This window comes from Pseudomonas sp. ES1, from assembly GCF_050586605.1.
GTDB lineage: Bacteria > Pseudomonadota > Gammaproteobacteria > Pseudomonadales > Pseudomonadaceae > Aquipseudomonas > Aquipseudomonas sichuanensis.
Window position 1 is genome coordinate 1 of record NZ_JBOBDM010000028.1, and the last position, 56198, is coordinate 56198.

51 protein-coding genes and 2 pseudogenes (1 of these 53 running past the window's edge) are annotated in these 56198 nt (G+C 64.9%); 38 read left to right on the top strand and 15 right to left on the bottom strand.

Annotation, left to right across the window (positions count from 1 at the left end):
• Positions 1–158: 158 nt before the first annotated feature.
• From ACQ4N9_RS13420 to ACQ4N9_RS13440, 5 genes are all read left to right on the top strand, one after another.
• Positions 159–1190 carry a WD40/YVTN/BNR-like repeat-containing protein gene (locus ACQ4N9_RS13420; RefSeq protein WP_390967351.1) on the top strand — a complete coding sequence of 344 codons (1032 nt, stop codon included), beginning with the start codon at positions 159–161 and terminating at the stop codon, positions 1188–1190.
• Positions 1187–3580, top strand: coding sequence for an efflux RND transporter permease subunit (locus tag ACQ4N9_RS13425; RefSeq protein WP_390967352.1), 2394 nt, complete (start codon positions 1187–1189; stop codon positions 3578–3580). The genes ACQ4N9_RS13420 and ACQ4N9_RS13425 overlap by 4 nt, the downstream gene beginning before the upstream one ends.
• Before the next feature lie 167 nt (positions 3581–3747).
• On the top strand, positions 3748–4035 hold the full coding sequence (locus tag ACQ4N9_RS13430; RefSeq protein ID WP_125463282.1) for a DUF5629 family protein: 288 nt from the start codon (positions 3748–3750) through the stop codon (positions 4033–4035).
• Positions 4001–5131, top strand: a complete 1131-nt coding sequence (locus tag ACQ4N9_RS13435; RefSeq protein ID WP_390967353.1) for a lactonase family protein — start codon at positions 4001–4003, stop codon at positions 5129–5131. Before ACQ4N9_RS13430 ends, ACQ4N9_RS13435 begins: the two co-directional genes overlap by 35 nt.
• A 303-nt stretch (positions 5132–5434) precedes the next feature.
• Positions 5435–5611, top strand: coding sequence for a hypothetical protein (locus tag ACQ4N9_RS13440; protein ID WP_167409860.1), 177 nt, complete (start codon positions 5435–5437; stop codon positions 5609–5611).
• A gap of 149 nt (positions 5612–5760) precedes the next feature.
• Here the strand turns inward: ACQ4N9_RS13440 and ACQ4N9_RS13445 are convergent, their stop codons facing one another.
• Genes ACQ4N9_RS13445 through ACQ4N9_RS13455 form a run of 3 tightly spaced genes read right to left on the bottom strand, consistent with a single transcriptional unit; the run spans position 5761 to position 11230 of the window.
• Positions 5761–6354 (bottom strand): glutathione S-transferase, encoded by a 594-nt coding sequence (locus ACQ4N9_RS13445; RefSeq protein ID WP_390967354.1) that lies wholly within the window; start codon positions 6352–6354, stop codon positions 5761–5763.
• A complete protein-coding gene (locus ACQ4N9_RS13450) occupies positions 6351–9995 on the bottom strand; it encodes an AAA family ATPase (protein ID WP_390967355.1) in 3645 nt (1214 codons plus the stop codon). The genes ACQ4N9_RS13445 and ACQ4N9_RS13450 overlap by 4 nt, the downstream gene beginning before the upstream one ends.
• Positions 9992–11230, bottom strand: a complete 1239-nt coding sequence (locus ACQ4N9_RS13455) for an exonuclease SbcCD subunit D C-terminal domain-containing protein (RefSeq protein WP_390967356.1) — start codon at positions 11228–11230, stop codon at positions 9992–9994. Before ACQ4N9_RS13455 ends, ACQ4N9_RS13450 begins: the two co-directional genes overlap by 4 nt.
• A gap of 338 nt (positions 11231–11568) precedes the next feature.
• Between ACQ4N9_RS13455 and ACQ4N9_RS13460 the strand changes: the two genes are divergently transcribed.
• From ACQ4N9_RS13460 to ACQ4N9_RS13470, 3 genes are all read left to right on the top strand, one after another.
• Positions 11569–12930, top strand: coding sequence for a PAAR domain-containing protein (locus ACQ4N9_RS13460; RefSeq protein WP_390967357.1), 1362 nt, complete (start codon positions 11569–11571; stop codon positions 12928–12930).
• Positions 12923–13321: a hypothetical protein gene (locus tag ACQ4N9_RS13465; RefSeq protein WP_390967358.1), complete on the top strand. Its 399-nt coding sequence runs from the start codon at positions 12923–12925 to the stop codon at positions 13319–13321. Before ACQ4N9_RS13460 ends, ACQ4N9_RS13465 begins: the two co-directional genes overlap by 8 nt.
• Positions 13322–13432: 111 nt before the next feature.
• Positions 13433–14056, top strand: a complete 624-nt coding sequence (locus ACQ4N9_RS13470; protein WP_390967359.1) for a hypothetical protein — start codon at positions 13433–13435, stop codon at positions 14054–14056.
• 1091 nt (positions 14057–15147) lie between these two features.
• Here the strand turns inward: ACQ4N9_RS13470 and ACQ4N9_RS13475 are convergent.
• The 7 genes and pseudogenes from ACQ4N9_RS13475 to ACQ4N9_RS13505 form a co-directional block, all read right to left on the bottom strand.
• Positions 15148–15249 (bottom strand): annotated as a pseudogene (locus tag ACQ4N9_RS13475) (hypothetical protein); the annotation flags it as partial.
• 463 nt (positions 15250–15712) lie between these two features.
• Positions 15713–17335: a BatD family protein gene (locus ACQ4N9_RS13480; protein WP_390967360.1), complete on the bottom strand. Its 1623-nt coding sequence runs from the start codon at positions 17333–17335 to the stop codon at positions 15713–15715.
• Positions 17332–19050, bottom strand: a complete 1719-nt coding sequence (locus tag ACQ4N9_RS13485; RefSeq protein WP_390967361.1) for a vWA domain-containing protein — start codon at positions 19048–19050, stop codon at positions 17332–17334. Before ACQ4N9_RS13485 ends, ACQ4N9_RS13480 begins: the two co-directional genes overlap by 4 nt.
• Positions 19047–20123 (bottom strand): vWA domain-containing protein, encoded by a 1077-nt coding sequence (locus ACQ4N9_RS13490; RefSeq protein ID WP_279847173.1) that lies wholly within the window; start codon positions 20121–20123, stop codon positions 19047–19049. Before ACQ4N9_RS13490 ends, ACQ4N9_RS13485 begins: the two co-directional genes overlap by 4 nt.
• Positions 20116–20610 (bottom strand): DUF4381 domain-containing protein, encoded by a 495-nt coding sequence (locus ACQ4N9_RS13495; RefSeq protein WP_125463290.1) that lies wholly within the window; start codon positions 20608–20610, stop codon positions 20116–20118. Before ACQ4N9_RS13495 ends, ACQ4N9_RS13490 begins: the two co-directional genes overlap by 8 nt.
• A complete protein-coding gene (locus ACQ4N9_RS13500; RefSeq protein ID WP_347149232.1) occupies positions 20607–21551 on the bottom strand; it encodes a DUF58 domain-containing protein in 945 nt (314 codons plus the stop codon). Before ACQ4N9_RS13500 ends, ACQ4N9_RS13495 begins: the two co-directional genes overlap by 4 nt.
• Positions 21552–21555: 4 nt before the next feature.
• Complete coding sequence (locus tag ACQ4N9_RS13505; RefSeq protein WP_125857941.1) at positions 21556–22515, bottom strand: AAA family ATPase; 960 nt, start codon at positions 22513–22515, stop codon at positions 21556–21558.
• Positions 22516–23081: 566 nt separating this feature from the next.
• Here ACQ4N9_RS13505 and flhA point away from each other — a divergent pair.
• The 14 genes from flhA to ACQ4N9_RS13575 all read left to right on the top strand — a co-directional run bounded on the left by flhA (position 23082) and on the right by ACQ4N9_RS13575 (position 37210).
• Positions 23082–25211, top strand: a complete 2130-nt coding sequence (flhA, locus tag ACQ4N9_RS13510) for a flagellar biosynthesis protein FlhA (protein WP_110995265.1) — start codon at positions 23082–23084, stop codon at positions 25209–25211.
• Between the two features lie 11 nt (positions 25212–25222).
• Positions 25223–26533: a flagellar biosynthesis protein FlhF gene (gene flhF, locus ACQ4N9_RS13515; protein ID WP_390967362.1), complete on the top strand. Its 1311-nt coding sequence runs from the start codon at positions 25223–25225 to the stop codon at positions 26531–26533.
• Between the two features lie 114 nt (positions 26534–26647).
• Complete coding sequence (gene fleN, locus ACQ4N9_RS13520; protein WP_008093270.1) at positions 26648–27481, top strand: flagellar synthesis regulator FleN; 834 nt, start codon at positions 26648–26650, stop codon at positions 27479–27481.
• Positions 27478–28218 (top strand): RNA polymerase sigma factor FliA, encoded by a 741-nt coding sequence (gene fliA / locus ACQ4N9_RS13525; protein ID WP_110995267.1) that lies wholly within the window; start codon positions 27478–27480, stop codon positions 28216–28218. Before fleN ends, fliA begins: the two co-directional genes overlap by 4 nt.
• A 103-nt stretch (positions 28219–28321) precedes the next feature.
• On the top strand, positions 28322–28696 hold the full coding sequence (locus tag ACQ4N9_RS13530; protein ID WP_178125875.1) for a chemotaxis response regulator CheY: 375 nt from the start codon (positions 28322–28324) through the stop codon (positions 28694–28696).
• Positions 28697–28714: 18 nt separating this feature from the next.
• A complete protein-coding gene (locus ACQ4N9_RS13535) occupies positions 28715–29503 on the top strand; it encodes a protein phosphatase CheZ (RefSeq protein WP_125463293.1) in 789 nt (262 codons plus the stop codon).
• Positions 29504–29515: 12 nt separating this feature from the next.
• On the top strand, positions 29516–31744 hold the full coding sequence (locus ACQ4N9_RS13540) for a chemotaxis protein CheA (protein ID WP_390967363.1): 2229 nt from the start codon (positions 29516–29518) through the stop codon (positions 31742–31744).
• Positions 31745–31789: 45 nt separating this feature from the next.
• On the top strand, positions 31790–32914 hold the full coding sequence (locus ACQ4N9_RS13545) for a protein-glutamate methylesterase/protein-glutamine glutaminase (RefSeq protein ID WP_125463295.1): 1125 nt from the start codon (positions 31790–31792) through the stop codon (positions 32912–32914).
• A complete protein-coding gene (locus ACQ4N9_RS13550; RefSeq protein WP_390967364.1) occupies positions 32914–33654 on the top strand; it encodes a flagellar motor protein in 741 nt (246 codons plus the stop codon). Before ACQ4N9_RS13545 ends, ACQ4N9_RS13550 begins: the two co-directional genes overlap by 1 nt.
• A 3-nt stretch (positions 33655–33657) precedes the next feature.
• A complete protein-coding gene (gene motD, locus ACQ4N9_RS13555; RefSeq protein WP_125857945.1) occupies positions 33658–34515 on the top strand; it encodes a flagellar motor protein MotD in 858 nt (285 codons plus the stop codon).
• A 63-nt stretch (positions 34516–34578) separates the two neighbouring features.
• The gene (locus tag ACQ4N9_RS13560) at positions 34579–35367 is read left to right on the top strand and encodes a ParA family protein (RefSeq protein ID WP_110995274.1); all 789 of its coding nucleotides are present in this window, start codon (positions 34579–34581) and stop codon (positions 35365–35367) included.
• Positions 35367–36266 carry a CheW domain-containing protein gene (locus ACQ4N9_RS13565; protein ID WP_390967365.1) on the top strand — a complete coding sequence of 300 codons (900 nt, stop codon included), beginning with the start codon at positions 35367–35369 and terminating at the stop codon, positions 36264–36266. The genes ACQ4N9_RS13560 and ACQ4N9_RS13565 overlap by 1 nt, the downstream gene beginning before the upstream one ends.
• Before the next feature lie 67 nt (positions 36267–36333).
• Positions 36334–36813, top strand: coding sequence for a chemotaxis protein CheW (locus tag ACQ4N9_RS13570; protein ID WP_110995276.1), 480 nt, complete (start codon positions 36334–36336; stop codon positions 36811–36813).
• A gap of 1 nt (position 36814) precedes the next feature.
• Positions 36815–37210 (top strand): DUF2802 domain-containing protein, encoded by a 396-nt coding sequence (locus ACQ4N9_RS13575; protein ID WP_110995277.1) that lies wholly within the window; start codon positions 36815–36817, stop codon positions 37208–37210.
• A gap of 55 nt (positions 37211–37265) precedes the next feature.
• Here the strand turns inward: ACQ4N9_RS13575 and ACQ4N9_RS13580 are convergent.
• From ACQ4N9_RS13580 to ACQ4N9_RS13590, 3 genes and pseudogenes are all read right to left on the bottom strand, one after another.
• A pseudogene (locus ACQ4N9_RS13580) lies at positions 37266–40016 on the bottom strand (dermonecrotic toxin domain-containing protein).
• Positions 40017–40086: 70 nt separating this feature from the next.
• On the bottom strand, positions 40087–40425 hold the full coding sequence (locus ACQ4N9_RS13585; protein ID WP_390967367.1) for an EscU/YscU/HrcU family type III secretion system export apparatus switch protein: 339 nt from the start codon (positions 40423–40425) through the stop codon (positions 40087–40089).
• On the bottom strand, positions 40422–41996 hold the full coding sequence (locus tag ACQ4N9_RS13590) for a flagellar hook-length control protein FliK (protein WP_390967368.1): 1575 nt from the start codon (positions 41994–41996) through the stop codon (positions 40422–40424). The genes ACQ4N9_RS13585 and ACQ4N9_RS13590 overlap by 4 nt, the downstream gene beginning before the upstream one ends.
• Positions 41997–42240: 244 nt before the next feature.
• Between ACQ4N9_RS13590 and ccmA the strand changes: the two genes are divergently transcribed.
• The 12 genes from ccmA (at position 42241) to ACQ4N9_RS13650 (ending at position 51499) form a co-directional block, all read left to right on the top strand.
• Entirely contained in the window at positions 42241–42873 is a 633-nt protein-coding gene (gene ccmA / locus ACQ4N9_RS13595; RefSeq protein WP_125463301.1) for a cytochrome c biogenesis heme-transporting ATPase CcmA, read from the top strand.
• A complete protein-coding gene (ccmB, locus tag ACQ4N9_RS13600) occupies positions 42870–43538 on the top strand; it encodes a heme exporter protein CcmB (protein ID WP_110995309.1) in 669 nt (222 codons plus the stop codon). Before ccmA ends, ccmB begins: the two co-directional genes overlap by 4 nt.
• Positions 43539–43584: 46 nt before the next feature.
• Complete coding sequence (locus ACQ4N9_RS13605) at positions 43585–44352, top strand: heme ABC transporter permease (RefSeq protein ID WP_258706049.1); 768 nt, start codon at positions 43585–43587, stop codon at positions 44350–44352.
• Complete coding sequence (gene ccmD, locus ACQ4N9_RS13610; RefSeq protein ID WP_110995283.1) at positions 44349–44525, top strand: heme exporter protein CcmD; 177 nt, start codon at positions 44349–44351, stop codon at positions 44523–44525. The genes ACQ4N9_RS13605 and ccmD overlap by 4 nt, the downstream gene beginning before the upstream one ends.
• Complete coding sequence (ccmE, locus tag ACQ4N9_RS13615; RefSeq protein WP_110995284.1) at positions 44522–44965, top strand: cytochrome c maturation protein CcmE; 444 nt, start codon at positions 44522–44524, stop codon at positions 44963–44965. Before ccmD ends, ccmE begins: the two co-directional genes overlap by 4 nt.
• An 11-nt stretch (positions 44966–44976) precedes the next feature.
• Entirely contained in the window at positions 44977–46950 is a 1974-nt protein-coding gene (locus ACQ4N9_RS13620; RefSeq protein WP_390967457.1) for a heme lyase CcmF/NrfE family subunit, read from the top strand.
• Positions 46947–47483 carry a DsbE family thiol:disulfide interchange protein gene (locus tag ACQ4N9_RS13625; RefSeq protein WP_347149243.1) on the top strand — a complete coding sequence of 179 codons (537 nt, stop codon included), beginning with the start codon at positions 46947–46949 and terminating at the stop codon, positions 47481–47483. Before ACQ4N9_RS13620 ends, ACQ4N9_RS13625 begins: the two co-directional genes overlap by 4 nt.
• Positions 47480–47956: a cytochrome c-type biogenesis protein gene (locus ACQ4N9_RS13630; RefSeq protein ID WP_390967369.1), complete on the top strand. Its 477-nt coding sequence runs from the start codon at positions 47480–47482 to the stop codon at positions 47954–47956. Before ACQ4N9_RS13625 ends, ACQ4N9_RS13630 begins: the two co-directional genes overlap by 4 nt.
• The gene (ccmI, locus tag ACQ4N9_RS13635) at positions 47949–49136 is read left to right on the top strand and encodes a c-type cytochrome biogenesis protein CcmI (protein ID WP_258645705.1); all 1188 of its coding nucleotides are present in this window, start codon (positions 47949–47951) and stop codon (positions 49134–49136) included. Before ACQ4N9_RS13630 ends, ccmI begins: the two co-directional genes overlap by 8 nt.
• 12 nt (positions 49137–49148) lie before the next feature.
• Positions 49149–49562 carry a hypothetical protein gene (locus ACQ4N9_RS13640; protein ID WP_125857953.1) on the top strand — a complete coding sequence of 138 codons (414 nt, stop codon included), beginning with the start codon at positions 49149–49151 and terminating at the stop codon, positions 49560–49562.
• A gap of 158 nt (positions 49563–49720) precedes the next feature.
• A complete protein-coding gene (locus ACQ4N9_RS13645) occupies positions 49721–50659 on the top strand; it encodes a 2-hydroxyacid dehydrogenase (protein ID WP_390967370.1) in 939 nt (312 codons plus the stop codon).
• Positions 50660–50710: 51 nt separating this feature from the next.
• On the top strand, positions 50711–51499 hold the full coding sequence (locus ACQ4N9_RS13650) for a PhzF family phenazine biosynthesis protein (RefSeq protein ID WP_390967371.1): 789 nt from the start codon (positions 50711–50713) through the stop codon (positions 51497–51499).
• 95 nt (positions 51500–51594) lie between these two features.
• Here the strand turns inward: ACQ4N9_RS13650 and ACQ4N9_RS13655 are convergent, their stop codons facing one another.
• Positions 51595–52467, bottom strand: coding sequence for a halovibrin HvnA (locus ACQ4N9_RS13655; RefSeq protein ID WP_390967372.1), 873 nt, complete (start codon positions 52465–52467; stop codon positions 51595–51597).
• A gap of 232 nt (positions 52468–52699) precedes the next feature.
• Here ACQ4N9_RS13655 and ACQ4N9_RS13660 point away from each other — a divergent pair, with 232 nt between their 5' ends.
• The 4 genes from ACQ4N9_RS13660 to ACQ4N9_RS13675 all read left to right on the top strand — a co-directional run bounded on the left by ACQ4N9_RS13660 (position 52700) and on the right by ACQ4N9_RS13675 (position 55640).
• Complete coding sequence (locus ACQ4N9_RS13660; RefSeq protein ID WP_390967373.1) at positions 52700–53116, top strand: GFA family protein; 417 nt, start codon at positions 52700–52702, stop codon at positions 53114–53116.
• A gap of 73 nt (positions 53117–53189) precedes the next feature.
• Entirely contained in the window at positions 53190–53528 is a 339-nt protein-coding gene (locus ACQ4N9_RS13665; RefSeq protein ID WP_390967374.1) for an FKBP-type peptidyl-prolyl cis-trans isomerase, read from the top strand.
• A gap of 209 nt (positions 53529–53737) precedes the next feature.
• Positions 53738–54400, top strand: a complete 663-nt coding sequence (locus ACQ4N9_RS13670) for a histidine phosphatase family protein (RefSeq protein ID WP_390967375.1) — start codon at positions 53738–53740, stop codon at positions 54398–54400.
• Positions 54401–54446: 46 nt separating this feature from the next.
• Positions 54447–55640, top strand: coding sequence for a D-amino acid dehydrogenase (locus tag ACQ4N9_RS13675; protein WP_390967376.1), 1194 nt, complete (start codon positions 54447–54449; stop codon positions 55638–55640).
• A gap of 92 nt (positions 55641–55732) precedes the next feature.
• Here the strand turns inward: ACQ4N9_RS13675 and ACQ4N9_RS13680 are convergent, their stop codons facing one another.
• A protein-coding gene (locus tag ACQ4N9_RS13680; protein ID WP_390967377.1) for an aspartate/glutamate racemase family protein crosses the window boundary here: on the bottom strand, positions 55733–56198 show its 3' portion. It continues 263 nt past the right edge of the window; 466 of the gene's 729 nt are visible here — the last part of the coding sequence; its start codon lies beyond the right edge, outside the window; it ends in the stop codon at positions 55733–55735.

Consider the following 56198-nt stretch of genomic DNA (forward strand, 5'->3'; position numbering starts at 1 on the left):
CAATTGTTTTTGTGGTTAACAAAACATAACGTCCCGCTCGTTGTTTTCTGTCGGATTACCCCGATAGGATGGCCCGAAGCTATTCCAGGGCTCTGGAACAGGGTTTCTCGGCACCTGGCAATAGATTGACCCAGCACAAGAACACAAAAGGGGCAGTCATGAGAGAGCGGATCACGGCACGGGGCCGGCACGGCGCCTGGCCATTGGCAGCCAGCGCGATGCTGGCGCTGGCACTGGCGGCATGGGCGGGCAGTGTCGATGCGGCGGTGGCCGCCGAGGAATACTCGGTCGAGTCGGCCAAGGCCAGCCAGAGCCTGTTGATCGGTGCCACCCACGCAGGCAAGCGCCTGGTGGTGGTCGGCGATCGCGGCCATATCCTGTTCTCCGACGACCAGGGCAAGACCTGGACTCAGGCCCGGGTACCCACCCGGCAACTGCTCACCGCCGTGTTCTTCCTCGATGACAAGCGCGGCTGGGCCGTTGGCCATGACGCGCAGATCCTCGCCAGCAGCGACGGCGGCGCGACCTGGAGCAAGCAGTTCGAAGACCGCTCCCGCGAAGCCCCGCTGCTCGATGTGCGCATGCTCGACCCGCAACAGGGTTTTGCCGTCGGCGCCTATGGCTCGGTGCTCGAAACCGTCGACGGTGGCCAGCACTGGCAAGACGTCGGCGAGCGCCTGGACAACCCCGATCAATTGCACCTCAACGCCATCACCTTGGTGAAAGGCGCCGGCCTGTTCATCGTTGGCGAGCAGGGCAGCATGTTCCGCTCCAGCGACAACGGCCAGAGCTGGTCGAAAGTCGAAAGCCCCTACGAGGGCTCGTTGTTCGGCGTGATCGGTACCGCCCAGCCCAACACCCTGCTGGCTTACGGCCTGCGCGGCAACCTGTTCCGTTCCACCGATTTCGGTGACAGCTGGCAGCCGATCGAGCTTCGGGCCGAGCGCGGCCCGCTCGAATTCGGCCTGGCAAGCGCTACGCTTCTCGAGGACGGCAGCGTGGTACTGGTCGGCAACGGCGGCAGCGTGCTGCGCAGCCATGACGACGGGCAGAGCTTCAGCGTGCGCAACCGCGCCGACCGCGTCGCCCTGGCCGGGGTCAGCGGCCTCGCCGGCGGCGGCCTGCTGCTGGTAGGGCAGGGCGGTGTGCACCTGGCATCGGCCGACGGCACCCAGGAGGTGCGCCCATGACCAGCCGGGAGAGCTTCGACATGCAGCACAAGGACAAGGCCACCCTGCTGGAACGCCTGATCTTCAACAACCGCCCCATGGTCATCGCCATCTGCGTGCTGGTGAGCCTGTTCCTGTTCTGGCAGGCCACGCAGATCCGCCCGTCCACCAGTTTCGAAAAGATGATCCCGCTGCAGCACCCCTTCATCGAGCAGATGATGGAGCACCGCAACGACCTGGCCAACCTCGGCAACACCGTGCGCATCTCGGTCGAGGCGGTCAACGGCGACATCTTCGACAAGGACTACATGGAAACGCTGCGGCAGATCCATGACGAGGTGTTCTACATCCCCGGCGTCGACCGTGCCGGCCTCAAGTCGTTATGGAGCCCCAGCGTACGCTGGAGCGAAGTCACCGAAGAGGGCTTCTCCGGCGGCGAGGTGATCCCCAATACCTACAACGGCTCGCAGGGCAGCCTCGACACCCTGCGCGACAACGTGCTCAAGTCTGGCCAGGTCGGGCGCCTGGTGGCCAACAACTTCAAGTCCAGCATCGTCGACATTCCGTTGCTGGAGAGCTTCCCCGACCCCCAGGACCCGGGCAAGCAGGTCAAGCTCGACTACCAGCAGTTCTCCCATCAGCTGGAAGAAAAGATCCGCGACAAGTTCCAGGCGCAAAACCCCAACGTCAAGATCCACATCGTCGGCTTCGCCAAGAAGGTCGGTGACCTGATCGACGGCCTGGTGATGGTGGCAATGTTCTTCGGCATCGCGCTGGTGATCACCTGGGCGCTGCTGTACTGGTTCACCTGGTGCATCCGCAGCACCATCGCCGTGCTGATCACCACCCTGGTGGCGGTGGTCTGGCAGTTGGGGCTTATGCATGCGGTGGGCTTCGGCCTCGATCCGTATTCGATGCTCGTGCCGTTTTTGATCTTCGCCATCGGCATCTCCCACGGGGTGCAGAAGATCAACGGCATCGCCTTGCAGTCCAGTGACGCCGACAATGCCCTGACCGCAGCCCGGCGTACCTTCCGCCAGTTGTTCCTGCCGGGGATGATCGCCATCCTGGCCGACGCCGTGGGCTTCATCACCTTGCTGATCATCGATATCGGGGTGATTCGCGAGCTGGCCATCGGCGCCTCGATCGGCGTGGCGGTGATCGTCTTCACCAACCTGATCCTGCTGCCCGTGGCCATCAGCTATGTCGGCATCAGCCAGAAGGCCATTGCCCGCAGCAAGAAGGACGCTACCCGCGAGCACCCGTTCTGGCGCCTGCTGGCCAACTTCGCCAGCCCCAAGGTGGCGCCGGTGTCCATCGTGCTGGCACTGCTGGCCTTCGCCGGCGGCCTCTGGTACAGCCAGAACCTGAAGATCGGCGATCTCGACCAGGGTGCCCCGGAGCTGCGCCCCGACTCGCGCTACAACCAGGACAACCGCTTCATCATCAGCAACTACTCGACCAGTTCCGACGTGCTGGTGATCATGGTCAAGACCCCGGCCGAGAGCTGCTCGATCCACTCGACCATGTCGCCCATCGACGAGTTGATGTGGACCATGGACAACACCCCGGGGGTGCAGTCGACCATCTCCCTGGTGACCGTGTCCAAACAGGTCATCAAGGGTATGAACGAGGGCAGCCTGAAGTGGGAGACGCTGTCGCGCAACCCGGGCATCCTCAACAACTCCATCGCCCGTGCCGACGGCCTGTACAACGGCGACTGCTCGCTGGCACCGGTGCTGGTGTTCCTCAACGACCACAAGGCCGAAACCCTGGAGCGGGTCACCGCCGCGGCCAAGGCCTTTGCCGACAGCCACAACAAGGAAGGCCTGCAGTTCCTCCTGGCGGCGGGTAACGCCGGGATCGAGGCAGCGACCAACGAAGTGATCAAGTCGGCCGAGCTGACCATCCTGATCCTGGTCTACCTGTGCGTGGCGGTGATGTGCATGATCACCTTCCGCTCCTTTGCCGCCACCCTGTGCATCGTGCTGCCGCTGGTGCTCACCTCGGTGCTGGGCAACGCGCTGATGGCGTTCATGGGCATTGGCGTGAAGGTCGCCACGCTGCCGGTGGTTGCGCTGGGCGTAGGGATCGGCGTGGACTACGGCATCTACATCTATAGCCGCCTGGAAAGCTTCCTGCGTGCAGGCCTGCCATTGCAGGAGGCCTACTACCAGACGCTGCGCTCCACCGGCAAGGCGGTGCTGTTCACCGGCCTGTGCCTGGCCATCGGTGTGTGCACCTGGATCTTCTCGGCCATCAAGTTCCAGGCCGACATGGGCCTGATGCTGACCTTCATGTTGCTGTGGAACATGTTTGGCGCACTGTGGCTGCTGCCGGCGCTGGCGCGGTTCCTGATCAAGCCGGAGAAGCTGGCGGGCAAGGAGGGCGGGTCGATCTTCGCCCACTGATCCTCAGCAAGGGGCCGCTCTGCGGCCCAATCGCCGGCAAGCCGGCTCACACAGGAATTGCGCTGGCCTTGAAGATGGCGCGATCTCTGTGGGAGCCGGCTTGCCGGCGATTGGGCTGCAGCGCAGCCCCATGGCTATAATGGCCGCCCAATTTCCCGGATGTCCCCATGACCCTCGCCACCACCCTCGCAGCCTGCGACATGCTGCTGATCGACGGCCTGCACGCCTTCGACTTCACCTTCGACGAAACCGGCCTTGTGATCGAGTGCATGGACGGCCGCCAGCTGCGCCGCTGGACCTTCACCCCCGAGCAAGTCGCCGCCGCCACTGGCGCGGGCGATGACTGGCGGCTGGCATCTGCCGAAGGCGAGCATCGTCTAGTCTGTATGAGTGCTTTCAGAGCCCCGGATGAAGAAGACGATGAATCGGACGTGGACGAGCCTGCTGACCGCTAGCCTCATGACCCTTGCAATCAATGCCCACGCCGCCACCTTGCTGGTGGGCAGCTACACCGATGGCCCCAGCCTGGGTATCTACCGTTACGGTTTTGACGAGCGCAACGGCCACATCGATGCCAAGCCCCAGCAGGTGGTCAAGGCGGTCAGCCCGTCATGGCTGGTGCTGTCCGCCGATCAGCGCTTGCTGTTCGCGGTCAACGAGACTGCGCAAGGCCATGCCAGCAGCTTTTCGCTGAGCAGCAAGGGCGAGATCAAGCCGCTGAACCAGGTACCCAGCCAGGGCGACGAGCCGACCCACGCCAGCCTCAGCCACGACCAGCGCTATTTGTTTGTTGCCAACTACGCCGTCGCCCCCGACCCCGGCGGCAGCCTGGTGGTGATCCCGGTGGCCAAGGACGGCAAGCTCAAGCCGGCGGTGCAGCAGGCGCGGCATGCGCCGAGCAAGGTCAACCCCGAACGCCAGGCCGGTGCCCATGTGCATTCGCTGGTGCTGTCGCCCGATGGTCGCCACCTGTACGCCTGCGACCTGGGCGCGGACAAGGTGTTCATCTACCGCTACGACGGCGCCAGCCCCGAACACCCGCTGAGCCCGGCGATCCCGCCAGCGGTCGAGCTGCCGCCGGGCAGCGGGCCGCGGCATCTGCTGTTCGACGCCAAGGGCAAGCACGCCTACCTGACCCTGGAAATGAGTGCCGAAGTGGTGGTTTTCGATGCCCAGGATGGCGCGCTCACCGAGCGCCAGCGCTTGCCGCTGACCGACCTCAAAGACCCCGCCGCCAAAGCCGCCGGCGGGCTGCACCTATCGGCGGATGGCCGTTTCCTCTACGTCAGCAACCGTGGCACTGCCAATGAGATCGTGGTGTATGCGGTGGGCAAGGACGACGGCCAGCTGACCCTGCTGCAGCGCCGCTCGGTGGAGGGCGATCATCCCCGGGAGTTCACCCTCGACCCCAGTGGCGACTTCCTGTTGGTGGCCAACCAGAAGAGCAACCAGATCGTGGTCATGCACCGCGATCCGCGCAAGGGCACCCTGGGCCAGACCGTACAGAAGTTCGACCAGCCGGCGCCGTCGGACCTCAAGTTCCTCGAGTGATGCGTCTTGCTTGTGGGGGCAACTGCCTTACTCGCCATTCAAACAGCTGCGCGATTCCTGTGGGAGCGGGTTTACCCGCGAACACGGGCATAGCCCGTGCCAGGCACCGAGGTCCATCTTTGCGGGTAAATCGCAGCGGCGAACCGCCGCTCCCACAGGCAGAGTGCAGGGCGAGGCAATTATCGATTGCCGTGATATTCGCTACTGCCGCAATGAATTTCAGCAAGCGCCCCCATCGGAGTAAGTTTTGACCCAAGGCCCCGACGGGCCAACGTCAAACCACCGAAGTCGAGGTCCGCCCACATGAACTTCAATCTCTTCTCGCTCATCGCCGCTTCCGCCATCTCCGCCTCGGTCGTGCTGCCAGCACACGCGCAGGCCGAACACAGCAGCAAGCCGTCCACTACCCACAGCTACACCGACAAATACCTGCAACAGAGCGCCCACTTCCACGCCGCCCTGAGCAAGCACTCCAATTGAGTGTGTAAAGCCATTGGTAATAGCACAACGCCATGTGATTAAATTTGACGCTAGATTTTTGACTCTCCAAGGGGCAGAGCATGATGTGGCGTATCACGGCGGTAGTGCTGTTATTGATGTCGGCGCCGATCCTCGCGCTGTGAGGTGCCTTACCTGGCCATGATGGCCTTGAACAGGTCCGATTCCAGCCAGCCCTGCAACCAGCTCCGCACCCGCGGATAAGCCGCCTCGGCGAACCACTCAGGTTCGACCCCGGCAAACTGGCGCATCAAGGGCAGCAAAGCGGCATCGGCCAGGCTCGGGTGGTCGGCCAGCAGGTAGGGTCTGCCTTCGAGCAGGCTTTCCAGCTCTACCAGCCACGCTTCGGCCTGTTGCCGGTAATGCTCCCGGGAATGCTCGGGGTAGCGCTCGGCATATTTGTACAGGTTCACCTGGGCCTTGAACGTGCTGTCGTTACGCACGATCAGCGCATCGGCCCGTTGTGCCGCCGCTGGGTCGGCCAGCAGGCGCCAGTCCTCGGGGTCATGCCGGGCAAGGGCCCAGCGCATGATATCCAGGCTCTCTTCCAGCACCCCATCCCCGGTATCAAGCACTGGCACCGTGCCTTTGGGCGACAGTGCCAGCAGCTCGGCCGGCTTGTTCTTCATCGCCACCTCGACAATCGCCACCGGGCACTGCGCATAGCGCAGGGCCAGGCGCGCACGCATGGCCCAAGGGCAGCGGCGGAACGAGTAAAGGATCACCCGCTCACCTCGACATCGCTCAGGCCGTTGCCTTGCCGGCGCACCTGGATCTGCACCGGGATGCGCTCGTGCATTTCCTGTACGTGGGAGATCACCGCCACCTTGCGGCCCTGGGCCTGCAGGCCGTCGAGGGCATCCATTGCCAGTTGCAGCGACTCGGGGTCGAGGCTGCCGAAGCCCTCGTCGATGAACAGCGATTCGATGCGCAAGGTGCTGGAAGCCATCGAGGCCAGGCCCAGGGCCAGTGCCAGCGAGACCAGGAAGGTTTCGCCGCCCGACAGCGAATGCACCGAACGCAGTTCGTCGCCCATCTCGGTATCCAACACCAGCAGGCCCAGGGCACTGCCGCCGCGCTTGAGGCGATAGCGCCGGGCCAGCTGACGCAGTTGGCTGTTGGCGTGGTGCAGCAGCAGGTCGAGGTTGTAGCCCTGGGCGATCTTGCGGAACACATCGCCCGAGGCGGAGCCGATCAAGGCGCTCAGGCGTGCCCAGCGTTGCCACTGCTGATAGGCCTGGTCGATCTGTTCGGCCAGGGCCTGGTGTGCCAGCTGGCGGCGTTGATCGTCGGCCTGCTGGGCGCGCAGTTCGGCGCATTGCTGCTCCTGAGCGACCAACTGCTGTTGCAGCTCGGCGAGGCTCTGCTCCAGTGCTTCGACCGGCAGTTCGCCATGGCCTTGGGCAGCATGTTGCTGCAGGCGCTGCTCGCGCTCCTGCAACAGCACCCGGCCTTGCTCGATGGCCTTTTCCGCCGCCTGCAGCTGTTGGCGCAGCTCACCGAGCTGGGCGTCGTCGATGGCCAGCAGGCGGTCGAGGCCAGCGTCGTCCAGTTCAGGGTGGCTGCTGCGCCATTGGCCGATTGCGCCCTGCAGCTGTTGGTGCTCGTGCTCCAGGGCCTGCTGGCGCTGGCTGTTGGCGTTGAGTTCAGCGGCCAGTTGCACGCCCTGGGTACGCAATGCCTGCAAGCGCTGGGCAGTGTCGGCGTCGGCGGTGCGAGCCTGTTCCAGCTGCGCTTCCATATGCTGCTGCCAGGCCTCGGCGCTGGCCTGCTCGCCGAGCAGCTCGCCAAGGGTGGCCTGGGCCTGCTGGCGCTGTGCGTCCAGTGCGGCGATTTTCTCCAGCAGTTGCTGCTGATTGTGCTGCCGGGCCTGTTGCTGGTCGCGCAGCTTGTCCAGCTGCTGCTGGCGGGCCTGTTGTTCTTCCTGCTCGTCCTTGCGCTGGTCGAGTTGCTGGCGGCGCAGGGCAATCTGCTGGTCAAGGCCGAGGAAGGCCTGGGCCGGGTCGTCCCGCAGGGCCTGGAGAATGTCCTGGGGCAGCACGCTGGCCAGGTCGTTCAGGCCCTGTTCCAGTTGCTGCTGGTCGGCAGCCAGGGCTTGGTGTTGCTGGTCGAGGTGGCGCTGGGCCTGCTGCTGGGCCTCGCTGGCAGCCTGCAACTGCTGGGTGAGGCGAGCGGCGTCCTTTTGCAAGGCGAGCAGGGCGCCCTGGCGTTTCTCGTCGCGCTCGATCTCGTCGCCCAGGCGGCGCAACTGGCCGTCGAGCCAGGCGCTACGAGCCTTGTCGTCCTGGGGCGCGAGCGCCGGCCACAGGGCATGGGCCTGAACCTGTTCGAGCAACGGTTGTAGCTGTTCGCCCAGCGTGAGTTGTTGCTGCTGATAATCCTTGAGCTGGGCGTTGACCACGCCCAACTCGGTACGCAGTTCCACCAGCCTGGCGTTGAGATGTTCGACTTGTTTCTGCGCTGCCTCCTCCTCGGCCTGGTCGTGGCGGCCCAGGCTGTGCAACAAGGCTTCTGGCTGGTGGAACGGGTGCTCGGCGCTGCCGCATACCGGGCACGGCTCGCCATCGCGTAGCTGGGCGCGCAGTTCTTCGACGCTGGTGTTGCGCGCCAGGCGCTGGCGATCAAGCAACTGGCGGGTCAGTGTCAGGGCCTGCTCGGCGCTTTCCAGCTCGCTCTTGGCCGCGGTGCCTGCGCCGATCAGTTGCTGGCGCTGCTGCATGGCCTGCTGCTGGCGGTCACGCAGGGCGTCGATCGCCTGGCGCAGTTCCAGCTCACGGCCATGCAGGCGGGCAAGCTCCTCGACGGCGCGCTGCTGCTTGCGGTTGTCCTGGAGCATGCCGCCGAGCAGGTCGATCTGCTCGGCCAGGGCATGGGGTTCGGCCCCGGCTTCGCGGAACAGCATCTCGAAGTTGTCGCGCTGGGCTTGCAGCTGGGCATTGGCCTGGCTCACCTGGGCCTGCAGGCCTGGCAACTCCTCGCGGCCCTTGGCCAGCCGGCCGCCGATCAGCATCACCTGCTTCAATTGCGGCAGATAGGCCTGCCAGGCGTTGGCCAGGCTACCCAGGTGTTCACTGTCGGCCAATGCCGCATCGATCTGCGCCAGTTGCTGCTGGCTGCGCAGCTGGTTTTCCTGCAACTGCTGCAGGTGTTGCTCAGCGTCGCTGACTTCCTGCGCAGCCTGCTGGCAGGCTGCGCGTTGTTCGCCCAGCTCTTTGTCGAGGCGGGCCAGGTCGCCTTGGGCGGCGAATGCCTGACGCAGGCGCGGGGCGTTATCGCTGTGCTGGGCCTGATGCTGGGCCAGGGCCTGACGCGCCGCTTCCAGTGCCTGCTCAAGTTCGCTGGTGCGGCTATGCAGCTCGCCTTGTTGGCGCTGCTGTTCGGCAATCGCCACGGCCAGCGGTGCCAATTGCCCGGCCAGATCCTGCTGGCGATGGAACTGATGACGCTGCGGCGCAAGGCGTTCCAGGCGCTGCAGGTCGAGGCGTGGTTCGGCCAGTTGTTGCCAGCTGTGCTCGGCGGCTTGCAACGCTGCCTGGGCTTCGCCGTGCTGGGCTTGCAGCTGGCGTTGTTCGTCGAACCAGACGCGCTGCTGTTCCAGCTGGCGCTGGCGGGCCTGGTCGGCCTTGAACTGCTGCTGGGCCTGCTCCAGTTGCTGGTCGAGCAGGGCGCGGGCGTCGCTTGCCATCGGCAGCAGGTGCTCGGCCTGCTTCTTCAGGTCGTTGTGGCGTTCGCCGGTTTCCCGCGCCTTGCTGAAGGCGCGCTGGCCGAGGCGGGTGTAGATCGCCGTGTTGGTGAGCTTTTCCAGCAGCTCGCTGCGCTCTTTGTCGTCGGCCTTGAGGAAGGCGCCGAACTCGCTCTGGGCCAGCATTACCGCGCGGGTGAACTGTTCGAAGTTCAGCCCCAGGCGCGCTTCGATCAGCTGCTTGTATTCGTTCTTGCCGCTGCCGAGCAGCTGTTCGCTATCCAGGTCGTACAGGCTCTGGCGGCTGTTCTGCAGTTTGCCATTGGCTTTCTCGCGGGCGCGGTTGGCCTCCCAGCGGGCGCGGTAGCGGCTGCCGTCGATGCCGACGAAGTCGACCTCGGCAAAGCCGCTGCCGGTGCCGCGGCGCAGCAGGTTGCGCGGGTCCGAGGTGGGGATGTCGCCGTCGGCGTCGGGCACCTTGGCTTCCCGGGCAATGTCGTTCAGCCGCGGCACAGTGCCGAACAAGGCCAGGCACAGTGCATCGAGCAGGGTGCTCTTGCCGGCGCCGGTGGGCCCGGTGATGGCGAACAGGCCAGCGCTGGCCAGGGGCTCTGCGGTGAAATCGATGTCGATCGGCCCGGCCAGCGAGGCGAGGTTCTTCAGGCGGATGGCAAGAATCTTCATGGCTGCTCCTCTTCGTGCAGGACGTCCTGCAGCAGCTCGGCAAAATCGGCCAGGGCCTGCTCGTCGGCGGGGTTGCCGTAGGCATGCTGCCAGGCACGGCCGAACAGGTCCTGCGGGGTCATCTGCGCCAATTCAACGAAGGCGAGTTCGTCGTCTTCCTGGCGGCCCGCGCCTGCGTATTCGGCGCTGATGCGCACCAGGCGCACCGCCTTGCCCTGCAGGGCAACCTCGATCTGCTGGCGCAGGTCGGGCTGCGGTTCGTCCAGCACTACCCGAACTTCGAGCCAGGGCTGGCGGTTGGGGTCTTCGAGCAGGTCGATCACAGGCAGTTCGCCGAGCTGCACCAGCAGTTCGCCCAGCGGGGCCGGGCCGACCCGCTGCAAGGCCACCGCCCGCGGGACCAGGCGTGGTTCGACGCTGACCAGTTCGCTGCCGTCGAGCTCCACTTCCAGCACCTGGTGCGGGTAGTTGATCTCGGCGAACGACAGCGGGATCGGCGCGCCGCTGTAGCGGATGCGGTTCTCGCGGTTGACCTTCTGCGGCTTGTGCAGATGGCCAAGGGCAACGTAGCCGATGGCCTTGTCGAACAGCCGCGCCGGCAGGGCTTCGGCATTGCCGATGATCAGGCTGCGTTCGGAGTCTTCCGAGATGCTGCCGCCGGCCATGTGCGCATGGCTGATGGCGACCAGCGCCTGGTCCTTCTTGCGCTTTTTCTGGGCTGCCGCGATCAGTTGCTCGTGCACCTGGGTGATGCCTTGCAGGTAATCGTCCCCCAGTGCCGGGCCTGTGACTTCGGCCGGGCGCAGGAAAGGCAGGGCCAGGCACCAGGCTGCCACCTTGCCGCGGGCGTTGGTCAGCGGGATCAGCAGGCGCTCGGCGTCCAGCTGGCCTTCGTCCAGCCAGTGCACCCGGCCCAGGGCATGGGTGCGCAGGCGGCGCATCAGCGGCGCTGGCAGCTCGATGCGCGAGCCGGAGTCGTGGTTGCCGGCGATCATCACGATATCCAGCTTGGGCTGCTGCTCATGGGCCTGGACGATGAAGTCGTACAGGCGCTCCTGGGCTTTGACCGGCGGGTTGACGGTGTCGAAGATGTCGCCGGCGATCAGCAGCGCATCGGGCTGGCGCAGGTGCAGTTGGCCGAGCAGCCAGTCGAGGAAGCAGGCATGTTCGAAGTCGCGTTCCTGGCCATGCAGGCTCTGGCCAAGGTGCCAGTCGGAGGTGTGAAACAGACGCATGGAAGATCCGTTGGATGAGCGGCAGGGGGCGTTGGGGTGAGGGCGGTATGGTAACCCATTGCGGGGTAAGCTCGCTTTCGCTGTGCCGCCTCGATTGCGAATGGGGCGAAAGGTGGGCCAAAGCTTCTGACAGATATCAATACGTTCTTGCGGAGTTTTTTTGTTAAGGACAAGGCATGTTCGAGTGAGTGTCTGCTGTTGCTGTAGGACGTTTCTTGATCTGCTTCCGGCGCCGTCGGAGGCGTCCTCAAGCTGCTAGCGTTCGGCGTTTTCTGCGTACAAAGGAAAGGCCGCATGACCCGCAACCCTTTCAAGGGCATCGCCGCAGGTGACCGCCCATGACCTATCGCATCGTGATTTTCGGCAAGGGGCAGGGCCTGGTGGGCGACCGCACCACCACCGGCGCCACCTGCATCGGAGACCGCGCAGCGGGTAACGTGAATGGCCGCGCCTGGCTGCTCGAAGGCGACCAGACCACCGCCTGCCCGAAGTGCGGACAGGTGGGCACCCTCATCGACGGTGAACAGCGCTTCCTCCAGGATGGCGTACCCACCGTCGTTGATGGCGCCCGCGTGCGCTGTGGATGCCCGCTGGGCAGCAACCGCCTGATCGCATCGTCCCAGGCCGCCCCGGCCAAGGCGCCTGTCACTTCACCGGTGGCTGCTGAACGGGCCACACTCACCCCACAAGCCGCCATGGCGACCCCTTCAGGGCTGCAACCCGGTTTCTATATCGTGCCGCGCAGCATGACCGGCGAGCAGGTGCTGCAACAGCTGGCCGCGCTGCCGGGCAACCTGCCGCTGTCGCTGGTGCGTCGCCTCAACCCCACCTTCGACCAGGGCTTCAAGGCGGGCGAGCTATTCGTGCTTGGCGCCCCCGAGCACAGCTACGCCTGCACTCGCGAAGAAGCCGAATTGATGGCAGCGGCCCGCAGTGCCCGGGCGTCGCTGGCGCAGCTCAGCACCGAAGAAGCCGACTTCATGATGCGACACATGGCCGAGACCGCCGGTGTGCTCAACGGCGCGAGCCAGTCGATGGGGGTGGGCAAGGACATGCTGTCGCGGGGGCTGGGGCAGGTGGAAGACACGCTCAAAGGCATCGAGCGTTTGCACCAGCGCGAGTTCGTTGCGCACCGGCACCTGAACAGCCCGCAGTTCTTCGCCGAGCGCAAGGCGCTGTATGGCCAGCTGAACGCACAGCTGCGCAGCGCGTTTCTCGGCAAGTACCTGAACCTGGGGCAGCACGAGGACCTGCGCCGGGGGCTGGGGATCTCGACCAAGAGCCTGGTGCATCACTGGTCGAAGGCCGGCGCGCCGGGGGCGATTCCTGGGTATGCGACGCACCTGGATGAAGTGGCGAAGATGACCAAGTACCTGAAGTACGGCGGGCATGTGGCGGTGGGGGTGGGGGCGACTTCGTCGTACATGAAGATCTACGAGGCGTGCCGGGCGGGGGAGACCGAAGAGTGCAAACGGATTCGGTTCACTGAGACAGGTAGTTTTACTGGAGGCATTGGGGGTGGTTCTCTAGGTGGTTTGGTAGGGAAAGTAGCTATCAAGGCTGTTTGCAATTTTGGTCCATGGGGGCGAGCTACTTGTGGCATTGCTCTCGTTGGGGCTGGCTCTTTCGGGGGAGGAAAGCTCGGAGAGGTTGGTGGGGAGAAAACAGGCGAAATAATGTACGGGGTTGTTTATGATTGATCTGAGCGGATTGCCTGCGGTACTGAAGTTGGCCGTGTCCCTCGGACCCTTCGTGGTGGGCTTTGCTGGGCTAGCGATTCATTCGCATATCGCGGGGACGCGACACTTTGAAGTTATGTGTGAAGCGCTTCAGCGCAGTGCCGGTCTTCATGAAGAATTAAAAAATGGAGGCGCGCTGACTTTGAAGTTTCGAATGATGACCGTGAGCGCAATGACGGCGGGTATGATTTGGCCTGCATTGGGCATTCGTCAGGGTTGGTTGGACGTTGAAGATAGTCACCGCTTCCCGGTTTATCTTAAGAGGCGAATGAAGTTTGGTATGTATTGTATATTTGTTGGTCTGGGCTGGATGGCCTTGGTGGTTTTTTTCGTTGATTTTGATGCGGCATGATAATCATGGGTTTGTAACCGCCGGCTGCTGCAGAAGAAATTAAGTTCGCATAATAGGTGGCTGTTTTAGCAAGGGCGCCGATGGGGGGAAGGACATGCGCGGGCAAGGTAGGTGGCGGGCACGCTCAAAAGCATCGAGAGCTTGCGCCAGCTCGAGTTCATCGCGCACCGGCACCTGATCAGCCCGCAGTTCTTCGCCGAGCGCAAGGCGCTGTATGGCCAGCTGAATGCACAGCTGCGCAGCGCGTTGCTTGGCAAGTACCTGAACCTGGGGCAGCACGAGGACCTGCGTCGGGGGCTGGGGATCTCGACCAAGAGCCTGGTGCATCACTGGTCGAAGGCCGGCGCGCCGGGGGCGATCCCTGGGTATGCGACGCACCTGGATGAAGTGGCGAAGATGACCAAGTACCTGAAGTACGGCGGGCATGTGGCGGTGGGGGTGGGGGCGACTTCGTCGTACTTGAAGATCTACGAGGCGTGCCGGGCGGGGGAGACCGAAGAGTGCAAACGGATTCGGTTCACTGAGACAGGTAGCTTTGCTGGAGGGTTGGCCGGAGGAACAGCTGGCGCTTTGGCCGGGCAGTCGGCAATCAAGTACGTTTGCTACTTCGGCCCGTGGGGGCGAGCAGTCTGCGCAATAGCAACAGTTGGGGCAGGTTCTTTTGCAGGCAGTTCGTTCTTGGGGCAAGCCGCTGAGTATGTTGGAGAGACAATTTACGAGACATTCTATGATTGATCTGAGTGATTGGCCGGCAGGTGTGAAAATCGCAGTATTGATTACACCCTTTTTAACTGCGCTCACAGGCATAGTAATCAGTGCGCATATCGCTTCCTCGAGGCACTTTGATTTGATGTGTGAAGCGCTTCAGAGAAGTAAATGTTTGCATGATGAGTTGAGGCGAGGAGGGGGGGTTACATTAAAGCTCCGATTGATGACGGTGGGTGCTATTGCGGGAGTGCTAATCTGGCCAGGGTTATCGATTAGGCGGGGTGATCTGGATTCTGAGGACTATCAAAACTTTCCTGGCTACCTCAAGAGGCGTATAAGAGCCGCTATTGTCTGTGTCTATGTTGCTTTGGCTTGGGCAGCCGTCATTGAACTATTTGTTGAGCTGAAACGGACATAATAGTTGCGGGGTCAATCATCTCGGCTATTAATGGAGGTTGTGGTGATGCGGCCACCGTCGAGGACTTGGCCTTTGCGGTAGATCACGATGCGATAGACCATAGTGATCACCTGCGGCAATGACCTTGAAGCGGTTGCTGGTCATGCGGGCTTTCCTTGTGCGCAGAAAGCGCCGAACGCTAGCAGCTCGATGGGGGTTATTTATAATGCTGAATATGATTGATGTCAGTGGGGGCTCTGTTGTTGTAAAGCTGCTGTTGCTGATAACTCCATTTCTTTTGTTGGTTGTCGGGCTCGTCGTTAATGCCTATATTGCGGGTTCACGCCACTTTCACGTCATGTGTCGTGCCTTTGGGCGCAGCAGTGGCCTGCAGGATGAGCTTGTTCTTTGGGGAACGACGAGGTTGCGGTCTCGAATGTTGATCGTTAGTGCTATGAGCCTTGCTGCGGTTTGGCCATCACATGGGTTCCGCCGCGGATGGTTGGACGCTAACGACTGGCAAGATTTCCCTGAGTATTTGAAATGCTGCATGAAAGTGAGTAGCTATTGTTTATTTATAGGGCTGGGAATGCTTTTTCTCTTGGTGTCATTTGTGAGGGTTGTACCTTGAGAAAGTGATAATTCAGGTAAGGCTTTGATGCCTTGCAGTAGTCTGTGGTTTGAGCTTGGGGTAGCACGAGGACCTGCGTCGGGGGATCTCTTGGCCGAGTAGCCAGTCGAGGAAGCAGGCATGTAATAAGTCGCGTTCCTGGCCATGCAGGCTCTGGCCAAGGTGCCAGTCGTAGGTGTGAAACAGACGCATGGAAGATCCGTTGGATGAGCGGCAGGGGGCATTTGGGTGAGGGCGGTATGGTAACTCATCGGGGAGGGGGCTTGGAGCCAGGTGTGTGGTGCTGAGGTTGGATCGGAGTTTTGGCCGTGATGTGTTCGCCGAAAGAGTTGTAGCGCCTACAAGATCGAGCGCCGCCCGCGCGGCGCATCGCTGGCAAGCCAGCTCCCACATCTGTTTCGGGCCAATTATGCCTGTGAGGGTACCGCTGCCCGCCTTGGCGCATGTCTCAAGTCAGGCGCAGGGCCTTCAGCGCCCACTTCGAGATCGAGTCGGGCCAACAAGGCGTACAGCGATGTAGTCACAGGAGTGACTGGCCCGAAACAAATGTGGGAGCTGGCTTGCCAGCGATGCGCCGCGCGGGCGGCGCTCGATCTCAAGAGGGCTGCAAGACTGTCGCCTGGCACCTCGCCGCCCTCACGCGATAGACCTGCGGCTATTTCGGATACAACGGCGGTAAGCTCCCCGCCTCACCCGCCGGCGCCAGCACCTGCTCGGCCCGGGGAATGTCGCCGATCGCCCGCCACAGTTCATCCCCGTGCCAATACTGGCCACTCTCGCTGTACAACGCCCCATTCAAACCATCCAGCGCATCGGACAACGGCACGAAGCGCGCCGCCATCTCGGCCAGGGTCTCCGGCTGCTGCCGCGCCCAGGCGTCGAGCGCCTGGCGCGTGGCCTGTGGGTCGTTGGCCTGGCAGGCGCGCTTGAGGTCGTCGAGCAGCGTGCGCGGGCTCGGGCCGGTCTGCGCGGCGCGCAGTACCGCCGGCTGCGAGCGGGCGCGCCACCACAGGGTGAAACCGAGCAGGGTGGTCAGGGCCAGGATCAGCGTGGCCAGCTGCCAGGGCCACAACAGGTGACTGGTGTTGCTGTCGCCGACCGGGGTGTCGGCACTCAGCGCCGGGTTGTCCTGCACGCTGAGGGTACGCGCCGGCAGGCTGGTCTGCTGCAGGTGGTCTTCGAGGGTGTTCCACCAGGTCACCTCCAGCGCCGGCAGGGCCAATTCGCCACTGTGGGTGGGCACCAGCGCCTCGCGCTCTTCGCGGTTGGCGACCATGCCGCGCTCGCTGATCTCGTTGCGCAGCAGCGGCTGGTCCGGGTAGCGGCGCAGGCCGACTGCCTCGGTGGCCGGCAGTGGCGGCAGCTGGGTGCTCGACAGCCCGTCGGCGCGCAGGGTGACATTGCGCGTCAGCGAGTCGCCGATCTGGGTGGGCTGGCTGGCCGGGTCGGGGTACCAGTGCTCTTCCAGGGTCAGGTTGCGTGCCGGCAGCCAGGGGCGGTCTTTCGGGTAGTTGGCGGGGATCGGCTTGACGATCAGGCGCAACGGCAGCGAGCTGACCTGCACCTGGCGGCCGACCCGGGGGCTGCCGGCCGCTTGCGTGCCGTTGTCGGCGGCGGTGGCGGTGAACTGCAGCGGTGGGATTTCGAGCTCGCCACTTTGCTGCGGGTAGAGCGCGTAGCGGGTTTCGATCACCCCGTGGCGCACGCCGTTGATGTCTTTTTCATAGGTGCGCGACTCACCCAGTGGGTCGACCTTGGCGTTGTCCAGTTGCAGCGGGCTGAGGCTGCTGTCGTCGTACAGCGCCACCGAATGGTAGATGCGCAAGGTGAGCACGGCCTGGGCCTGCACGTACACCTCGTTGCTGTCCAGGGTGGTCTCGACGAACACCTGGGAGGCGACGTCCGGGCGTTGGCTGTCGGCCTGCTGCACTTGCAGGTCGATGGCCTGGCTGTGGGACTGCCCCAGTTGCAGTTCGGGGATGCGCAGGCTGCCGCTGCGCCGTGGCAGCAGGGTGATGATCCAGCGGGTGCTGGCACGGGTTTCGCCGTCAAGGCTGTGCAGGCTGTTGAGCTGGCGCGTGCCACGCACCTCGAAGTCGGCGTCGAGTGCATGCAGGTCGGGTTTGCCGAACTGGGTGACGTCCTGGCTCTCGAGGGTGAGCTCCAGGGTTTCGCCGGCTTCCAGGCGCGTGCGGTCGACGCTGGCCTGCAGGGTGAGTTCGGCCTGGGCCGCCAGGGCCCACAGCAGGGCAAGGAGAAAGACGCCGAGGCGACTCATCGTGAGGTTTCCTGATGCAATTGCTGTTCATACCAGAATTTGCGCCGCAACAGCTCCGCCGGGTTGTCGGGGATCTCGCGCAGCCATTGTTCCAGGGCCTGGCGCTGTTCGGCGTCGAGGCTGGTGGAGACCGGCCGCTGTGGCGGCTGGGTGACACTGTCATCGTTGCCCCCGGCAGTGCCGGGCGCTGTCTGGCTGGTGTTGCCGTTGGCATTTTCGGCGGACTGCTCTGGCTGGGCCTGCTCATCGGCGCCAGGGGTTCCCTGGGCGCTGGATGAACTGCTGTTGCCTTGGTTGTCGGTGCCGGGTGTGTCCTGGGCATCGGCATTGGCCGGCGGTTCCTCGGCCTTGGCCTCGCGCTGTTGCAGCAGCTGTTGGACCAGGGCCTGGTTATCCAGCGCCGGCTTCAGGTCGGGCTGGCGCTCCAGCGCTTGTTCGTAGGCGTCCAGCGCCGCTTCCAGCTCGCCGGCGCGGGCCAGGGCATTGCCTCGATTGTAGTGGGCGGCGGCGTCGCTGCCTTGGGCAAAGGCGGCGGCGGCGCCAGCGAAGTCGCCGGCCTGGTACAGGGCCATGCCGCGCCATTGCGGGTCCTGGAAGTGGCGTGCGGCCGCCGCCGGTTGCTGACGCTCGAGCAATTGCTGGCCCTGTTGGTCTGGCCGGCGCCACAGGTCGTTGAACTCGAAGGCCTGGCTCGGTTGCGGCAGCGCCAGCAGCAGCGGCAGGCAGAACAGCCAGCCGCGTCGACCGGCGCAGGCGGCCAGCAGCAGCAGGGGCAGCAACAGCCAGTAACCCTGGTCGGCCCAGCTGTCCAGTTGCACGGTCTGGCCGTCGTTGCGCAGCAGGCGCGGGTTGTCGAAAAGGCCCAGGCCGCGCAGGTCGAGGTCGTCGATCCGGGCGTGGCGATAGCGCCCGCCGGTGCCATTGATGAAGCTCTTGAGCGCGGCGCTGTCCAGGCGCGGCATGAGGATGCCGCCCTGGTCGTCCTTGAGGTACTCGCCGTTGGCCTGGCGCACGGGCGCGCCTTCAGTGCTGCCGATGCCCAGCATCAACAGGCTTGGGCCCTGGCGGCCCAGGGCCTTGGTGATGCCGTCGCGCTCCTGTTCGCTCAGGGCCGAGCCGATCAGCAGCAGGCGGCCCTGGCCAAGGCCGCTCTGGGCCAGCAGCGAGAGGCCTTTTTGCACAGCCAGGTCGGCGCGCTGGCCGGGCTGCGGCATGATCGACGGGTCGATCGATTCGAGCAGATTGCGCGTGGTGCCGAGGTCGTCGGACAGCGGTACCAGGGTGTGCGCGGAGCCGGCGTAGACCACCAGCGCGGTCTGGCTGTCACGCCGGTGTTCGAGCAGGTCGAGGATCTTGCGCCGGGCCTGCTCCAGGCGGTTGGGCGCGGTATCTTCGGCGAGCATCTGCGGGGTGAGCTCGAGCAGGATCACCAGCGGGTCGGCGGGGCGCTGGCGGGTTTCTTCAAGGCGCTGCCAGCTTGGCCCGAGCAGGGCCAGCACCACCAGCAGCCAGGCCAGGCCCAGGGCGACCCAGGGCAGTTTGCTGGTGCTGCCGCTGCCGCCACCGAGCAGCACGGCGTGGAACTGCTGGGGCAGGATCAGCTGCCAGCGCCCGGCACGCTTGCGCCGGTGCCAGAGCTTGAACAGCAGCCAGCCGAGCAGGGGCACTACCAGCAGCCAGAGTGGGCGTAGCCATTGCGGCCAGAGTTCGATCATCGCCGCCTCCTCAGGCGCAGGCGTTTGAGGCGCTGGCGCCATTCGGGGTGCGGCTGCAGAAAGCGCGGTTTGCGCAGCAGGCGTTGCAACAGGTTGTCCGGCCACTGCACGGCCACCACCAGCAGCACGCTGAGCAGCAGGGCCAGGGCCAGCGGCCAGGCGTACAGCTCGCTGGCGGTGCGGGCCTGGGTGGGTTGCTGGGCCACCGGTTCCAGCTGGTCGAGGGTGTCGCCGATGGCGTTGAGCTCAGCGCCGTCATGGGCACGGAAGTAGCTACCGTGGGTGATGTCGGCAATCTCCTTGAGCGAGGCTTCGTCCAGGTCCAGGCTCGGGTTCAGCCCGAGCAGGCCGGGGGTGCCGCTGGCCTCGGGGTTGGCGCCGATGCCGATGGTATAGATGCGCACGCCTTCCTGGGCCGCCAGGCGGGCGGCGGTCAGCGGGTGGATCTGCCCACCGTTGTTGGCGCCGTCGGTGATCAGCACCAGCACCCGGCTTTGTGCCGGGCGCTGGCGCAGGCGCTTGACCGCCAGGCCGATGGCGTCGCCGACGGCGGTGTTCTTGCCGGCGATGCCGATCTGCGCTTCGTCGAGGAAGGTGCGCACGGTACGCCGGTCGAAGGTCAGCGGGGCCTGCAGGTAGGCCTGGCTGCCGAACAGGATCAGCCCGACCCGGTCGCCCTGGCGGTCCTGGAGGAAGTCGCCCATCAGGGCCTTGACCAGGTCCAACCGGCTGATTTCCTCGCCTTGCCATTGCATGTCGGGGAAGTCCATGGAACCGGACACATCCACCGCCACCAGCAGGTCGCGGCCGCTGGCCGACACCGGCACCGGGTCGCCCAGCCATTGCGGGCGGGCGGCGGCCAGCAGCAACAGCAACCAGATCAGGATGAACGGCGCCTGTTGACGCCAGGTCGGCAGGTTCAGCCGTGCGCGGCGCCCGGCCAGGCCTTCGAGCTCGTCGAGGAAGCCGACCTTGAGCACAGGCTCGCCACTGTCGGCGGCGGGCAGCACCAGGCGCGCCAGCCAGGGCAGCGGGAACAGCGCCAGGAGCCACGGCCAGGCCAGTTCAAACATGCTTGCGGATCCAGGTTTCGACCGCCTGGGCGAGCCCGGCGATGGCTTTATCGTCGAGCTTGCACTCGGGCTTGTAGGCGCCTTCGACCAGCACCATCCAGCGTGTCAGGCCGGCGGCCGGGCAGCGGTTGTCGAGGAAAGCCAGCCATTGCCGGCCGTTGAGGGTATGGCTGTTGGCACCGGGGTAGTGGTTGCGGCACAGGCGTTTGAGCAGGGCGTTGATCTGCTGCAGCCAGGCGCCGGCCGGCACACCGTCGTAGGGGCGCGGCAGGCGCGCCAGTTCCGCCAGCGCTTCGACGCGCACCGGGTCCAGCGGCAGTTCGGCACGCACCACCTTGCGCTTGCCCGGGCGCCAGCGGCGCAGGCGCCAGGCACCCCAGGCCAGCAACGGCAGCAGGGCCAGCAGCAGCCACCAGCCCGGCGCCGGTGGCCACAGGCCGATCGGCGCCGGGGCGATCAGAGGCTGCAGCTGATCCAACGGGTTCATTGGCGGCTCCCGGAGCGCTGGGCATTCAGGTATTCGCGCAGCTGCTCGATCATTTCGCTCTGGGTGCTCAGTGGCATCAGCACTACCCGCAGTTTTTGCGCCAGCAACTCCCAGCGTTCGATGCGTGCTTCGGCCTGCTGGCGGTAAGCCTGGCGCAGGCTGGCGTCGAGGGTGTCGAGTTCGAGCTGCGCACCGCGCTGGGCGAAGCGCAACAGGCCGGCGGCGGGCAGGGCGTGGTCGAGCGGGTCGCTGACCGGCAACAGCAGCACGTCGCAATGGCGCGAGAGCATTGCCAGGTGTTGCTCGACGCTGGCGCTGAGGGCGCGTTCGTCGCAGATGACGATGGCCAGGCTGCCCGGGCGCAGTACCTCGCGCGCCCGGCGCAGGGCCAGGCCCAGGCTGTCGGCCTGGGGCAGGGCTTCGGTATGCAGGGCCTGGTTGACCTTCGCCAGGCGGTTGAGCAACTGCAGCAGGCTTTGTTTGCTGCGCCGGGGCTTGATCTCCAGGTGCTCGTTGTCGCCGAACACCAGCCCGCCGATACGGTCGTTGTGGCCCAGTGCGGCCCAGCCGAACAGGGCCGCGGCCTGGGCCGCCAGCACCGACTTGAACATCAGCCCCGAGCCGAAGAACAGGCGCTGGCTCTGTTCGACCATGATGAAGATCGGCCGCTCGCGCTCCTCATGGAACAGCTTGGTGTGCGGCTCCTGGGTGCGCGCGGTGACGCGCCAGTCGATGTTGCGCACATCGTCGCCGGCCTGGTAGACCCGCACCTGGTCGAAGTCCACCCCGCGCCCGCGCAGCTTGGAGTGGTGCAGGCCCACCAGCGGGCTGCGTTGTCCGGGCCGCGAGAACAGCTGGATCTCGCGCACGCGGTGGCGCATGTCGATCAGGTCGGCGAGGCCGATGCGGATGCCGGAGTCGGCCAGCGTGCGGGTGGGCATGGGTTCAGGCGACGGCGACGACGTCGAGGATGCGCTGCACCACGCGGTCCTGGTCGACCCCCGCGGCCTCGGCCTCGAACGACAGGATGATGCGGTGGCGCAGCACGTCGAACAGCACCGCCTGGATGTCCTCGGGGCTGACGAAGTCGCGCCCGGCCAGCCAGGCGTGGGCGCGTGCGCAGCGGTCCAGGGCGATCGAGCCGCGCGGGCTGGCGCCATAGGCGATCCAGTCGGCCAGCTCGCTGTCGAACTTGGCCGGGGTGCGCGTGGCCATCACCAGTTGCACCAGGTATTCCTCCACGGCGTCGGCCATGTACAGGCCGAGGATTTCCTTGCGTGCGGCGAAGATGGCCTGCTGGCTGACCCGTCGCTCGGGTTTCACCTCGCCGCCCAGTGCTTCGCCGCGGGCCTGCAGCAGGATGCGCCGCTCGACCGCGGCGTCGGGGAAGCCGATCTTCACGTGCATAAGGAAGCGGTCGAGTTGGGCTTCGGGCAGCGGGTAGGTACCTTCCTGCTCGATCGGGTTCTGCGTGGCCATCACCAGGAACAGCGGCGACAGCTCGTAGGTGCTGCGCCCGACGCTGACCTGGCGCTCGGCCATGGCTTCGAGCAGCGCCGACTGGACCTTGGCCGGGGCGCGGTTGATTTCGTCGGCCAGCACCAGGTTGTGGAAGATCGGCCCCTGCTGGAACACGAAGCTGCCGGTTTCCGGGCGGTAGATTTCGGTGCCGGTGATGTCGGCGGGGAGCAGGTCGGGGGTGAACTGGATGCGATGGAACTCGGCTTCGATGCCCTCGGCGAGCTCTTTGATGGCCTTGGTCTTGGCCAGGCCCGGAGCCCCTTCCACCAGCATGTGGCCGTCGGCCAGCAGCACGATCAGCAGGCGCTCGACCAGTTTTTCCTGGCCGAGGATCTGGGAAGAGAGAAAGGTGCGCAGCGCGTTCAGCGCCTCACGGTGTTCCATCGTCGACGGTTCCTGGGAGTGGGCCTGGGGTGCGCTGGGGCGCGGTTGCCGGGCGGGGGGATACTTTAATCTATCCGGGGGTGCGGGGCCTAATGGGCGGGGGTAAAAATCTTGAAAAGAAAGGGGGGAGGGCGGCCGGGAACTGCGTCAGGGCTGCCGGGTGTTCGCCTTGGTTTTTGGGGTGGGGCACAGATCGAGCGCCGCCCGCGCGGCGCATCGCTGGCAAGCCAGCTCCCACATCTGTTTCGGGCCAATTAATCCTGTGAAGGTACCGCTGCACGCCTTGGCGCATGTCTCAAGTCGGGTGAGGCGCCAGTGGTGCCCACCTCAATACCGCGTCGTACCAACAAGGCGGACAGCGATGAAAACACAGGAGTGACTGGCCCGAAACAGATGTGGGAGCTGGCTTGCCAGCGATGCGCCGCGCGGGCGGCGCTCGATTTCACAGGCGCAAAAGCTCTCAAGGCGAACACTTCACCCTCCTTTCCCCAAAGTTGGAAAGCTTCTTGCAAAGCCAGCGCCAGGCGCCACCCAGGCGTCAAAGTTTTGCTTCAAGAGGACTCGCGGTGGATCGCACTCAGTTAATCAGCAACGCGCGCAACAACCTGGCCGGTCTCGGCAGGGGCAACCTCGGCGTGCCGCTGTTACTGCTGGTGATGTTGGCAATGATGATGTTGCCGATACCGCCGTTCCTGCTCGACGTGTTCTTCACCTTCAACATCGCCCTGTCGATCGTGGTCCTGCTGGTGTGCGTCTACGCCCTGCGCCCGCTCGACTTCGCCGCCTTCCCGACCATCCTGCTGGTGGCCACGCTGTTGCGCCTGGCGCTGAACGTCGCGTCCACCCGGGTGGTCATGCTGCACGGCCAGGAAGGGCATGGCGCCGCGGGCAAGGTGATCCAGGCGTTCGGTGAAGTGGTGATCGGCGGCAACTACGTCGTCGGTGCGGTGGTGTTCGCCATCCTCATGATCATCAACTTCGTGGTGGTGACCAAGGGTGCCGGGCGTATCTCCGAGGTGAGCGCGCGTTTCACCCTTGACGCCATGCCCGGCAAACAGATGGCCATCGACGCCGACCTCAATGCCGGCCTGATCGACCAGGCCCAGGCCAAGGCGCGTCGTAGCGAAGTGGCCCAGGAGGCCGAGTTCTACGGTTCGATGGACGGTGCGAGCAAGTTCGTCCGTGGCGATGCCATCGCCGGCCTGCTGATCCTGTTCATCAACCTCATCGGCGGCATGCTGATCGGCATGCTGCAGCACGGCATGACCTTCAGCGATGCCGGCAAGGTCTACGCGCTGCTGACCATCGGTGACGGTTTGGTGGCGCAATTGCCATCACTGCTGCTGTCCACCGCTGCTGCGATCATGGTGACCCGTGCTTCGGGCTCCGAGGACATGGGCAAGCTGATCAATCGGCAGATGTTCGATTCGCCCAAGGCCCTGGCGGTTTCCGGCGCGCTGATGATCGTCATGGGCCTGGTGCCGGGCATGCCGCACATGGCTTTCCTCAGCCTGGGCGGGGTGGCCGCCGGCGCGGCCTACCTGGTGTGGAAGAAGCAGCAGAAGGCCAAGGCCCTGGCCCTGGAAGAGATTCAGCGCCAGCAGGACCTGCTGCCATCGCCGCAGCGCGCCATGGACACCAAGGAACTGGGCTGGGATGACGTCACCCCCATCGACATGATCGGCCTGGAGGTGGGTTACCGCCTGATTCCGCTGGTCGATCGCAACCAGGGCGGCCAATTGCTGGCGCGGATCAAGGGCGTGCGCAAGAAGCTGTCCCAGGACCTGGGCTTCCTCATGCCCACCGTGCACATTCGCGACAACCTCGACCTGCAGCCCAGTGCCTATCGCCTGACGCTGATGGGGGTGATCCTGGCAGAGGCCGAGATCTACCCGGACCGTGAGTTGGCAATCAACCCTGGCCAGGTGTTCGGCACGCTCAACGGCATCGCCTCGCGCGACCCGGCGTTCGGCCTGGAGGCGGTGTGGATCGATGTGGGCCAGCGCGCCCAGGCGCAGTCGCTGGGCTACACGGTGGTGGATGCCAGTACCGTGGTCGCCACCCACCTCAACCAGATCCTGCAGAAGCACTGCCATGAGCTGATCGGCCATGAAGAGGTCCAGCAGTTGCTGCAGGTGCTGGCCAAGGCGTCGCCGAAACTGGCCGAAGAGCTGGTGCCGGGTGTCATTTCCTTGTCGGGTTTGCTCAAGGTTCTGCAAGCGTTGCTTTCCGAGCAGGTGCCGGTGCGCGACATCCGCAGCATTGCCGAAGCCATCGCCAACAACGCGGTGAAGAGTCAAGATACCGCCGCGCTGGTGGCGGTGGTGCGGGTCGGGTTGTCCCGCGCTATCGTTCAAAGCATTGTCGGCGTTGAGTCCGAGCTGCCTGTGATCACCCTGGAGCCAAGGTTGGAACAGATCTTGCTCAATAGTTTGCAAAGGGCCGGGCAAGGTCAGGAAGACGGTGTTCTTCTTGAACCAAGCATGGCCGAAAAGCTTCAGCGCTCGTTGATCGAGGCGGCCCAGCGTCAGGAAATGCAGGGCCAGCCGGCCATCCTCCTGGTGGCGGGCCCGATTCGCGCCATGCTGTCGCGTTTTGGTCGCCTGGCTGTACCGAATTTGCATGTTTTGGCGTATCAGGAAATACCTGACAACAAGCAAGTCACCATTGTTGCCACCGTGGGCCCCAACGGCTGAGGTAGTGGGTTATGCAAGTTAAGCGTTTTTTCGCCGCCGATATGCGTCAGGCCATGAAGCTGGTTCGTGATGAGCTTGGCTCCGATGCCGCCATCATCGGCAACCGGCGCATCGCTGGCGGTGTCGAGTTGACGGCCGCGCTGGACTACAAGCTGTCCGCCCTGGCCCCACGGGTGCCCAATGCCGAGCTCGAGGACGAGTTGCGCAAGACCCAGTCGCGCATCGTCACCGCCCAGGCTGAAATCAGCGGGCGCAACGAAATCGGCGAGGGCAACCGGCAGTTGTTCGCCGGCCAGTCGCTGACCGCCTCCGAACCGTTGGTCGAGCCGCATGTCGACGCGCCGGCGGCGCCTGCTGCACCGGCTGCCGCGCCGGTCGACCCGCGCCTGTTCGACGCCATGCGCTCAGAGCTCACCGGCCTGCGCGAGCTGCTCGAAGTGCAGCTCGGTTCGCTGGCCTGGAGCCAGCTGCAAGGCAACAAGCCACAGCAGGCCAACCTCTGGCGCCGCCTGCAGCGCCTGGGCTTGTCGGGCGGGCTGGCCCGCGAACTGCTGGAGCTGACCGCCGAAATCGAAGAGCCACGCCACGCCTGGCGCATGGTCCTGGCGCACCTGGCGCGGATGATCGACGTGCCCGAGGTCGAGCCGATCGAGGAGGGCGGGGTGATCGCCATGGTCGGCCCGGCCGGCATGGGCAAGACCACTACCCTGGCGAAACTGGCCGCGCGCTATGTGCTCAAGTACGGCGCGAGCAATATCGCCCTGGTGAGCATGGACAGCTTCCGCATCGGCGCCCAGGAACAGCTGAAAACCCTGGGGCGCATCCTCAACGTGCCGGTTACCTATGTCGACCCGGGCGAGTCCCTGGCCCAGGCGCTCGAGCCGCTGCTGCGCAAGCGCGTGGTGCTGATCGATACCGCCGGCCTGCAGGCCAGCGACCCGGCGCTGCGCATGCAGCTGGAGACGCTGGCCGGGCGTGGCATCGCCTCGAAGAACTATCTGGTACTGGCCACCACCAGCCAGAAACAGGTGCTCACCGCCGCCTACCACAGCTACAAGCGCTGCGGCCTGGCCGGTTGCATCCTGACCAAGCTCGATGAAACTGCCTGCCTCGGTGAAGTGCTGAGCCTGGCCATCGGTCACGAATTGCCGATTGCCTACCTGACCGACGGGCCACGCATTCCGGATGATCTGCAATTGCCGCGCAAACACCAGTTGGTGAGCCGCGCGGTGAGCGTACAGATGCAGGACGAGCCCAGCGAAGAGGCCATGGCCGACATGTTCGCTGATCTCTACCACAACCCCGGCAAGCGGGCGGGGTGAAGGTGAACACTGTGCAAAGTACCTACATCATGGGGTTGCCCGGCCTGGCCGCGGCGCTGAGCATCAAGCCCCTCATGTGGCCTGGGTCCAAGCAAGACAAGGTAAACAACAGACATGGGTAGCATGCATCCCGTACAGGTCATCGCCGTCACTGGTGGCAAAGGTGGCGTCGGCAAGACCAACGTTTCAGTGAACCTGTCCCTGGCGCTGGCTGAACTCGGCCGCCGGGTCATGCTGCTCGACGCCGACCTGGGCCTGGCCAATGTCGACGTGCTGCTGGGCCTGACACCCAAGCGCACCCTGGCCGACGTCATCGAGGGCCGTTGCGAGCTGCGCGACGTGCTGCTGCAGGGCCCGGGCGGGGTACGCATCGTGCCGGCCGCCTCGGGCACCCAGAGCATGGTGCACCTGGCGCCGGCCCAGCACGCCGGCCTGATCCAAGCGTTCAGCGAAATCGGCGACAACCTCGATGTGCTGGTGATCGACACCGCCGCCGGTATCGGCGAGTCGGTGGTCAGCTTCGTGCGAGCGGCGCAAGAGGTGTTGCTGGTGGTCTGCGACGAGCCCACCTCGATCACCGATGCCTACGCCCTGATCAAGCTGCTCAACCGCGACTACGGCATGAATCGTTTCCGCGTGCTGGCCAACATGGCGCAGAGCCCGCAGGAAGGGCGCAACCTGTTCGCCAAATTGACCAAGGTCACGGATCGCTTCCTCGACGTCGCCCTACAATACGTCGGCGCCGTGCCTTACGACGAATGTGTGCGCAAGGCGGTGCAGAAGCAGCGGGCGGTCTACGAGGCCTTCCCACGGTCCAAGTGTGCGTTGGCCTTCAAGGCCATCGCGCAGAAGGTCGACAGCTGGCCGCTGCCAGCCAACCCGCGCGGGCACCTGGAGTTTTTCGTCGAGCGTCTGGTGCAGCCCACCAGCGCGGGGCCAGTGCTATGAGTGCGAGCGGCTTCAAGATGTACAGCAAGGCGTCGAAGGACGCCCAGTACGAGCTGGTCGAGCGCTACGCGCCGCTGGTCAAGCGCATCGCCTACCACCTGCTGGCGCGCCTGCCGGCCAACGTGCAGGTCGAGGACCTGATCCAGGCCGGCATGATCGGTCTGCTGGAGGTCGCCAACAAGTACGACGCCAGCAAGGGCGCCAGCTTCGAGACTTACGCCGGCATCCGCATCCGCGGCGCCATGCTCGACGAGGTGCGCAAGGGCGATTGGGCACCACGTTCGGTGCACCGCAATACGCGCATGGTCAGTGACGCAATGCGCTCGGTTGAAGCAAGAACTGGGCGCGACGCTAAAGATCACGAGGTTGCTGCCGAACTCCAATTGAGTCTCGATGATTACTACGGGATTTTGAACGACACCTTGGGCAGCCGCCTGTTCAGTTTTGACGACCTGTTGCAGGACGGTGAACACGAAGGTTTGCACGAGGACGGGGCCAGCGGCCAGCTGGAGCCATCGCGTGACCTGGAAGACGAGCGCTTCCAGCGCGCCCTGGCCGAGGCGATCGCCAACCTGCCGGAGCGTGAGCGCCTGGTGCTCGCGCTGTACTACGACGAAGAGCTGAACCTCAAGGAAATCGGTGAGGTACTGGGGGTCAGCGAATCACGTGTCAGCCAGTTGCATAGCCAGTGCGCGGCGCGTTTGCGCGGCCGCCTGGGGGAATGGCGGGCACGCTGAGCCCGGGTTCGATGCAGTCGTTTTTTGCTCTACCGAATTGATTGACTGCGCGCTCGGCGCCGAGCGCGTTTAAGACTGCTTGGAGGTCTACTTGAACAAAGACATGAAAATCCTCATCGTTGACGACTTTTCGACGATGCGGCGGATCATCAAGAACCTGTTGCGTGATCTGGGGTTCACCAATACCTCGGAAGCTGACGACGGCAACACCGCGTTGCCGATGCTGGAAAGCGGCCACTTCGATTTCCTGGTGACCGACTGGAACATGCCGGGCATGTCCGGTATCGAACTGCTGCGCAAAGTCCGCGCTGACGAGCGTCTGAAGCACCTGCCGGTGCTGATGGTGACCGCCGAAGCCAAGCGTGAGCAAATCATCGAAGCGGCCCAGGCCGGGGTAAACGGCTATGTGGTCAAGCCTTTCACCGCCCAGGTGCTCAAAGAAAAGATCGAGAAGATCTTCGAACGCGTCAACGGCTGAGTCACCTCAGGGGGCGCCATGGAGTCAACCAACAACTCGCTGGGTGAGTTCGAATCAACCCTGAAAAAACATGCCCAGGAACTGGTCGAGAGCCTCGAGCGCGGTCGGTTCGGCGATGCGGTGCAGCTGATTCATCAGCTCAACCAGACGCGCGACCGGGGCTTGTATCAGGAAGTCGGCAAACTCACCCGTGAACTGCACAGTGCGATCGTCAGTTTCCAGATCGATCCGGCGATGCCGCAGGCCGAGGAGGTCTCGCAGATCACCGATGCCACCGAGCGCCTTTCCTACGTGGTGCGCCTTACCGAAGGCGCGGCCAACCGCACCATGGACCTGGTGGAGGAGAGCACGCCGGTGCTCAACACCCTGGCCAGCGAAGCGCAGGATCTGTCCGCCGATTGGCAGCGCTTCATGCGCCGCGAAGTGGCGGCGCCGGAATTCCGCGAGCTGGTCAAACGTGTCGACAGTTTCCTGACGCACAGTGCCGAAGGTAACCGCAAGGTCGCCGGGCACCTCAACGATATCTTGCTGGCTCAGGACTATCAGGACCTGACCGGCCAGGTGATCAAGCGGGTTACCGCCCTGGTCACCGAAGTAGAAAGCAATCTGCTCAAGCTCGTGCTGATGGCCAGCCAGGTCGACCGCTTCGCCGGTATCGAACATGACCACCAGCAGCTGCGCGCTGAAAAAGATGAAGAAAAACATCCGACTCGGGGTGAAGGTCCGCAGATTCATGCCGATAAGCGTGAAGACGTCGTGTCCGGTCAGGACGATGTCGATGATCTGCTGTCCAGCCTGGGTTTTTAAGGAGCACGTTTAATGAGCTTCGGCGCCGATGAAGAAATCCTCCAGGATTTCCTGGTAGAGGCCGGCGAAATCCTCGAGTTGTTGTCCGAGCAACTGGTCGAGCTGGAAAGCCGGCCCGATGATGCGGACCTGCTCAATGCGATTTTCCGCGGTTTCCACACTGTAAAAGGGGGCGCCGGCTTCCTTCAGCTCAACGAACTGGTGGAGTGCTGCCACATCGCCGAAAACGTGTTCGACATCCTGCGCAAAGGTGAGCGCCGGGTCGACGCGGAACTGATGGACGTGGTGCTCGAAGCGCTCGACACGGTCAACAGCATGTTCGGCCAGGTGCGTGAGCGTACCGATGTCACCCCGGCCACCCCGGAGCTGCTGGCGGCGCTGTCGCGCCTGGCCGAACCGGGTACCGCCCAGGCACCCGCCGCCGTGGTCGAAGCCGAGCCTGTGGTCGAGGCCAGCGCCGAGCCGGACATCACCGACACCGAGTTCGAGCAACTGCTCAATTCGCTCGATGCGGTCAAGGCCGAGGCCGAGCAGCATGAGCAGATGCAAGGCGAGGCGCCGGTCACCGGCGGTGACGAGATCACCGATGCCGAGTTCGAAAACCTGCTCGACCAGTTGCACGGCAAAGGCCAGTTTTCGACCGAAGTGGCGGCCAGCGAAGCGGCAACCGCCGCTCCCGCTGCAGCCAGCGACGAGATTACCGACGACGAGTTCGAGTCGTTGCTCGACCAGTTGCACGGCAAGGGCACCTTCGCCGTCGATGCACTGCAGGGCGCTGCCGCGCCGGCTGCAAGTGCCGCGCCTGCTGCTGCGGGCGATGACATCAGCGAGCATGAATTCGAAGCGCTGCTGGACCAGCTGCATGGCAAGGGCAAGTTCTCTGGCGATGCGGCGGTTGCCGAAGCGCCCGCTGCCGCCGTGGCGGCCGCGCCCAAGGCAGAAGCAAAGCCTGTGGCCAAGCCTGCACCTGCGCCAGCTGCCGCCCCGGCCCCGGCTGCGGCTGCCAAGCCGGCCGCTGCGGCTCCCGCCCGTGCCCCGGCACCGGCTGCCGAGAAGCACGGCGCCAGCGAAGCGGAAACCACGGTGCGGGTCGACACTGCGCGCCTGGACGAGATCATGAACATGGTCGGCGAACTGGTGCTGGTGCGTAACCGCCTGGTGCGCCTGGGCCTGAACAGCGGCGACGAGGCCATGTCCAAGGCCGTGTCCAACCTCGACGTGGTCACCGCCGACCTGCAGACCGCGGTCATGAAGACCCGCATGCAGCCGATCAAGAAGGTCTTCGGTCGCTTCCCGCGCCTGGTTCGTGACCTGGCGCGCCAGCTCAAGAAAGAGATCAACCTGGAGCTGGTCGGTGAAGAGACCGACCTCGACAAGAACCTCGTCGAGGCCCTGGCCGACCCGTTGGTGCACTTGGTGCGCAACGCCGTCGACCATGGTGTCGAGATGCCCGACGAGCGCGAAGCTTCGGGCAAGGCCCGTACCGGCCGTGTGGTGCTGTCGGCGGAACAGGAAGGCGACCACATCCTGTTGTCGATCTCCGACGACGGCAAGGGCATGGACCCGAGCGTGCTGCGTGCCAAGGCCGTCGAAAAGGGCCTGATGGACAAGGACGCCGCCGACCGCCTGAGCGAGTCGGACTGCTACAACCTGATCTTCGCCCCGGGCTTCTCGACCAAGACCGAGATCTCCGACGTGTCCGGCCGCGGTGTCGGCATGGACGTGGTGAAGACCAAGATTTCCCAGCTCAACGGCTCGATCAACATCTTCTCGGCCAAGGGCCAGGGCTCGAAGATCGTCATCAAGGTGCCGCTGACCTTGGCGATCATGCCGACCTTGATGGTGATGCTGGCCAACCAGGCGTTCGCCTTCCCGCTGGTCAACGTCAACGAGATCTTCCACCTCGACCTGTCGCGCACCAACGTGGTCGACGGCCAGGAAGTGGTGATCGTCCGCGACAAGGCACTGCCGCTGTTCTACCTCAAGCGCTGGCTGGTCCAGGACCAGGCGCACGAGGAGCAGCACGAAGGCCACGTGGTGATTCTGTCGGTGGGCACCCAGCGCATCGGCTTCGTGGTCGACCAGCTGGTGGGGCAGGAAGAAGTGGTGATCAAGCCGCTGGGCAAGATGCTGCAGGGTACCCCGGGCATGTCCGGCGCCACCATCACCGGTGACGGCCGTATCGCGTTGATCCTCGACGTTCCGAGCATGCTCAAGCGTTACGCCGCCCGGCGTATTTGATTTCGGTGGCGCGCCCTGGCGGGTGCGCCACCTAATGGAGTGTTTATGGCAGTCAAGGTCCTGGTGGTGGATGATTCCGGTTTCTTCCGCCGCCGTGTCTCGGAAATTCTCTCGGCCGACCCGACGATCCAGGTCGTGGGCACCGCGACCAATGGCAAGGAAGCTATCGACCAGGCGCTGTCGCTCAAGCCCGATGTCATCACCATGGACTACGAAATGCCCATGATGGACGGCATCACTGCGGTGCGGCACATCATGCAGCGCTGCCCGACGCCGGTGTTGATGTTCTCCTCGCTGACCCATGAAGGCGCCCGCGTTACGCTGGATGCGCTGGATGCCGGTGCAGTGGACTACCTGCCGAAGAATTTCGAGGACATTTCGCGCAACCCGCAGAAGGTCCAGCAAATGCTGTGCGAGAAGGTTCACACCCTTGCGCGCAGCAACCGCCGTTTCGGCGCCTATTCCAGCCCGGCGCCGGCCGCAGCGCCTGCACCGGCCAGCAGCCACGCTCCGGCCAGCAGCTTTGCCGGCAGCGCGCCTGCCCGCCCGGCCGCGCCGGTGCGCACCGCCGCGCCTGCGGCTGCGCATTCGCCAGCACCCAAGCGCAAGCCTTACAAGCTGGTGGCCATCGGCACCTCCACCGGCGGCCCGGTCGCCCTGCAGCGTGTGCTCACCCAGTTGCCTGCCAGCTTCCCGGCACCGATCGTGCTGATCCAGCACATGCCGGCGGCCTTTACCAAGGCCTTCGCCGAGCGCCTGGACAAGCTGTGCAAGATCAGCGTCAAGGAAGCCGAGGACGGCGACGTGCTGCGCCCGGGCCTGGCCCTGTTGGCGCCTGGCGGCAAGCAGATGATGGTCGACGGCCGTGGCACGGTGAAAATCCTGCCGGGCGACGAGCGCCTGAACTACAAGCCATGTGTCGACATCACCTTCGGCTCCGCCGCCAAGTCCTATGGCGACAAGGTGCTGTCGGTGGTGCTCACCGGCATGGGCGCCGATGGCCGCGAAGGTGCGCGCCTGCTCAAGCAGGGCGGCAGCACCGTGTGGGCGCAGGATGAGGCCAGTTGCGTGATCTATGGCATGCCCATGGCGATCGTCAAGGCCAACCTCGCCGACGCGGTGTACAGCCTGGACGAAATCGGCAAGCACCTGGTCGAGGCGTGCGTCTGATGGATGTCTTGAGCCTGATCGGCCTGATCCTCGCTTTCGTCGCCATCGTTGGCGGTAACTTCCTCGAGGGTGGGCATGTCGGTGCGTTGCTCAACGGCCCGGCGGCGCTGATCGTGCTGGGCGGCACCCTGGCGGCGGCGTTGCTGCAGTCGCCGCTGTCGTCGTTCAAACGGGCGCTGCAGATCGTCCGCTGGATCTTCTTCCCGCCACGGGTGGACCTGGCCGGCGGTATCGACCGTGTCGTCAACTGGAGCCTGACCGCGCGCAAGGAAGGCCTGCTGGGCCTGGAAGGCGTGGCTGATGCCGAACCCGACCCCTATGCGCGCAAGGGCTTGCAACTGCTGGTCGACGGCGCCGAGCCGGAAGCCATTCGCGGCGTCCTCGAGGTGGACTTCCTGACCCAGGAGGCCCGCGACATCCAGGCGGCCAAGGTGTTCGAGAGCATGGGCGGCTATGCGCCGACCATCGGTATCATCGGTGCGGTGATGGGCTTGATCCACGTGATGGGCAACCTCGCCGACCCTTCGCAACTGGGTAACGGCATTGCCGTGGCGTTCGTCGCCACCATTTACGGTGTTGCCAGTGCCAACCTGATCCTGCTGCCGATCGCCAACAAGCTCAAGGCCGTCACCCTGCGCCAGTCGCGTTACCGCGAGATGCTGCTCGAGGGCCTGCTGTCGATCGCCGAAGGTGAGAACCCGCGTTCGATCGAGCTCAAGCTGCAAGGCTTCATGGAGTAACCCATGGCCCGTCGTCGTCATACCGAGGAACATGAAAACCACGAGCGCTGGCTGGTGTCGTACGCCGACTTCATCACCTTGCTGTTCGCCTTCTTCGTGGTCATGTACTCGATTTCCTCGATCAACGAGGGCAAGTACAAGCAGATCTCGCAGGCGCTGATCGGGGTGTTCAACGACCCCGAGCGCAGCATGAAGCCGATCCCCATCGGTGACGAGCGCCCGCTCACGGTCAAGCCGGCCGAGCCGCTGGTCAAGGACAGCGAGCAGACCGACGCCGGCCTTGCCCAGGCCAGTGTCGATCCGCTCAAGAGCATTGCCGACGATGTGCGCGATGCGTTCGGCGACCTGATCAAGTCCGACCAGATGACCGTGCGCGGCAACGAGCTGTGGATCGAGATCGAGCTCAACTCCTCGCTGCTGTTCGGCAGCGGTGACGCCATGCCCAGCGATGTTGCGTTTTCGATCATCGAAAAGGTGGCGAAGATCCTCAAGCCGTTCGCCAACCCGGTGCACGTCGAAGGCTTTACCGACAACCTGCCGATCCGCACGGCGCAGTACCCGACCAACTGGGAGCTGTCTTCGGCGCGTGCGGCGAGCATCGTTCGCCTGCTGGCGATGGAAGGCGTCAACCCGGCGCGCATGGCCTCGGTGGGCTACGGCGAGTACCAGCCGGTGGCCGGCAACGACACCGCCGAAGGGCGCGCGCGCAACCGTAGGGTGGTGCTGGTGATTTCCCGCAACCTCGAGGTGCGTCGCAGCCTGACCGGTAGCGGCAGTGCCAACGCCACGCCGGATGCGGCCTTGCGCCGGGCTGGCACACAAAGTGCACCAGCCTCGCCAGCATCGGTGGCGGGGCAGTAACTCGTCAATTCTCTGTCACCGCAAGCCGGTGATCGCCGGCATCAACGAGTCAAGAGTTGTCCTATGAGAGTCTGGGCAGTAGCCAATCAAAAGGGTGGCGTTGGCAAGACCACCACCACCATCGCCCTGGCCGGCCTGCTGGCCGAGGCGGGCAAGCGCGTGGTCGTTGTCGACCTCGACCCGCACGGCTCGATGACCAGCTATTTCGGGCACAACCCCGACGCGCTCGAGCACAGCTGCTACGATCTGTTCCTGCATAAAGGCACGGTACCCGAAGGGCTGCCGGGCCAGTTGCTGCTGCCCACCAGCGACGAGCGTATTTCGCTGCTGCCGTCGAGCACCGCACTGGCGGTGCTGGAGCGCCAGTCGCCGGGGCAGAGTGGCCTGGGCCTGGTGATCGCCAAGAGTCTGGCGCAGCTGTGGCAAGACTTCGACTTTGCCCTGATCGACAGCCCGCCGCTGCTCGGCGTGCTGATGGTCAATGCCCTGGCCGCCTGCCAGCAACTGGTGATCCCGGTGCAGACCGAGTTCCTTGCCGTCAAGGGCTTGGAGCGCATGGTCGGGACCCTGGCCATGGTCAACCGTTCGCGCAAGCAGGCACTGCCCTACCAGATCGTCCCAACCCTGTTCGACCGCCGCACCCAGGCATCGCTGGGCACCTTGAAAGTGCTGCGCGACACCTATGGCGAGCAGGTCTGGCAGGGCTACATCCCGGTTGACACGCGCCTGCGCGATGCCAGCCGCAATGGTGTCACGCCCTCGCAGTTCGACGGCAAAAGCCGTGGCGTCATTGCCTACCGGGCGCTGCTCAAGCACCTGCTTACTTACCGCTCCGCGCTGCAGGTGGCCTGATGAACCAAGCCCGGCATATTGCCAGCAAACCGCAAATGGCCCTGCAGTCGTACCTTGATGGCCTGCTGCAGGAAGCCACCGAGTCGTTCGAGCTGCCGGAACCTGCGCCTGTCGCGCAACCTGCCAGCCAGGCGCCCAGTGACGAATTCGAAGCGGCTGTTCGCGAAGAACAGGCCGCTGACGCCCGCCGCCAGGCCGAGCCGGCACCTGCAGTGACGCGGCCTTTTGCCGAGCCGCAGGCCAAGGTGCTGCCGACCGTTCTGCCGCTGGCCCAGCCAGTGGTCAGCGTGGTCGAGCAGCCAGTGCTGGCCGAAGCCAGCATCCCGCTGCAGGCCGAGGCCCAGCTCGCCGAGCCGGTCGCACCCTTGGTCGAGGTGCACCTGCCAGCACCTGCCGCGCCTGTGCCACCGGCCACGGTCGATGGCCGCCCGGCCTGGGCGGCCGAACCCTTCGAATGCCTGCTGTTCGACGTCGCCGGCCTTACCCTGGCGGTGCCGCTGGTATGCCTGGGCTCGATCTACTCGCTGGCCGGTCAGGAGCTGACGCCGCTGTTCGGCCAGCCGGACTGGTTCCTCGGCATCCTCAGCTGCCAGGCGGGCAACCTGAAGGTCCTCGATACCGCGCGTTGGGTCATGCCCGACCGCTACCGCGAGGACTTCCGTCAGGGCCTGCAGTACGTGATTTCGGTGCAGGGCTACGAATGGGGGCTGGCGGTACACCAGGTCAGCCGTTCGCTGCGCCTGGACCCGAACGAGATCAAGTGGCGCAGCCAGCGCGGCCAGCGCCCGTGGCTGGCCGGCACGGTGATCGAACACATGTGCGCGCTGCTCGACGTCGCCGAGCTGGCCGAGCTGATCGCCAGTGGCGCGGTCAAGCAGATGAATACCAAACACAACTGAATCAACGCCGCTACTGCCGCGGCTATACAGAGCACACCGCCGAAGGCGGATTGAGAGGGCTAGGGGAATGAAGAAGTCGTCTGCACAAGGTTCCGAAGATCCGATCCTGCAATGGGTTACTTTCCGTCTGGACAATGAGTCCTACGGCATCAACGTCATGCAGGTCCAGGAAGTGCTGCGCTACACCGAGATCGCTCCGGTGCCGGGCGCACCCAGCTACGTGCTGGGCATCATCAACCTGCGCGGCAACGTGGTGACGGTGATCGACACCCGCCAGCGCTTCGGCCTGATGCCTTCGGACATCACCGACAATACCCGCATCGTCATCATCGAGGCGGACAAGCAGGTGGTCGGCATCCTCGTCGACAGCGTCGCTGAAGTGGTGTACCTGCGTCAGTCGGAAATCGAGACCGCGCCGAACGTCGGCAACGAAGAATCGGCCAAGTTCATCCAGGGCGTCTGCAACAAGAACGGCGAGCTGCTGATCCTGGTCGAGCTGGACAAGATGATGACCGAGGAAGAGTGGTCCGAGCTGGAGAGCATCTGAGTTGATTTTCGAGGCTGCTGTCATCCTCCTGGCGCTGCTGTGGGCGCTGAGCCTGTGGTTCTTCCTCAATTACAGCAAGCGCCAGCGCGAGCTGGCGGCACAGCAGGCCCAGGGCGATGCGCTGCGTGACCAGCGCATCAAGGACCTGGGCAAGCGCCTGGACGATTACCAGAACGGCACCGTGCGCATGGGCGAGGCCATTCACGAACTGCGCGCGGTGGTCGCGCCGTTGCCGGAGAAGCTCCAGCAACTGGAACAACGCGACCCCAACAGTGTCACCTTCACTCAGGCCGCCAAGCTGGTGGGTATGGGGGCCAGTGTCGAGGAACTGACGCAAACCTGCGGCCTGACCCAGGCCGAGGCCGAGCTGATGCGCAAGCTGCACCACGGCGAATGATCCACGGCAGGTCGCTATCGGGGGCGCGAAGCGGCCCCGATTGGCTTGAGTGACATCAGGTGGTGGCCCAGGAATGGCTGCCGCCGATCCTGACGATGCGGCCCAGTGGCAGCCACTGGCGCTGCAGTTGGTTGAAGCGCTGCACGTCGACGAAGTGCCCTGCGTTAACCCGGGGCATGGCATACAGGTTGGTGACCTGACGCAGCGTGGCCTGCAGCGGCAGGTGCCGGTCGATCACGCTGGTGAGCATGGCCGGGCCTGTCAGCCTGTTCAGTTTCTCCGCGTATTCATAGGCTGCCTGCGGGTCGAGCTGGGGATCAGGTCGGCTGTCATAGAAGCCTGGCTCGGCGGCAAATCGTGTACGCATTTCCTCCGAGATTGTCTCGAGCAGCGGGTTGCCCGGGTGGCTGCCGATCGGCGTGGTGTTGTACTGCAGGTGCATGCCGAGCTTTTCGTTGGACACCGGCGGGTAGAGCACCAGGCCGTCGCCGGGGGCGAGCAGCTCGACCGTATCGATGGCCTCGCCCGGCTCGCCCCTTGGCTGGCCATTGATCATCAGCGGCCTACCGGGTGCGCGCAGGGTGTCGTCCACGTCCAGGTACAGGCCGCCCTCGTGGTTGAGCAACGGGTAACGCAGCACATCGGAGGCCGACGAGAAGTTGGTGGCCACGCCGCCATTGCCGTCGATGGCTGCCTGATATTGGGCGAAGTAGGGGCTGCTCTGGAAGCTGGCGTAGAACGGGTGTTCCTCCAAGGTTACGACCTGTAGGGTCGGCGCATGCTCGGCGAGCAGACGCAGGTTCTGGCGATATGCCTCGGGGGTCGCGTTCGACAGGAACAGCCGGTAGGCATACTGGCTTTCACTCAGTCGTCGGGCGTTGTTGCCCAGGTTCTCCAACAGTGCCCTGCTGATCACCTTGTCACCGACTCAGATGCTCGATACCTGCTTGGGAATCGGCTGCAGGGCCGTGGAGTCGATGGTGGGGTACTCGATCGGCAGGCGCAGGTTGATGCCCAGCGCTCGCAAGGAGCGCGTGCGCATGTCCTGGGTGACCGGGCGGGTGCGCACATCGATTTCAATCAGACGATTGGCCGCAGGATCCGGTACATGGAAGGTCGGGTCCACATGGTTGAGTTCGTCCTCCCGGATGAACGCATCGAATTCCACGTCGTAGATCATTTCGGTGACATAGCCGTCGACCGTCGCGTACAGGCTGTCGGGCGTGCCGTCGTAGCGCGGTATGCGACTGACCCTGCTGCTGACCAGCGGATCGGCGTCGGTCAGTGGGGCGATCGGCACGGGGCTGTGAAAGTACTCGGCTATCGCCTCAGGAAAGTGCGGCGGCGTGACCGGCCCCATGGGATAGCCCAGCTGGCCGTTGACCCTGCTGGGCATGACGAAGCGTTCGTCCTTGAAACTCAGCAGCAAGGGTGATTCCTGGGCGAGCTGGTGCAACAGCGGTGCGGCGTTGAGCAGGCCGAAGGCGGCCCCTTGCACGCCCTCGGCCTGTTGCGCCTGGTTCTTGCCGTGAATGGCCTGATCCAGCCCGAGGCCGAATTGCGCCATGCCGCCGATGGCGAACAGCGGGGCCAGTTCCGGTACCACCAGCGCCAGTGGCGCCAGGTAGTCGAGCGCCGACTTCAGGTAGCCGCGCCAGCGCGCCTTGAGCACTTCGCTTTGATCGGTGACGATGAAGTCCGCGTCCTGGTAGCTGCGGCGTTTGTGACGCTTGGCCAGCGCGAGGAACAGATCGCCATCGATGGCAGGGCTGTAGGTCTCGGCCTTGTAATTCACATAATCGCGCGGCGACCAATGCCCTTCGGTGGTGAAGCCTGGGCGCTGAGGGTTCAGGTCGTTGCTGCGCGGGTATACCGCCAGGCCATCGAGTGCGGTTGCCAGGCCGCTGTAGCTCAGGCCGTCCGGCGTATCGGCCTGGGCGAAGTGCTCCATCAGCGCCTGGCGTTTTTGCAGGTCCTTGCACTGCTGCGCGAACCAGTCCTTGAGCAGCCCTTCGCTGGCGAACTCATGCAGGGGCGAGGCGTTGCCGGGTATGTAGAGCAAGGTCAGGCCGCTGCTCTTGTCCTTGAAACAGAGCAGGTCGGTCGCGGTATAGCCATACACGTTCAGCGGGCGGACCTGGACGCTGGGAGGGCGGGTGGTCACCCCAGCAGCCTGCCAGGCGAGGCGTACGCCGGCGCGGCTGAGGCTGCCTTCCTCTGCCTGCTTGTTGCAGGCGGCGAGGAAGTTGATCTGCGCGCTGACGCGGTAGCTGTCCAGGTGGTTGGACCAGTAGCTGTCCAGCAAGGCCTTGTAGCGGGTATGAAAATCCAGGTTCCAGATGAACCGCTGCAGGTCTTCGGCCGGCACATCGATATGGGTCTTGTGGCTGTATTCCTGGGGCTGCGAACGTCGGAACAGGCCGTTGTAGACTTCGTAGGCCGCGCCATTGCTGTACCACTCGCGCTCACGCAATTTTTCGACCAGGCGAATCTTGCCGGGAAAATGCCCGGCCCAGGGTTCGCCGAACAGTCCGCCAACCAGGTTGTTGTTGGATTCGCCTTGCCAGTTCGACAGCATGGCCTGCGTCAGGCTCTGCTTCTGCACGACGATACCCTCCCAGCTGGCGTTGCTGCCTGACTGGTAGTGCAGGGTCACCACATCGACCTGGTCGGGGTCCAGAATCAGCTGGTGCTGGGCCGCCCAGGCCTTTATGGCATCGGCAGCGATGCGGTCGGGGCGAGGAAAGTGGCGCAGATGGTCGCGGACGTACTGCACACCCGCGTTGTTGACGATGGGAGTATTCAAGGTAGTGCACCTTAGCCGTTGATGGGCTGGCGAAGGTGGCAGGCGCCGGTCGTGCGCGGGCCCTACATAGTTATCGTCGCGGTTCGGGCAGGGCGAGAGTGGACGGGGTGATGTCCCGTTCGCCCGGCGGCGTGTCGTCGAAGCCGGCCGGCACTTTGCCGCGCAGCTGCCAGGCAAAGGCGATGATCTCGGCGATGGTCAGGTACAGCGCTTCGGGGATCTGCTCGCCCAGTTCCAGGCGCGCCAGCAGGCGTACCAGCTCGGCATTCTCGTAGATCGGCACTTCATGCTCGCGGGCAAGCGCGAGGATGGCTTCGGCCAGTTCGTCGTCGCCCTTGGCACTCAGGGTGGGGGCCTGCTGGCCGTCGTAGCTCAGGGCAATGGCCTGGCGTGGTTGCGGCTGCTTCATGCGTTCTCGTCCACCCAACGTTGTTCCAGGCGTGTGCGTGGGCCTTGCGGCGGCGTGCCGGGGTGGCATTCCAGGTCGCCGACATCCAGGCCGCGGGCCAGCAGCCGTTCGCGCAGGGCGCCGAGCTGGCTGTCGATCAGCCGTGCCGTGCGCTCCTGCTCGGCCCAGAGCTGGCCCGACAGGCGCCCCTGGGACAGTTGAGCCTGGACTTGCAAGGGGCCAAGGGGGGCCAGATCGAAGGCCAGATCGATGCGCCATAGTGCGGCCAGTGGATCACGCTGTTCGTGCTGCTCGCGTTCCCGGTCGGCATGCTGCTGCGGGGTTTCCTCGCGTTGCAGCTTGACCTGCAGGGGGATGAATTCCTGGCCGTGGCGGATGGGGATTTCAGTCTGCCAGGTGGTCTGCTGGTTGCCGTTTTCCAGTTGGCCGGATTGCTGCAGGCTGGACAGCGCATGGCTTTGCAGGCGCGAAACGGCGCCGGCGGCCAGGCGCAGCAGTTGCTGCAGATCGCCTTCCTGCTCCAGCTTCTGCAGCAGGCGTGTGGGCAGCGGGAAGGGCCCCGACTGTGGGCGTGGGCTGACCTGGCCGAGCATGCCCAGTGCGCTGCGGGCAAAGCCAGGCAGGGCCTGGGCCAGGGAGGTGCTGGTCAGCATCGGGCTGAGTGTCGAGCTGGCCGCTGGCGGCGGCAACTGGGCGATCAGGCGCACCAGCTGTGCCTTGAGGTCGGGTGCCACGCCGCTGGCAAGCCCGCCGAGCAGCTTGGTCTCCAGGAACGCGCCGCTGTTGCTGAGCGCCTGGGCGAGGTTCTTCGGCTCGCTCAGTTGGCGGGCGTCCGGCAGGCTGGCCAGCAGGCGCTCGGCGCTGGCGCGCAGCTCGACACCGGCGTCTGGCGAGCGGGCGATCTGCTGCAGGCCGCTGAGCAGCCCCGGCAGTGACGCCTGCTGCCCTTGCTGGGTGACCAGGTGCTGGGCGATCGCCATTTGATCCTGGCGGCCACTGAGGGGCACAAAACGCAGCGACTGGTCGCCTTGCACCTGGGCGCTGAGCAGGCTGCCGACCGGTAATGGGCGCGGGCTGTCGATGGTCAGGGTGGCTCCGGCCTGGCTGCTGTTGAGCAGGCTCACCAGCGAACGGAAGCTGGCTACTTCTCCGGGGGGGTGCGGCAAGGCCTGGCTGGTCAGCACTTTGCCTTGCAGCAAGGTGCCGACCGGCACCTGGCGGGTGTCGATGCGGGTGAGGGTGGCGATATTGCTGGCGTTGGCTTGCTGCACCAGCACCGCCAGGCGGTTGCTGTCGGTTTGGCTGACGGTGATCAGGCTGCCCTGGGGCAGTGGCTGGCTGGCGCTGGCCTGCAGCTGGGTCTGGGTGCCGTTGGTCTGGGTCAAGCGCAGCAGGAGCTGGAAGTCCTGGCCGACCTGGCGCAGCGACATGACTTCGGCGCGCGCAGTCTCGCCCGGTGCCAGCAGCTCGGGCTGCGATTGCAGCAGGCGCAGCAGTTCACCGGTCATGGCGGCTCTGGTCACCTGGGGGCTTGGCGCAGTTTGTGCGCCGAGACTATTGATTTCAGTCATGATTGTATACAACCTGTCGAACCCGCCCTCTTGGCAGCGGGGCAGCGCGTGTAATAATGCCGGCCGCCCGCCTGCCAGTATAACGGCAGGGCAGGGGGCGACTTGAGACACAGGGTTCAAGACCGGTGTCGTCTGCTTCGCGGGTAAACCCGCTCCCACAGGGATTGCGTTGGTCCTTATGGGAGCGGGTTTACCCGCGAAGGAGCGGCGTAGATCATGAGCCCAACCTTAATAAGGCGAAACCGTGACCCTTCACCTCCAAGCCGCAGGCCTGGCCTGCGAGCGCGACTGGCGACTGCTGTTCGAGCACCTGGACTTCGAACTGCGCCCTGGCGACATGCTGCAGATCGCCGGCCCCAACGGCAGCGGCAAGACCAGCCTGTTGCGCCTGCTGGCCGGGCTGATGCAGCCCACCGCCGGGCAGATCCTGCTCGGCGGCCAGCCATTGGCCGAGCAGCGCCACGCCCTGGCCAGCATCCTCATCTGGATCGGGCACGCCGCCGGCATCAAGGACTTGCTCACCGCCGAAGAGAACCTCGCCTGGCTCTGCGCGCTGCACCAGCCGGCGGGCCGCGATGCCATCTGGCGCGCGCTGGAGGCCGTCGGCCTGCGCGGTTTCGAGGATGTGCCGTGCCATACCCTGTCAGCCGGCCAGCAACGGCGCGTGGCGCTGGCGCGGTTGTACCTGGACAGCCCGCCGCTGTGGATTCTCGACGAACCGTTCACCGCCCTCGACAAGCAGGGCGTCGCCCAGCTTGAGGCGCACCTGGCGGCGCATTGCGAACAAGGCGGCACGGTGGTGCTGACCACCCACCACAGCCTCGCGCACAAGCCTGCCGGTTACCGTGAACTTAACCTGGGGCAATGGGCGGCATGAGCGTATTCCTTCTGCTGTTGCGCCGCGAAGCGCGCCTGTTGTTCCGCCGTCCGGCGGAGCTGGCCAACCCGCTGGTGTTCTTTGCCATAGTGGTCGCGCTGTTCCCCCTGGCGGTGGGCCCCGAGACGCAATTGTTGCAAACCTTGTCGCCGGGACTGGTCTGGGTCGCGGCGTTGCTGGCGGTGCTGCTGTCGCTGGACGGGCTGTTTCGCAGCGACTTCGAGGACGGCTCGCTGGAGCAGTGGGTGCTGTCGCCGCACCCACTGGCGTTACTGGTGCTGGCCAAGGTCCTGGCGCACTGGATCTTTTCCGGCCTGGCGCTGGTATTGTTGGCGCCACTGTTGGCGCTGATGCTCGGCTTGCCGGCCAGTTGCCTGCCGGTGCTGCTCGCTTCGCTGTTGCTGGGCACGCCGGTGCTGAGCCTGCTGGGCGCGGTGGGGGCGGCGCTGACGGTCGGTCTCAAGCGCGGCGGTTTGCTGCTGGCGTTGCTGATTCTGCCGTTGTATATCCCTGTATTGATCCTGGGCAGTGGTGCGTTGCAGGCGGCGTTGCAGAATATGCCGGCCACCGGCCACCTGCTCTGGCTCGCCAGCCTGACGGCCCTGGCGGTGACACTGGCACCCTTTGCGATCGCCGCCGGCCTGAAGATCAGCGTCGGCGAATAACGAGTTCCGGGCATTGCAGCCTGGCCAACACCCTGGATGTACCCTGATGAAAATTAGCTGGACGTGGTTCCACAAGCTGGGTTCCCCCAAATGGTTCTATGCCATCAGCGGCCGCATGCTGCCGTGGCTGACCGTTTCCGCCATCCTGCTGCTGCTGGTGGGCATCACCTGGGGCCTGGCCTTCGCCCCCCAGGACTACCAGCAGGGCAACAGTTTCCGCATCATCTATATCCACGTGCCGGCAGCGATGCTGGCGCAGTCCTGCTACGTGATGCTGGCGGTGGCCGGGGTGGTGGGGCTGGTGTGGAAGATGAAACTGGCCGACGTCGCCCTGCAATGCGCAGCGCCCATCGGCGCCTGGATGACCGCGGTGGCGCTGGTTACAGGCGCCATCTGGGGCAAGCCGACCTGGGGCAGCTGGTGGGTGTGGGACGCGCGCCTGACCTCGATGCTGATCCTGCTGTTCCTGTACTTCGGCATCATCGCCCTGGGCCAGGCCATCAGTAACCGCGACAGCGCGGCCAAGGCCTGCGCGGTGCTGGCCATCGTCGGCGTGATCAACATCCCGATCATCAAGTACTCGGTGGAGTGGTGGAATACCCTGCACCAGGGCGCCACCTTCACCCTCACCGAAAAACCGGCGATGCCGGTGGAGATGTGGCTGCCGTTGCTGCTCACGGCGCTGGGTTTCTACTGCTTCTTCGGCGTGGTGCTGTTGCTGCGCATGCGCCTCGAAGTGCTCAAGCGCGAAGCCCGCGCCAGCTGGGTCAAGGATGAGGTATTGAACAGCCTGGGCCGGGGGGCAGCACGATGAGCTTCGCCTCGTTCAATGATTTCCTCGCCATGGGCCACCATGGCCTGTACGTCTGGTCGGCCTACGGCATCTGCCTGGCGGTGCTGGCGCTGAATGTCGCCGCGCCCCTGCTGGCCCGCCGTCGCTACCTGCAAGAAGAGGCGCGCCGTCTGCGCCGGGAGAGCAAACCGTGAATCCGCAGCGCAAGAAACGCCTGTTCATCATCCTCGGCCTGCTGGCCGGTGTCGGCGTGGCCGTGGGCTTTGCCCTGAGTGCCCTGCAGCAGAACATCAACCTGTTCTATACCCCCACGCAGATCGCCAACGGCGAAGCGCCGCTGGACACCCGCATCCGCGCCGGCGGCATGGTCGAGAAAGGCTCGGTGCAGCGCTCGGCGGACTCGCTGGACGTGCGCTTCGTGGTCACCGACTACGCCAAGTCCGTGCCGATCACCTACCGCGGCATCCTCCCCGACCTGTTCCGCGAAGGGCAGGGCATCGTCGCGCTGGGCAAGCTCAACGCCGACGGCGTGGTGGTGGCTGACGAGGTGCTGGCCAAGCACGACGAGAAATACATGCCGCCGGAAGTCAGCAAGGCCCTGAAAGAAAGCGGCCAGGCGGAGGCCAAGCCATGAACGCGGCCCTGGTGATCCCCGAACTCGGCCAGTTGGCGATGATCCTGGCGATCTGCTTCGCTGTGGTGCAGGCCACGGTGCCGTTGCTTGGCGCCTGGCGCGGCGACAGCCTGTGGATGAGCCTGGCGCGCCCGGCGGCCTGGGGGCAGTTTGCCTTCCTCGCCTTTGCCTTCGCCTGCCTGACCCACGCCTTCATGACCGACAACTTCTCGGTCGCCTATGTGGCCAGCAACTCCAACAGCGCCTTGCCCTGGTACTACAAGTTCAGCGCCGTATGGGGCGCCCACGAGGGCTCGCTGCTGCTGTGGGCGATGATCCTCGGTGGCTGGACCTTCGCCGTGTCGATCTTCTCGCGCCAACTGCCGCAGGTGATGCTGGCCCGGGTGCTGGCGGTGATGGGCATGATCAGCGTCGGCTTCCTGAGCTTTTTGATCATCACGTCCAACCCGTTCGCGCGCCTGTTGCCACAGGTGCCAGGCGACGGTCGCGACCTCAACCCGCTGCTGCAGGACTTCGGCCTGATCGTCCATCCGCCGATGCTGTACATGGGCTACGTGGGCTTCTCGGTGGCCTTCGCCTTCGCCATTGCCGCGCTGCTCGGCGGGCGCCTGGACGCTGCCTGGGCGCGCTGGTCGCGGCCCTGGACCATCGTGGCCTGGGCCTTCCTCGGAGTGGGCATCACCCTTGGCTCGTGGTGGGCCTACTACGAACTGGGCTGGGGCGGCTGGTGGTTCTGGGACCCGGTGGAAAACGCCTCGTTCATGCCCTGGCTGGTGGGCACGGCGCTGATCCATTCGCTGGCGGTCACCGAAAAACGCGGCGTGTTCAAGAGCTGGACCGTGCTGCTGGCCATCGCTGCATTCTCGCTGAGCCTGCTGGGCACCTTCCTGGTCCGTTCCGGCGTGCTGACTTCGGTGCACGCGTTCGCCGCCGACCCGTCGCGCGGCATCTTCATCCTGATCTTCCTGCTGTTCGTGGTCGGTGGCTCGCTGACCTTGTTCGCCCTGCGCGCACCCGTGGTCAAGAGCCAGGTCGGCTTTGCCCTGTGGTCGCGGGAAACCCTGCTGCTGGCCAACAACCTGGTCCTGGTGGTGGCGGCCTCGATGATCCTGCTCGGCACCCTCTACCCGCTGGTGCTCGATGCCTTGACCGGGGCCAAGCTGTCGGTCGGCCCGCCTTACTTCGACGCCTTGTTCCTGCCGCTGATGGCGCTGCTGATGCTGGTGCTGGGCGTGGGTGTGGTGGTGCGCTGGAAGGACACCCCCGGCAAATGGCTGGCCAGCATGATGACCCCGGTGCTGATCGGCAGCGCCGTGCTGGCGCCGCTCGCCGGGTTGCTGGTCGATGACTTCGACTGGCCGGCCCTGAGCGTATTCGCCCTGGCTGCCTGGGTGGTCCTGAGCGGCGTACGCGACATTCTCGACAAGACCCGCCACAAGGGCCTGTTCAAAGGCCTTGGCGGCCTTGGCCGCAGCTACTGGGGCATGCAACTGGCCCACCTCGGCCTGGTGGTGTGCGCCCTGGGCGTGGTGCTGTCCAGCAACAACAGCGCCGAGCGCGACCTGCGCATGGCGCCGGGCGAGACGGTCGAGCTGGGCGGCTACCACTTCCTGTTCGAAGGCGCCAAGCACTTCGAGGGCCCGAACTTCATCTCCGACAAGGGCACCGTGCGGGTTTCCCGCGAGGGCCGTGAAGTCTCGGTACTGCACCCGGAAAAACGCCTGTACACCGTGCAGCAGTCGATGATGACCGAGGCCGGCATCGATGCCGGCTTTACCCGCGACCTGTATGTCGCCCTGGGCGAACCGCTGGAAAACGGCGCCTGGGCGGTGCGGGTGCATATCAAACCCTATGTCCGCTGGATCTGGCTGGGCGGTCTGCTGACCGGCCTGGGCGGCTTGCTGGCGGCCTTCGACCGACGCTACCGCGTCAAGGTCAAGACCCGGGTGCGTGAGGCCCTGGGCGTGTCTGGAGCAACTGCATGAAGCGTTGGGTCATGGTGGTGCCACTGGCGGTGTTCCTGCTGGTGGCGGTGTTTCTTTACAAAGGGCTGTTCCTCAAGCCCGACGAGCTGCCCTCGGCGATGATCGGCAAGCCGTTCCCGGCCTTCTCGCTGGGTACCGTGCAGGGCGACCGCACGCTGACCCAGGCCGACCTGCTCGGCCGTCCGGCGCTGGTCAACGTGTGGGGCACCTGGTGCCCGTCGTGCAAGGTCGAGCACCCCTACCTCAACCAGCTGGCCGAGCAGGGCGTGGTGATCCACGGGGTCAACTACAAGGACGACAACGCCGCCGCGCTGAAATGGCTGGCCGAGTTCCACAACCCCTACCAGCTCAATATCGCCGACCCGCAAGGCACGCTGGGCCTGGACCTGGGCGTGTACGGCGCGCCGGAAACCTTCCTGGTCGATGCCAAGGGCATCATCCGCTACAAGCACGTCGGTGTGGTCGATGCCACGGTGTGGCGCGAGCAGCTGGCGCCGCTGTACCAGGGCCTGGTCGATGAGGCCAGGCCATGAAGCGCTGGTTAGCCGCCGCCGTGCTGGGTTTGAGCCTGGCCGGCGCCGCCAGGGCGGCCATCGACACCTACCAGTTTCGCGACCAAGCCGAACGTGAGCGCTACCAGCAGCTGACCAAGGAACTGCGCTGCCCCAAGTGCCAGAACCAGGACATCGCCGACTCCAACGCGCCGATCGCTGCCGACCTGCGCCGCGAGATCTTCCGCATGCTGGGCGAGAACAAGAGCAATCAGCAGATCGTCGATTTCATGGTCGATCGCTATGGCGACTTCGTGCGCTACAAGCCGGCGCTCAGTGGGCGCACCTTCCTGCTCTGGTTCGGCCCGGGCATCCTGCTGGCCGGCGGTTTCGTGGTGCTGGCGCTGATCGTGCGCCGCCGCCGTGGCCAGGCCGCGGCCGGCCCTGCCGAATTGTCTGCCGATGAACGCGAGCGTCTCGCCAAACTGCTGGAAAAAGACCGTACCCATGACTGAATTCTGGCTTAGCGCGGGCCTGCTGCTGCTCGCCGCCCTGGCATTTCTGCTGCTCCCGATCCTGCGTGGCCGCCGTCGCCAGCAGGCCGAGCAGGACCGTACCGCACTCAACGTGGCGCTGTTCGAAGAACGCGTCGCCGAGCTGGCTGCCCAGCAGCAGGCCGGGGTGCTCGACGCCGAACAACTGGCCAAGGGCCGCGACGAAGCGGCCCGCGAGCTGCTGGCCGACACCGAGCGCGACGGCGCCGCCCGCCAGGGCCACCTGGGCAAGGCCATCCCGCTGCTGGCGGCGGTGCTGGTGCCCGCCATGGCGCTGGGGCTGTACCTGCACTTCGGCGCCGCCGACAAGGTCGAGCTGACCCAGGAGTTCGCCAAGGCGCCGCAATCCATGCAGGAAATGACCTCGCGCCTGGAGCGGGCGGTACAGGCCCAGCCGGACTCGGCCGAAGCCCTGTACATCCTGGGCCGTACCTATATGGCCGATCAGCGCCCGGCGGATGCCGCCAAGGCCTTCGAGCGCGCAGTATCCCTGGCCGGGCGCCAGCCGGAGCTGCTCGGGCAATGGGCCCAGGCGCTGTACTTCGCCGCCGACAAGCAGTGGAGCCCGCAACTGCAAGCGCTGACCGAGGAGGCCTTGAAGGCCGACCCGCAGGAAGTCACCAGCCTCGGCCTGCGCGGTATTGCCGCGTTCGAGGGGCAGCGTTACCAGGAAGCCATCGGTTTCTGGCAGCGCCTGCTGGCGCAGTTGCCCGAGGGCGATGCCTCGCGTGCCGCGCTGCAGGGCGGCATCGACCGCGCCGCAGACAAGCTCAAGGCTGGCGGCGCCAAGGTCGAGCAAAGCGCACGGCTGAAAGTACGGGTAGAGCTGGCCGCCGCGCTCAAGGACAAGGTGCGCCCGGACGACACCGTGTTCATCTTCGCCCGCGCCAGCAATGGCCCGCCCATGCCGCTGGCGGCCAAGCGGGTGACCGTGGCGCAGTTGCCGATCGAGGTGGAGCTGTCGGACGCCGATGCGATGATGCCGCAGATGAAACTGTCGGACTACGCTGAAGTCCAACTGGTTGCCCGTGTCTCCCGTGCAGGCCAGCCGACCCACGGTGAGTGGAAAGGCCAGAGCGCCCCGCTGGCCAGCGGCACCCAGGCCATCCAGCACCTGACCATCGACAGCCCCGATTCATAAGAGAGCAGCGCCATGAACAGCACCGTCCGCCTGACCCTGATTACCCTGGCCCTGGGTCTTTCCGCGTGTACGGTGCATCAGCCGGGCGAACGCGAACCGCTGCCGCCGATCCAGACCACACCGCCGCCGCACCAGGGGCCAGCGGTCAAGCCGCTGCCGGGCAGCAAGCCCGGTGGACCGGCGGCGACGCCCAAGCCGATGCCGCGCACTTCCGCCAGTTTTGCCCCGCCACCCGGCGGCGCCAGCCACTGGGACCCGAAGCTGGGTGTCTATGTGCTGGAAAAGCAGCCCAACACCTTCTACCGCCAGCGCACCTATTACCGCTGGAACAACGGCTGGAGCTGGTCATTGAGCCCCAACGGCCCGTGGCAGGACACCGACAGCAGTGGTGTGCCGGGTGGCCTGGGCAGGGCGTTCGGGCAATGACTGCCGTGGTCTGATCGCGGGGCAAGTCGCATCGGCGCACCGCCGCTCCCACGCCGGTGATGCTTGCCGCCATGTGCGTGGGAGCGGGCTTGCCCCGCGATAGGGCCGGCAGCGTCAACAACTGGCATACTCCCCCTTCGCATTCAATGGAGGGTGGCATGAGCAAGACAGTCCTGGTGCTGGTGGAAACCGTCGATGACTACCTACCCCTGCTGGAGCAGGCCGGTTACCGCTTGATCCGCGCGCCCTCGCCGCATCTGCGCGCCGATGCCATCGCCCGGCACGCTGGCGAAATCGATGCTGTGCTCACCCGTGGCCCGTTGGGCCTGACTGGTGCTGAAATCGAACAGCTGGTGAAGCTGCAGATCATCTGCGTGATCGGCGCCGGCTATGAGCAGGTCGACCTAGCCGCCGCCGCCGCCCGTGGCATCACTGTCACCAATGGCGCCGGGGCCAATGCCGGCGCGGTCGCTGACCACACCCTGGCCCTGCTGCTGGCGCTGCTGCGTGACATCCCGCGTGCTGACGCCAGCACCCGTCGCGGTGAATGGAACCGGGTGATCAGCCCATCGGTGAGTGGCAAGCGCCTGGGCATCATCGGCCTTGGCGCAGTCGGCCAGGCCATCGCCCGGCGCGCCGCCCTGGGCTTCGATATGAACATCAGCTACCACAGCCGCACCCCGCGCACCGATGTGCCCTACACCTGGTACGACAGCCCGCTGAACTTGGCCGACGCAGTGGACATCCTGGTGGTGGCCACTCCGGGCGGCAACGGCACTCGCCATCTGGTGGATGCCCAGGTGCTCGAAGCCTTGGGCGCCGAGGGCTATCTGGTCAACATCGCCCGAGCCAGCGTGGTGGATACCCAGGCGTTGGTCGCTGCCTTGCAGCAGGGCGCGATTGCCGGCGCCGCGCTGGATGTGTTCGATGACGAGCCTGCCGTGCCCGATGCGCTCAAGGCGCTGGGCAACACCGTACTCACCCCGCATGTCGCCGGCCAGTCACCGCAAGCGGCCCGTGACACCGTGACCCTGGTGCTGCGCAACCTGGAGGCGTTCTTCGCCGGCCAGCCAGTGCTCACGCCCGTTCGCGGCTGAACCTTTTTCCGATGTTTGCCTGGCACCCTGCCGGGCTTGAGGAGTTTTTGCATGCAACTCGAGATCTTCCAGGTCGATGCGTTTTCTGCCGTGCCTTTCGGCGGCAACCCTGCGGCGGTGATTCCGCTGGAGCAGTGGTTGCCGGACGACCTGCTGCAACGCATCGCCGAAGAGAACAATCTGTCGGAAACCGCCTATTTCGTACGCAATGGCGAAGTGTTCGACTTGCGCTGGTTCACGCCGACCGTGGAAGTCGACCTGTGTGGTCATGCGACGTTAGCGGCGGCCTGGGTGCTGTTCGAGCAACTGGGCGAGCGAGCCGAGGTGCTGCGGTTCAATACCCGTAGCGGTGAGTTGCGGGTCAGCCGTGGTGCCGATGGCCGGCTGGCCATGGATTTTCCGGTCAAGCAGCCGGTCGCGGTGGACGTCCCCGAAGGCTTGCTGGAGGCATTGGGCTTGTGCGGCGCGAGGGCCGTGTATCGCTCGGACGATTATGTGGTGATGATCGATGACGCCTCGCTGCTCGACGCGCTCAAGCCGGACTTCGTTGCACTGTCGGCTTTCGATGTGCGTGGCATTGCTGTGACCGCACCGGGCCGCGGCTTCGATTTCGTTACCCGCTGGTTCGGTCCGCGGGTCGGGGTCAACGAGGATCCGGTCACAGGTTCTGCCCATACCTCGCTGGCGCCGTTGTGGGCGCAGCGACTGGGCAAGCAGATGCTGAGGTGCGAACAGGGCGGTGCTCGCAAAGGGCAGCTGTCCTGTGAAGTTTCGGGTAATGGGCGAGTGATCATCCTTGGGCACGCGGCGCTCTTTCTGCAAGGGGTCTTATTTGTTTGAAGCGTCCTGGCGAGTATTGGCGGGTATCGAAGCGGTACTTGGAGACTGAACGCCTGAACGAGATCAGGCGGTCAGATAACAGTGCGCTGCAGCGATTACCGTTGATCACCTGGGACGTATTGGAAGGTGGCATCGCCTGTAGGTGTTGCAGGCAAGCTCATCTTGATGACTGGTAGCGTGATGCCGGTCTGGCTCAGGAACTTCTGCCTGTCGATCTTGGCATTGGCCAGCCCGTTCGCATCTGTGTAGAAGAAGGCCTGGATAGGGAGCACCCGGGCTTGTCCACGTTGCCAGACCTTGAGCACCAACTCATTGTGGACCTGGAAGTGATTCGAGTTCTGCCATCTGGCCTGCATGCCGGCATAGAAGTTGGGGCCAGCGTACTGATTGAGTTCGTCGCGCACGTCGAATCCGCAGATCCGGTAACCTTCGTGAGTGGCGTTTCCATAGGCAGCGTTCCATTGGGCGCCTGTCTCGATTATCGGGTTGTGAAGGTGGCATGGCGCGCTGCTGGAGTAACCTGGATAGGTACCACATGAGTTTCTATCAAGACGTCCATTGGTCCATCCGTCGACAGGAAACATGCAGAGGACTGGGATTTTCAGTTTGTCCGCTGGCATGTCCAGGATGGAGTAGAGGATGTAGCCATTGGTGAACTTCCAGAGTCTGTCGAAGTTGTTGTCCTTGCGTAGGTAAGAGAACGAGACTCCACCCCTGGCCAGCGAAGTATCACTGGGCTCCCACGGATCAAACAGGTTGGAGGTTTCGGTGACTCTCAGGATGACCCCCGAACACAGGAATGCCGGCATGGTGTTGCTACCGCAGTTTGCGGCGGTATTGCGGTAGCGGGAGGTCAGTGCAGCCGCAGTCGTTGGGCCATCGACTGTTTGGATAGTGGGAGTTGAAGTGTCTTGGGTGACGCAGCCTGCCAATAGCATTAGGGAAACCACTAGCAAATACTTGCGCATGATCTAAACCTCGCCTTAATGGGGCCGATGAAGTGCATTTTGAAATGTGTGCTTGATCCAGGAAGTGAACGGCTGGAACTGGCTGTGTTCAGCATAGGGAGGGCAACGGGGTGCCTTCAACTGGCAGAAATGCTAGGTCGCAACGCCTTCGATCTGGCCAGAAGGAGACCTCTTTGTGTACTTGCCGAGGTGCTAGTCTTGCCAGTCCGAGCTGACTCTCAAGGACTTGACCATGCACGCGAATATCCGACACGGCAGCTGTTTGTGTGGTGCAACGAAAGTTGCTGCCCCGCTGGTAGATAATCGGGTCAGCGCCTGCCACTGCAGCATGTGCCGCAAGTGGACCGGCGGCCCGCTGCTGGCGGTGCATTGCGCCGCGCCGCCGCAGATCGAGGGCCCGGCGCCCAGCGTCTACGACTCCTCGCCATGGGCCCAGCGCGGTTTCTGCGGTCATTGCGGTACGCACTTGTTCTACCGCTTGAAAGAGAGCGATATGTACGTTGTGCCGGTAGGCCTGTTCGACGGTCAGCAAGACTGGACCTTCACCGAGCAGATCTTCATCGATGAAAAGCCCACCTGGTACTGCTTCAGCAACGAGACCAAGAACCTCACCGGCCAGCAGATCTTCGAGCAGTTCGCCCCATCCTGAGGCAGCCAGTCTTGCCAAGCCGCTGCATTCCTGCGAAAAGGGCGCCCACGAAATCCGCTTCGAGGAACCTGCCATGAGCAGTGAGCTGCAAGTCATCGATCTACAGGAAGGCGACGGCAAGGCCGTGGTCAAGGGCGCGCTGATCACTACCCAGTACCGCGGCACACTGGCCGACGGCAGCGAGTTCGACTCGTCCTGGACGCGCGGCAAGCCGTTCCAGTGCGTGATCGGCTCCGGCCGGGTGATCAAGGGCTGGGACCAGGGCCTGATGGGCATGCGCGTGGGCGGCAAGCGCAAGCTGCTGGTGCCGGCACATCTGGGCTATGGCGAGCGCAGCGTGGGCGCGATCCCGCCGAATTCCGACCTGACCTTCGAGATCGAACTGCTCGAAGTACTGACCCGGGACGATTGAGGCACGGGACATCATTTGGCAACAGTCCGCTACTAAGGTGGTCACTGGCCACGGAACGGCAGTTGTACCCAGGGAGGAACCAAACGGGGCGAGGGCACTCTGACCCTCACGCGCGGCCAAGGATGGCATCCACTGCAAGGGCGCCTGCGGCATCGACGGCAGGCTATGTGGCGAGCCTCGATACTTTCTGCCACAAGAGCCTGCCGTAGATGAAACTGCCCCCCTTCGTTCGCCGTCGTCGTCACCTGCTGTTGAGCCTGATGCTCACCGCTGCGGCCTTGCCCCTGGCAATGGATGTGGTCGAAAGCCGGGCGCAACCGGTGGATGGCACCCAGACCCTGGTATTCCTGCGCCACGCCGAAAAGCCTGGCGAAGGCTTGGGCCAGTTGAACTGCCAGGGGCTCAACCGTGCCATCGACCTGGCTACCTTGCTGCCGGAGCGTTTCGGCAAGGCCGACTACGTGTTCGCCGCCAACCCCTCGCGGCATGTCGAGGAAGGCAGCCAGGACCGGAGCTACAGCTATATCCGCCCACTGATGACCATCACCCCCAGTGCCATTCGCCTGGGCCTGCCGGTGAACATCGATTACGGCGCCAACGACACCGATGGCCTGGCCAAGGAACTGCTGCGCGACAAGTACCGCAATGCCACCGTCTATACCGCCTGGTCCCATGGTTACCTGCCGGAACTGATCAATGCCGTGGCCGGCAAGGCCCTGGGTGAGGAGCGGGTGATCACCCAGGACTGGAGCGGTGACGACTTCGACACCCTGTATGTGCTCACCCTGACCTGGCATGACGGCAAGGCCAGCCTGCTCAGCCGTAATGTGCGCCAGGGCCTCGACAACGGCGCGTCTGGCTGCCCGACCTGAGCTGCTGTTACTGTCTTGCGCTGAACGCATGCACAGGGATGTACGGATGAGCCAGCGGGTAACAGTGATCGGAGGAGGGGTGGTTGGCCTGGCGACCGCCTATGCGCTGGTGCGCGAGGGGTACTCGGTCGACCTGGTCGAAGCCCGTGACAGCCTGGCCAGTGCCACCAGTTTCGCCAATGGCGGGCAACTGTCGTACCGCTATGTGGCGCCGCTGGCCGATGCCGGGGTGCCCTGGCAGGCGCTTGGCTGGCTGTTGCGGGGCGATTCGCCCTTGCGTTTGCGCCTGCGCCTGGACCCGGCGCAGTGGCGCTGGCTGGCGGCCTTCGTCATGGCCTGCCGCACAGGGGTCAATCGCCGCAATGCGGCCCAGTTGTTGAACTTGGCCCTTGAGAGCCAGGCAGCGCTGGCGCGTTGGCGCGAGGAGGACGGCCTGGCGGATTTTGCCTGGCGGCGCAACGGCAAACTGGTCGCCTTCCGCACCCGGCAGGCCTTCGCCCATGGGCGCGAACAGTTGCTCGATCCACTCAATCAGCAGGTGCTGGATGCCGGGCAATTGCGCCTGCTCGACCCGGCGTTGGCCGAGGCGCCTTTTATCGGCGGTGTGTTCACCCCGGACGAGGAAGTCGCCGATTGCCACCGTTTCTGCCTGCGCCTGGCCGAGCGGTTGCAGGCGTCGGGGCACTGCCGGCTGCACCTGGGCCAGGCGGTGACTCGGCTGATCCGGCGCAAGGACGAGGTGGTGGCGCTGGCGCTCGCTGATCGCCAGTTGGACGTCCAACGCCTGGTGTTATGTGCCGGGCACCGCAGCGCCAGCCTGGCATTGCCCGGCCTGCACCTGCCGGTTTATCCACTCAAGGGTTACAGCCTGACCGCACCCGTCACCGCGGCACATCGGGCGCCTGACGTGAGCCTGACCGATTACGAGCGCAAGATCGTCTATGCGCGGCTGGACCAGCAACTGCGGGTGGCGGCGATGGTGGACATCGTTGGCTACGACGAAGCGGTGGATGCCGCCAGGCTGCGCAGCATGCGCCGTCTGGCCGGGGAGACACTGCCTGGGGCGGCCGATTATGGCCAGGCGGTGGAGTGGGCGGGGATGCGGCCGGCGACGCCGACCGGGGTGCCGATCATCGGGGCGACGATGTACCGCAACCTGTGGCTGAACCTGGGGCATGGGGCGTTGGGGTTCACCCTGGCCTGTGGCAGTGGCGAGCGGTTGGCCAGGATGATGGGGTGAGTCTGCGGGCCCTATCGCCGGCAAGCCGGCTCCCACAAGTGCCTGTGGGTGCCGGCTTGCCGACGATGAGGCCAGTACTGGCGGTAAGTGACTCAGCGGCCGAACCGCATCGGCCAGCCCACCACCTTCTTCACCCGCGGCGTGGCATAGGTGCGCACCTTGGAGGTGCTCAAGCCCAGGCGCACCAGCGATTCGGCGATGGTCACCGCCGCACTCACACCATCCACAACCGGCACCCCGGTGCGCTGGCGAATTTCTTCGTCAAGCCCGGCCATACCGCCACAACCCAGGCAGATCACCTCGGCCTTGTCCTCCTGCACGGCGCGCTCGGCCTGCTCGACGATGGCTTCAACGGCCCGCCTTGGGTCGGCCTCCAGCTCCAGTACCGCCAGCCCGCTGGCACGCACCGAGGCGCAGCGGTCGTACAGGCCCGACAGTTTCAGACGGTCCTCGATCAGCGGCACGGTGCGGTCCAGGGTGGTCACCACCGAGTAAGCGTGGCCCAGGTACATCGCCGTGCTGGCGGCGGCGTCGGTGATGTCCACCACCGGTACGTTG

Coding starts and splice junctions, on each gene's coding strand:
- ACQ4N9_RS13550 (WP_390967364.1), top strand. CDS start 32,914: ATGGATGTCTTGAGCCTGATCGGCCTGATCCTCGCTTTCGTCGCCATC.
- ACQ4N9_RS13665 (WP_390967374.1), top strand. CDS start 53,190: ATGAGCAGTGAGCTGCAAGTCATCGATCTACAGGAAGGCGACGGCAAG.
- ccmB (WP_110995309.1), top strand. CDS start 42,870: ATGAGCGTATTCCTTCTGCTGTTGCGCCGCGAAGCGCGCCTGTTGTTC.
- ACQ4N9_RS13460 (WP_390967357.1), top strand. CDS start 11,569: ATGACCTATCGCATCGTGATTTTCGGCAAGGGGCAGGGCCTGGTGGGC.
- ACQ4N9_RS13480 (WP_390967360.1), bottom strand. CDS start 17,335: ATGAGTCGCCTCGGCGTCTTTCTCCTTGCCCTGCTGTGGGCCCTGGCG.
- ACQ4N9_RS13425 (WP_390967352.1), top strand. CDS start 1,187: ATGACCAGCCGGGAGAGCTTCGACATGCAGCACAAGGACAAGGCCACC.
- ACQ4N9_RS13420 (WP_390967351.1), top strand. CDS start 159: ATGAGAGAGCGGATCACGGCACGGGGCCGGCACGGCGCCTGGCCATTG.
- ccmD (WP_110995283.1), top strand. CDS start 44,349: ATGAGCTTCGCCTCGTTCAATGATTTCCTCGCCATGGGCCACCATGGC.
- flhF (WP_390967362.1), top strand. CDS start 25,223: ATGCAAGTTAAGCGTTTTTTCGCCGCCGATATGCGTCAGGCCATGAAG.
- ACQ4N9_RS13435 (WP_390967353.1), top strand. CDS start 4,001: ATGAATCGGACGTGGACGAGCCTGCTGACCGCTAGCCTCATGACCCTT.
- fleN (WP_008093270.1), top strand. CDS start 26,648: ATGGGTAGCATGCATCCCGTACAGGTCATCGCCGTCACTGGTGGCAAA.
- ACQ4N9_RS13655 (WP_390967372.1), bottom strand. CDS start 52,467: ATGCGCAAGTATTTGCTAGTGGTTTCCCTAATGCTATTGGCAGGCTGC.
- ACQ4N9_RS13605 (WP_258706049.1), top strand. CDS start 43,585: ATGAAAATTAGCTGGACGTGGTTCCACAAGCTGGGTTCCCCCAAATGG.
- ACQ4N9_RS13645 (WP_390967370.1), top strand. CDS start 49,721: ATGAGCAAGACAGTCCTGGTGCTGGTGGAAACCGTCGATGACTACCTA.
- ACQ4N9_RS13625 (WP_347149243.1), top strand. CDS start 46,947: ATGAAGCGTTGGGTCATGGTGGTGCCACTGGCGGTGTTCCTGCTGGTG.
- ACQ4N9_RS13495 (WP_125463290.1), bottom strand. CDS start 20,610: ATGAACCCGTTGGATCAGCTGCAGCCTCTGATCGCCCCGGCGCCGATC.
- ACQ4N9_RS13585 (WP_390967367.1), bottom strand. CDS start 40,425: ATGAAGCAGCCGCAACCACGCCAGGCCATTGCCCTGAGCTACGACGGC.
- ACQ4N9_RS13535 (WP_125463293.1), top strand. CDS start 28,715: ATGGAGTCAACCAACAACTCGCTGGGTGAGTTCGAATCAACCCTGAAA.
- ACQ4N9_RS13630 (WP_390967369.1), top strand. CDS start 47,480: ATGAAGCGCTGGTTAGCCGCCGCCGTGCTGGGTTTGAGCCTGGCCGGC.
- ACQ4N9_RS13640 (WP_125857953.1), top strand. CDS start 49,149: ATGAACAGCACCGTCCGCCTGACCCTGATTACCCTGGCCCTGGGTCTT.
- ACQ4N9_RS13670 (WP_390967375.1), top strand. CDS start 53,738: ATGAAACTGCCCCCCTTCGTTCGCCGTCGTCGTCACCTGCTGTTGAGC.
- ACQ4N9_RS13465 (WP_390967358.1), top strand. CDS start 12,923: ATGATTGATCTGAGCGGATTGCCTGCGGTACTGAAGTTGGCCGTGTCC.
- ACQ4N9_RS13430 (WP_125463282.1), top strand. CDS start 3,748: ATGACCCTCGCCACCACCCTCGCAGCCTGCGACATGCTGCTGATCGAC.
- ACQ4N9_RS13455 (WP_390967356.1), bottom strand. CDS start 11,230: ATGCGTCTGTTTCACACCTCCGACTGGCACCTTGGCCAGAGCCTGCAT.
- ACQ4N9_RS13440 (WP_167409860.1), top strand. CDS start 5,435: ATGAACTTCAATCTCTTCTCGCTCATCGCCGCTTCCGCCATCTCCGCC.
- ACQ4N9_RS13540 (WP_390967363.1), top strand. CDS start 29,516: ATGAGCTTCGGCGCCGATGAAGAAATCCTCCAGGATTTCCTGGTAGAG.
- ACQ4N9_RS13500 (WP_347149232.1), bottom strand. CDS start 21,551: ATGCCCACCCGCACGCTGGCCGACTCCGGCATCCGCATCGGCCTCGCC.
- ACQ4N9_RS13560 (WP_110995274.1), top strand. CDS start 34,579: ATGAGAGTCTGGGCAGTAGCCAATCAAAAGGGTGGCGTTGGCAAGACC.
- ACQ4N9_RS13570 (WP_110995276.1), top strand. CDS start 36,334: ATGAAGAAGTCGTCTGCACAAGGTTCCGAAGATCCGATCCTGCAATGG.
- ACQ4N9_RS13485 (WP_390967361.1), bottom strand. CDS start 19,050: ATGATCGAACTCTGGCCGCAATGGCTACGCCCACTCTGGCTGCTGGTA.
- ACQ4N9_RS13505 (WP_125857941.1), bottom strand. CDS start 22,515: ATGGAACACCGTGAGGCGCTGAACGCGCTGCGCACCTTTCTCTCTTCC.
- ACQ4N9_RS13675 (WP_390967376.1), top strand. CDS start 54,447: ATGAGCCAGCGGGTAACAGTGATCGGAGGAGGGGTGGTTGGCCTGGCG.
- ACQ4N9_RS13590 (WP_390967368.1), bottom strand. CDS start 41,996: ATGACTGAAATCAATAGTCTCGGCGCACAAACTGCGCCAAGCCCCCAG.
- ACQ4N9_RS13650 (WP_390967371.1), top strand. CDS start 50,711: ATGCAACTCGAGATCTTCCAGGTCGATGCGTTTTCTGCCGTGCCTTTC.
- fliA (WP_110995267.1), top strand. CDS start 27,478: ATGAGTGCGAGCGGCTTCAAGATGTACAGCAAGGCGTCGAAGGACGCC.
- ACQ4N9_RS13450 (WP_390967355.1), bottom strand. CDS start 9,995: ATGAAGATTCTTGCCATCCGCCTGAAGAACCTCGCCTCGCTGGCCGGG.
- ACQ4N9_RS13565 (WP_390967365.1), top strand. CDS start 35,367: ATGAACCAAGCCCGGCATATTGCCAGCAAACCGCAAATGGCCCTGCAG.
- ACQ4N9_RS13490 (WP_279847173.1), bottom strand. CDS start 20,123: ATGTTTGAACTGGCCTGGCCGTGGCTCCTGGCGCTGTTCCCGCTGCCC.
- ACQ4N9_RS13660 (WP_390967373.1), top strand. CDS start 52,700: ATGCACGCGAATATCCGACACGGCAGCTGTTTGTGTGGTGCAACGAAA.
- ACQ4N9_RS13530 (WP_178125875.1), top strand. CDS start 28,322: ATGAAAATCCTCATCGTTGACGACTTTTCGACGATGCGGCGGATCATC.
- ACQ4N9_RS13545 (WP_125463295.1), top strand. CDS start 31,790: ATGGCAGTCAAGGTCCTGGTGGTGGATGATTCCGGTTTCTTCCGCCGC.
- ccmI (WP_258645705.1), top strand. CDS start 47,949: ATGACTGAATTCTGGCTTAGCGCGGGCCTGCTGCTGCTCGCCGCCCTG.
- motD (WP_125857945.1), top strand. CDS start 33,658: ATGGCCCGTCGTCGTCATACCGAGGAACATGAAAACCACGAGCGCTGG.